48 protein-coding genes and 2 riboswitches are annotated in these 46,071 nt (G+C 73.7%); of the genes, 24 read left to right on the forward strand and 24 right to left on the reverse strand.

Features of this window, described 5'->3' with window-relative positions; genetic code table 11:
* The coding region (locus E4P40_RS28495) for a hypothetical protein (RefSeq protein WP_209305223.1) at positions 1–263 on the reverse strand (263 nt) is incomplete at its 3' end.
* 63 nt (positions 264–326) lie between these two features.
* On the opposite strand from E4P40_RS28495, the gene E4P40_RS07885 reads away from it, so the two are divergent.
* Positions 327–2,102, forward strand: a complete 1,776-nt coding sequence (locus tag E4P40_RS07885) for a gamma-glutamyltransferase (RefSeq protein WP_135158227.1) — start codon at positions 327–329, stop codon at positions 2,100–2,102.
* Between the two features lie 88 nt (positions 2,103–2,190).
* Positions 2,191–4,770 carry a SpoIIE family protein phosphatase gene (locus tag E4P40_RS07890; protein WP_245160201.1) on the forward strand — a complete coding sequence of 860 codons (2,580 nt, stop codon included), beginning with the start codon at positions 2,191–2,193 and terminating at the stop codon, positions 4,768–4,770.
* 7 nt (positions 4,771–4,777) lie between these two features.
* On the opposite strand, the gene E4P40_RS07895 is transcribed toward E4P40_RS07890, so the two are convergent.
* Both E4P40_RS07895 and E4P40_RS07900 read right to left on the reverse strand, forming a co-directional pair.
* Positions 4,778–5,200 (reverse strand): ATP-binding protein, encoded by a 423-nt coding sequence (locus E4P40_RS07895; protein ID WP_135158228.1) that lies wholly within the window; start codon positions 5,198–5,200, stop codon positions 4,778–4,780.
* A 119-nt stretch (positions 5,201–5,319) separates the two neighbouring features.
* Positions 5,320–5,871, reverse strand: coding sequence for a DUF1697 domain-containing protein (locus E4P40_RS07900; RefSeq protein WP_245160202.1), 552 nt, complete (start codon positions 5,869–5,871; stop codon positions 5,320–5,322).
* A 103-nt stretch (positions 5,872–5,974) separates the two neighbouring features.
* Between E4P40_RS07900 and E4P40_RS07905 the strand changes: the two genes are divergently transcribed.
* Entirely contained in the window at positions 5,975–7,375 is a 1,401-nt protein-coding gene (locus tag E4P40_RS07905; protein ID WP_135158229.1) for a solute carrier family 23 protein, read from the forward strand.
* A gap of 6 nt (positions 7,376–7,381) precedes the next feature.
* Here E4P40_RS07905 and E4P40_RS07910 read toward each other — a convergent pair whose 3' ends face one another.
* The 3 genes from E4P40_RS07910 to E4P40_RS07920 all read right to left on the reverse strand — a co-directional run bounded on the left by E4P40_RS07910 (position 7,382) and on the right by E4P40_RS07920 (position 10,202).
* On the reverse strand, positions 7,382–8,149 hold the full coding sequence (locus E4P40_RS07910) for an energy-coupling factor transporter transmembrane component T (RefSeq protein ID WP_135158230.1): 768 nt from the start codon (positions 8,147–8,149) through the stop codon (positions 7,382–7,384).
* Positions 8,146–9,549: an ABC transporter ATP-binding protein gene (locus E4P40_RS07915; protein ID WP_245160203.1), complete on the reverse strand. Its 1,404-nt coding sequence runs from the start codon at positions 9,547–9,549 to the stop codon at positions 8,146–8,148. The genes E4P40_RS07910 and E4P40_RS07915 overlap by 4 nt, the downstream gene beginning before the upstream one ends.
* Before the next feature lie 38 nt (positions 9,550–9,587).
* Entirely contained in the window at positions 9,588–10,202 is a 615-nt protein-coding gene (locus E4P40_RS07920) for an ECF transporter S component (RefSeq protein ID WP_135158231.1), read from the reverse strand.
* Positions 10,199–10,301: riboswitch (TPP riboswitch) on the reverse strand. It overlaps the preceding gene by 4 nt.
* A 121-nt stretch (positions 10,302–10,422) precedes the next feature.
* Between E4P40_RS07920 and E4P40_RS07925 the strand changes: the two genes are divergently transcribed.
* Both E4P40_RS07925 and E4P40_RS07930 read left to right on the forward strand, forming a co-directional pair.
* Entirely contained in the window at positions 10,423–10,935 is a 513-nt protein-coding gene (locus tag E4P40_RS07925; RefSeq protein ID WP_135158232.1) for a VOC family protein, read from the forward strand.
* 97 nt (positions 10,936–11,032) lie between these two features.
* Entirely contained in the window at positions 11,033–11,836 is an 804-nt protein-coding gene (locus E4P40_RS07930; protein ID WP_135158233.1) for an SDR family NAD(P)-dependent oxidoreductase, read from the forward strand.
* 4 nt (positions 11,837–11,840) lie between these two features.
* On the opposite strand, the gene E4P40_RS07935 is transcribed toward E4P40_RS07930, so the two are convergent.
* A complete protein-coding gene (locus E4P40_RS07935) occupies positions 11,841–12,368 on the reverse strand; it encodes a hypothetical protein (protein WP_135158234.1) in 528 nt (175 codons plus the stop codon).
* 44 nt (positions 12,369–12,412) lie between these two features.
* Positions 12,413–12,718, reverse strand: coding sequence for a rhodanese-like domain-containing protein (locus E4P40_RS07940; protein ID WP_135158235.1), 306 nt, complete (start codon positions 12,716–12,718; stop codon positions 12,413–12,415).
* A gap of 92 nt (positions 12,719–12,810) precedes the next feature.
* Here E4P40_RS07940 and E4P40_RS07945 point away from each other — a divergent pair, with 92 nt between their 5' ends.
* Positions 12,811–13,476 carry a GntR family transcriptional regulator gene (locus E4P40_RS07945; RefSeq protein ID WP_245160204.1) on the forward strand — a complete coding sequence of 222 codons (666 nt, stop codon included), beginning with the start codon at positions 12,811–12,813 and terminating at the stop codon, positions 13,474–13,476.
* Positions 13,466–14,482: a 1-aminocyclopropane-1-carboxylate deaminase gene (locus E4P40_RS07950; RefSeq protein WP_135158237.1), complete on the forward strand. Its 1,017-nt coding sequence runs from the start codon at positions 13,466–13,468 to the stop codon at positions 14,480–14,482. Before E4P40_RS07945 ends, E4P40_RS07950 begins: the two co-directional genes overlap by 11 nt.
* 3 nt (positions 14,483–14,485) lie before the next feature.
* Here the strand turns inward: E4P40_RS07950 and E4P40_RS07955 are convergent, their stop codons facing one another.
* The 3 genes from E4P40_RS07955 to E4P40_RS07965 are packed head-to-tail and all read right to left on the reverse strand — an operon-like array spanning position 14,486 to position 16,450.
* Positions 14,486–15,175, reverse strand: coding sequence for an alpha/beta hydrolase (locus E4P40_RS07955; protein WP_135158238.1), 690 nt, complete (start codon positions 15,173–15,175; stop codon positions 14,486–14,488).
* Positions 15,176–15,182: 7 nt separating this feature from the next.
* A complete protein-coding gene (locus E4P40_RS07960; RefSeq protein WP_135158239.1) occupies positions 15,183–15,386 on the reverse strand; it encodes a hypothetical protein in 204 nt (67 codons plus the stop codon).
* Positions 15,387–15,427: 41 nt separating this feature from the next.
* Positions 15,428–16,450: an NADP-dependent oxidoreductase gene (locus tag E4P40_RS07965; RefSeq protein ID WP_209305224.1), complete on the reverse strand. Its 1,023-nt coding sequence runs from the start codon at positions 16,448–16,450 to the stop codon at positions 15,428–15,430.
* Between the two features lie 68 nt (positions 16,451–16,518).
* On the opposite strand from E4P40_RS07965, the gene msrA (E4P40_RS07970) reads away from it, so the two are divergent.
* The 4 genes from msrA (E4P40_RS07970) to E4P40_RS07985 all read left to right on the forward strand — a co-directional run bounded on the left by msrA (E4P40_RS07970) (position 16,519) and on the right by E4P40_RS07985 (position 20,769).
* Complete coding sequence (gene msrA / locus E4P40_RS07970) at positions 16,519–17,172, forward strand: peptide-methionine (S)-S-oxide reductase MsrA (RefSeq protein ID WP_135158240.1); 654 nt, start codon at positions 16,519–16,521, stop codon at positions 17,170–17,172.
* 64 nt (positions 17,173–17,236) lie between these two features.
* On the forward strand, positions 17,237–18,361 hold the full coding sequence (locus E4P40_RS07975; RefSeq protein ID WP_135158241.1) for a methyltransferase: 1,125 nt from the start codon (positions 17,237–17,239) through the stop codon (positions 18,359–18,361).
* Between the two features lie 149 nt (positions 18,362–18,510).
* On the forward strand, positions 18,511–20,097 hold the full coding sequence (locus E4P40_RS07980; protein WP_135158242.1) for a methyl-accepting chemotaxis protein: 1,587 nt from the start codon (positions 18,511–18,513) through the stop codon (positions 20,095–20,097).
* A gap of 204 nt (positions 20,098–20,301) precedes the next feature.
* Complete coding sequence (locus E4P40_RS07985; RefSeq protein WP_135158243.1) at positions 20,302–20,769, forward strand: hypothetical protein; 468 nt, start codon at positions 20,302–20,304, stop codon at positions 20,767–20,769.
* 2 nt (positions 20,770–20,771) lie between these two features.
* On the opposite strand, the gene pucL (E4P40_RS07990) is transcribed toward E4P40_RS07985, so the two are convergent.
* Both pucL (E4P40_RS07990) and E4P40_RS07995 read right to left on the reverse strand, forming a co-directional pair.
* Positions 20,772–21,662 (reverse strand): factor-independent urate hydroxylase, encoded by an 891-nt coding sequence (gene pucL, locus E4P40_RS07990; protein WP_135158244.1) that lies wholly within the window; start codon positions 21,660–21,662, stop codon positions 20,772–20,774.
* A gap of 75 nt (positions 21,663–21,737) precedes the next feature.
* Positions 21,738–22,994: an ATP-binding cassette domain-containing protein gene (locus E4P40_RS07995; RefSeq protein WP_245160205.1), complete on the reverse strand. Its 1,257-nt coding sequence runs from the start codon at positions 22,992–22,994 to the stop codon at positions 21,738–21,740.
* On the opposite strand from E4P40_RS07995, the gene E4P40_RS08000 reads away from it, so the two are divergent.
* Entirely contained in the window at positions 22,978–24,336 is a 1,359-nt protein-coding gene (locus tag E4P40_RS08000; protein ID WP_245160206.1) for an ATP-binding cassette domain-containing protein, read from the forward strand. The genes E4P40_RS07995 and E4P40_RS08000 overlap by 17 nt on opposite strands.
* Before the next feature lie 75 nt (positions 24,337–24,411).
* Positions 24,412–25,302 carry a factor-independent urate hydroxylase gene (pucL, locus tag E4P40_RS08005; RefSeq protein WP_135158244.1) on the forward strand — a complete coding sequence of 297 codons (891 nt, stop codon included), beginning with the start codon at positions 24,412–24,414 and terminating at the stop codon, positions 25,300–25,302.
* A gap of 2 nt (positions 25,303–25,304) precedes the next feature.
* Here the strand turns inward: pucL (E4P40_RS08005) and E4P40_RS08010 are convergent, their stop codons facing one another.
* The 4 genes from E4P40_RS08010 to msrA (E4P40_RS08025) all read right to left on the reverse strand — a co-directional run bounded on the left by E4P40_RS08010 (position 25,305) and on the right by msrA (E4P40_RS08025) (position 29,555).
* A complete protein-coding gene (locus E4P40_RS08010; RefSeq protein ID WP_135158243.1) occupies positions 25,305–25,772 on the reverse strand; it encodes a hypothetical protein in 468 nt (155 codons plus the stop codon).
* 204 nt (positions 25,773–25,976) lie between these two features.
* A complete protein-coding gene (locus E4P40_RS08015) occupies positions 25,977–27,563 on the reverse strand; it encodes a methyl-accepting chemotaxis protein (RefSeq protein WP_135158242.1) in 1,587 nt (528 codons plus the stop codon).
* A gap of 149 nt (positions 27,564–27,712) precedes the next feature.
* Positions 27,713–28,837, reverse strand: coding sequence for a methyltransferase (locus E4P40_RS08020; RefSeq protein WP_135158241.1), 1,125 nt, complete (start codon positions 28,835–28,837; stop codon positions 27,713–27,715).
* Between the two features lie 64 nt (positions 28,838–28,901).
* Positions 28,902–29,555, reverse strand: coding sequence for a peptide-methionine (S)-S-oxide reductase MsrA (msrA, locus tag E4P40_RS08025; RefSeq protein WP_135158240.1), 654 nt, complete (start codon positions 29,553–29,555; stop codon positions 28,902–28,904).
* A gap of 68 nt (positions 29,556–29,623) precedes the next feature.
* On the opposite strand from msrA (E4P40_RS08025), the gene E4P40_RS08030 reads away from it, so the two are divergent.
* From E4P40_RS08030 to E4P40_RS08040, 3 genes are read left to right on the forward strand one after another with little or no spacing between them, the layout of a single operon-like run.
* Positions 29,624–30,646: an NADP-dependent oxidoreductase gene (locus E4P40_RS08030; RefSeq protein ID WP_209305224.1), complete on the forward strand. Its 1,023-nt coding sequence runs from the start codon at positions 29,624–29,626 to the stop codon at positions 30,644–30,646.
* A gap of 41 nt (positions 30,647–30,687) precedes the next feature.
* The gene (locus E4P40_RS08035) at positions 30,688–30,891 is read left to right on the forward strand and encodes a hypothetical protein (protein WP_135158239.1); all 204 of its coding nucleotides are present in this window, start codon (positions 30,688–30,690) and stop codon (positions 30,889–30,891) included.
* Positions 30,892–30,898: 7 nt separating this feature from the next.
* Complete coding sequence (locus tag E4P40_RS08040) at positions 30,899–31,588, forward strand: alpha/beta hydrolase (RefSeq protein ID WP_135158238.1); 690 nt, start codon at positions 30,899–30,901, stop codon at positions 31,586–31,588.
* A gap of 3 nt (positions 31,589–31,591) precedes the next feature.
* Here the strand turns inward: E4P40_RS08040 and E4P40_RS08045 are convergent, their stop codons facing one another.
* Together E4P40_RS08045 and E4P40_RS08050 are read right to left on the reverse strand one after the other, a co-directional pair.
* Positions 31,592–32,608: a 1-aminocyclopropane-1-carboxylate deaminase gene (locus E4P40_RS08045; protein ID WP_135158237.1), complete on the reverse strand. Its 1,017-nt coding sequence runs from the start codon at positions 32,606–32,608 to the stop codon at positions 31,592–31,594.
* A complete protein-coding gene (locus E4P40_RS08050) occupies positions 32,598–33,263 on the reverse strand; it encodes a GntR family transcriptional regulator (RefSeq protein WP_245160204.1) in 666 nt (221 codons plus the stop codon). Before E4P40_RS08050 ends, E4P40_RS08045 begins: the two co-directional genes overlap by 11 nt.
* A 92-nt stretch (positions 33,264–33,355) precedes the next feature.
* Between E4P40_RS08050 and E4P40_RS08055 the strand changes: the two genes are divergently transcribed.
* Both E4P40_RS08055 and E4P40_RS08060 read left to right on the forward strand, forming a co-directional pair.
* Complete coding sequence (locus tag E4P40_RS08055; protein WP_135158235.1) at positions 33,356–33,661, forward strand: rhodanese-like domain-containing protein; 306 nt, start codon at positions 33,356–33,358, stop codon at positions 33,659–33,661.
* 44 nt (positions 33,662–33,705) lie between these two features.
* On the forward strand, positions 33,706–34,233 hold the full coding sequence (locus E4P40_RS08060) for a hypothetical protein (protein ID WP_135158234.1): 528 nt from the start codon (positions 33,706–33,708) through the stop codon (positions 34,231–34,233).
* Positions 34,234–34,237: 4 nt separating this feature from the next.
* Here E4P40_RS08060 and E4P40_RS08065 read toward each other — a convergent pair whose 3' ends face one another.
* A complete protein-coding gene (locus tag E4P40_RS08065) occupies positions 34,238–35,041 on the reverse strand; it encodes an SDR family NAD(P)-dependent oxidoreductase (RefSeq protein ID WP_135158233.1) in 804 nt (267 codons plus the stop codon).
* 97 nt (positions 35,042–35,138) lie between these two features.
* Complete coding sequence (locus E4P40_RS08070) at positions 35,139–35,651, reverse strand: VOC family protein (protein ID WP_135158232.1); 513 nt, start codon at positions 35,649–35,651, stop codon at positions 35,139–35,141.
* A gap of 121 nt (positions 35,652–35,772) precedes the next feature.
* Positions 35,773–35,875: riboswitch (TPP riboswitch) on the forward strand.
* Here E4P40_RS08070 and E4P40_RS08075 point away from each other — a divergent pair.
* From E4P40_RS08075 to E4P40_RS08085, 3 genes are all read left to right on the forward strand, one after another.
* Positions 35,872–36,486, forward strand: a complete 615-nt coding sequence (locus tag E4P40_RS08075) for an ECF transporter S component (protein ID WP_135158231.1) — start codon at positions 35,872–35,874, stop codon at positions 36,484–36,486. (Overlaps the previous riboswitch by 4 nt.)
* Before the next feature lie 38 nt (positions 36,487–36,524).
* Positions 36,525–37,928, forward strand: a complete 1,404-nt coding sequence (locus E4P40_RS08080; RefSeq protein WP_245160203.1) for an ABC transporter ATP-binding protein — start codon at positions 36,525–36,527, stop codon at positions 37,926–37,928.
* Complete coding sequence (locus E4P40_RS08085; RefSeq protein ID WP_135158230.1) at positions 37,925–38,692, forward strand: energy-coupling factor transporter transmembrane component T; 768 nt, start codon at positions 37,925–37,927, stop codon at positions 38,690–38,692. Before E4P40_RS08080 ends, E4P40_RS08085 begins: the two co-directional genes overlap by 4 nt.
* Before the next feature lie 6 nt (positions 38,693–38,698).
* Here E4P40_RS08085 and E4P40_RS08090 read toward each other — a convergent pair whose 3' ends face one another.
* On the reverse strand, positions 38,699–40,099 hold the full coding sequence (locus E4P40_RS08090) for a solute carrier family 23 protein (protein WP_135158229.1): 1,401 nt from the start codon (positions 40,097–40,099) through the stop codon (positions 38,699–38,701).
* A 103-nt stretch (positions 40,100–40,202) separates the two neighbouring features.
* Between E4P40_RS08090 and E4P40_RS08095 the strand changes: the two genes are divergently transcribed.
* Together E4P40_RS08095 and E4P40_RS08100 are read left to right on the forward strand one after the other, a co-directional pair.
* Entirely contained in the window at positions 40,203–40,754 is a 552-nt protein-coding gene (locus tag E4P40_RS08095) for a DUF1697 domain-containing protein (RefSeq protein WP_245160202.1), read from the forward strand.
* A gap of 119 nt (positions 40,755–40,873) precedes the next feature.
* Positions 40,874–41,296 (forward strand): ATP-binding protein, encoded by a 423-nt coding sequence (locus E4P40_RS08100; protein ID WP_135158228.1) that lies wholly within the window; start codon positions 40,874–40,876, stop codon positions 41,294–41,296.
* Positions 41,297–41,303: 7 nt separating this feature from the next.
* Here the strand turns inward: E4P40_RS08100 and E4P40_RS08105 are convergent, their stop codons facing one another.
* Positions 41,304–43,883 (reverse strand): SpoIIE family protein phosphatase, encoded by a 2,580-nt coding sequence (locus E4P40_RS08105; protein WP_245160201.1) that lies wholly within the window; start codon positions 43,881–43,883, stop codon positions 41,304–41,306.
* 88 nt (positions 43,884–43,971) lie between these two features.
* Positions 43,972–45,747, reverse strand: coding sequence for a gamma-glutamyltransferase (locus E4P40_RS08110; RefSeq protein ID WP_135158227.1), 1,776 nt, complete (start codon positions 45,745–45,747; stop codon positions 43,972–43,974).
* 63 nt (positions 45,748–45,810) lie between these two features.
* Here E4P40_RS08110 and E4P40_RS28500 point away from each other — a divergent pair.
* Positions 45,811–46,071 (forward strand): hypothetical protein (locus tag E4P40_RS28500; RefSeq protein ID WP_209305223.1); only part of this gene is annotated, 261 nt, incomplete at its 3' end.

Here is a 46,071-nt window from a genome sequence, read left to right on the forward strand (position 1 = left end):
TCGGGGACGAACGGGGAGTTCTGCGCCTGGCGCCCCTCGCCCGCGAAGGACCGGCGTCCCCCCGCGCTGCGCGGGCTGGTCCGCCGGCTGGCGCTGTGGGGTTCCGGCTCCCAGGGCGAGTACCTCGCCTGGGGCCGCCCCCGGCCCGTCCCGCCGGCCCGGCCGACCGCGGCGCGCGACGTCGACCCGCCCGTGGTGCTGCGCGAGATGCCCAGCACCCCCACGATCCGGCCCGCGGCGCCTTCCCCCGCTGCGGCCCTCATTCCCCGCGGTGCGGCGGTTCCCGCCGCGACGCGGGTCGTTCCACCCGCACCTACTGTGGCCGGGTGTTCACCACCCGGCCCGAGCTCGCCGGCACGTTCGGAATGGTCGCCTCAACCCACTGGCTGGCCTCAGCAGCGGGAATGGCCGTCCTCGAAGCAGGGGGCAACGCCTTCGACGCGGCCGTCGCCGCCGGTTTCACCCTCCAGGTCGTCGAGCCGCACCTCAACGGTCCCGGAGGCGAGGTCCCCATCCTCTTCGCGAGGGGCGGGAGTGACCCGGACGCGGGGCGACCCGTTCTCCTGTCCGGTCAGGGGATCGCCCCCGCCGGCGCGACGATCGAGGCCTTCGAGCAACTGGGTCTCGACCTCGTCCCCGGCACGGGCCTCCTTGCCGCCACCGTTCCGGGCGCCGTCTGCGCCTGGCTGACGCTGCTGCGCGACCACGGCACCCAGCCGTTGGACGCCGTCCTCCGCTACGCCATCGAGTACGCCGGGACCGGTCACCCTCTCCTTCCCCGGGTGACCGCGACCGTGGCCTCGGTCTCCGAGCACTTCCGCACCTCCTGGCCTACCTCGGCCGCCACCTGGCTCACCTCCGACGGTGCCCCTCCGGACGCCGGCAGACTGTTCCGCAATTCGGTTCTCGCCTCGACCTACCGCCGACTGCTCTCAGCAGCGCGCGGACCCTCCCGGGAGGCGCAGATCGATGCGGCGATGGCTGCCTGGTCACAAGGATTCGTCGCAGAGGCGATCGACAGATTCTCCCGGTATCCGGTGCAGGACGACTCCGGTCGTGCCCATCCCGGATTTCTGACCGGCGACGATCTGGCCGGCTGGACGCCGACGTACGAGCCGCCGGTCACCCTCGACCGGCAGGGGTGGACGCTCGCGAAGGCCGGGCCGTGGTCCCAGGGACCGGCGCTGCTCCAGGCGCTGGCGATGCTGGACGACGTCCCACCGGCCGGGACCGACCGGGTCCACGCGAGCGTCGAGGCGGTCAAGCTGGCGATGGCCGACCGCGAAGCCTGGTACGGGGACGTCGACGACGTCCCGGTGGACGATCTCCTCTCGTCCACGTACGCCACCGAGAGGCGGGCGCTCATCGGGAGCACGGCCAGCAGAGCCCTGCGGCCGGGTTCCCCGGGTGGGCGCCCGCCTCGGCTTCCTTCCCTGCTGAGCCGGGAAGGCGCCCCGCACCACCCCGCCGGCCCCGGCACCGGGGAGCCGACGATCAGCCGCAGCGGCACGACGCGCGGCGACACCTGCCACGTGGACGTCGTCGACCGCTGGGGCAACCTGGTCTCCGCCACTCCCTCCGGCGGCTGGTTGCAGAGCTCGCCGGTCGTCCCCGAGCTCGGGTTCCCGCTCGGGACCCGGGCGCAGATGTTCTGGCTGGAGCGCGGCCTGCCCAACTCGCTGGCCCCCGGCAAGCGGCCCCGCACCACCCTCACGCCTTCGCTGGCCCTGCGCGACGACGAGCCCGTCCTGGCCTTCGGCACGCCGGGCGGCGACCAGCAGGAGCAGTGGCAGCTGTGCTTCTGGCTCGCCCACGCCGTCGACGGGCTCGACCTGCAGGCGGCCATCGACGCGCCGGCCTGGCACACCACGGCCTTCCCGTCGTCCTTCTTCCCCCGGGACATGACGTCCGGCGAGGTCGTGGTCGAGTCCCGCATCGGGGACGACGTGGTCGCGGGCCTGCGCGGGCGCGGCCACGACGTCACCGTCTCCGGTCCGTGGACGCTGGGACGGCTGTCGGCGGTCAGCCGCGACCCCCGGACCGGGATCCTCCGTGCGGCGGCCGACGCCCGCGGCATGCAGGGCTACGCCGCAGGCCGCTGAGTCGGCGGCCGGAGCCTTCGCCGCTGGGGGGACATAGGGTGATGGCCCGCGGCGTGTGCCGATCCCCCTCGCGTGGAAGGAACCGGTCGTGAACGCCGCCGAGACGCCGTCAGCGCCGTCGGCCAGGCACCTGGCCGCGGTCCGGCGACTCGAGTCCACGGCCCTGGGGTCGGAGGGACTGCAGCGGCTGACCGGGATCGCGGCGCGGCTGGTCGGTGCGGACATGGCGGCGGTGGCCCTCGTCGGCGACGTCGTGACGGTGGTGGCGGGAACCGGCCTGCCCGCGGGAAGCCTCGGCCGGCAGGTGCCGCTCGCCGACTCGCTGACCGCCGTGTCGTTCGCCTCGGAACGGCCGCTGGTCGTGCCGGACACCCGCCGCGACGCGCGGTTCGCGGCGCTCCCGTACGTCGGGAACGGCACCATCGGGGCCTATCTGGGCATCCCGCTCGTGGTGGTCGACGGCTCGCCCATCGGCGTGCTCTTCGCCTCCAGCCGCAGTGCCCGGGCATGGAGCGACAACGACGTGGCGCTCCTCCGGCAGCTCGCGGGCGCCGTGATGAGCGAGCTGGAGCTCGCCGCGCTGGCGCAGGAGTTCGAGGCGCACCGGCTGCGGTTCGAGCTGGCCATCGACGCGGCGCAGATCGGCAGCTTCGACTGGGACCTGCGGACCCGGCGGCTGGTCTGGGACGACCGCCTCGTGCAGATGTTCGGCTACTCGCGGGACACCTTCGACGAGACCATCGAGGCCTTCCGCGACCGCATCCACCCCGCCGATCTCGACCGCACGACGGCGGCGCTGAAGTCGGCGATCGACGGTTGCGGCGAGTACGAGGCGGAGTTCCGCGTGGCCCTCCCGACCGGCGAGACGCGGTGGGTGCAGGCCCGGGGGAGGGCACTGGCCGGCGACGACGGCTCGGCGTTGCGGCTCGTCGGCGCCGCATACGACACCACGGGGCAGCGGCACGGCGACGCCCGCGTGGCCCGCGTCCTGGAGGCGATGAACGCGGCCTTCTTCTCCCTCGACCGGCAGTTCCGCTTCACCTACGTGAACGCCGAGGCCGAACGGGTGCTCGCCCGCACCCGTGTGGAGTTGCTGGGGGTCACGATCTGGGAGGCGTTCCCGGGCACGGACGGCAGCGCCTTCGGGGAGAACTACCGGGGCGCCGTCGAGACCGGCCAGGAGCGGGTCTTCGAGTCCTACTACCCGCCGTTCGAGGCCTGGTACGAGGTGCGGGCCTCACCGAGCCCCGACGGGCTCTCCGTCTACTTCCTGGACGTGACCGAGCGACGGGCGGCCGAGGAGAGCGCGCGCCGGGCGACCGCGCGGCTCTCGCTCATCGCCGAGGTGGCGTCGGCGGTGTCGGACGCGCTCACCGAGCCCGGTGGCGAGGAGGTCGCGGTGCAGCGCCTGGCGCGGTCGGTCGTCCCCGTGCTCGGCGACTGGGTGATCGCCAGCCTCGTCGGTGAGGACGGCCAGTTGCACGACGTGGCGAGCTGGCACCGCGACCCGCAGCGCCGCGACCTGGCGGCGCGGTACTCGGAGCTGCGGCTGGGCGCCCTGCAGTCGACCGCCCCGATCGTGGAGGCGCTCCGCTCCGGTCAGCCGATGCTGGTGCCCGACGTCGCTGCGGCGGTCGGGCGCACCCTGCCACCCGGAGAGGTGCGCGACGTCTTCGCCCAGCTCGCCCCGCAGACCGCCGTCGCGCTCTCGTTGCAGGCGCGCGGCCGCACCGTCGGGGCGCTGAGCATCTACCGGTCGGCCGGGCGTCCGCCGGCGGACGACGACGACGTCGCCACCGCGCGCGAGGTGGCCGACCGCGTCGCGATGGCGCTGGACAACTCGCGGCTCTACGAGCAGCAGCGGCGGCTGGCCGAAGGGCTCCAGCGCAGCCTGCTCACCGCGCCGCCCGAGCCCGACCACGCCGAGATCGTGGTGCGCTACCGGCCGGCCATGCGGGCGGCGGAGGTCGGCGGGGACTGGTACGACGCGTTCCTCCAGCCGTCCGGCGCGACGATGGTGGTCATCGGCGACGTCGTCGGGCACGACACCGAGGCGGCGGCCGCGATGGGCCAGTTGCGCGGGATGCTGCGGGGGATCGCCTACCGGGAGGGCCCGGGGCCGGCCGCCGTCCTCACCCAGCTCGACGCCGCCATCCAGGGGCTGGGCATGGGCACGATGGCCACGGCGGCGATCGCGCGGGTGGAGCAGACGCCGGAGGAGCGCGACGCCGGGCTGACCCGGCTGCGCTGGTCCAATGCCGGGCATCCGCCGCCGCTCCTCCTGCACGTCGACGGCCGGATCGAGGAGCTCGCGCCGGCGCGGGCGGAGCTGATGCTCGGCGTCGACCCGCACACGCGCCGCACCGATGCCGTGGTCACCGTGCAGCGCGGGGCCACGCTCCTCCTCTACACCGACGGGCTGGTCGAGGGCCGCGACCTGCCCCTGGACGAGGGCATCGCCCGGCTGCGCGAGGCGCTGGCGGAGCTGGCCGGCGAGCCCCTCTCGGTGCTCTGCGACGAGGTGATCGAGCGGCTTCGGCCCGAGGGCCTGCAGGACGACGTGGCCCTGGTGGCGGTCCGCCTGCACCGGGAGGACCGCCCGCGGCCGGCGGAGGCGGGTCCCGAGCGCGTGCCGGACCTGGTCGACCCGCCCCCGCACGGGGGCTGAGCTGCCTTCAGCGGGGCAGCAGGGCCCAGACGTACTTGTGGCCGTGGCTCACGTACCAGCCGTGCTGGCTGGCCATCTCGGCGATGAGGTACAGACCGAGGCCGCCCTCGCTGGGGTCGCGGCCGATCGCCGGCGACGGCGGGTACGCAGGAGCCTGGTCGGAGACCTCGATCAGGTACGCGTCGGGCGTCTCGCGGACGGTGGCCTGGACCCCGCCCCGGCCGTGGCGCAGGGCGTTCGAGGCCATCTCGTCGAGCGCGAGGATCAGCTGGTCGCGCAGGTCGGGTCGGGTCGCCGCCCCCGCGTGGCGCCGCAGGTCCGCACGGACGCGGGGCAGCTCGGCGACGTCCTCCAGGCTCCAGGTGAGCACGGGGGCGGCCGGCGGAGGAGCCGCAGACGGCCACACGGGCCCGGCCGCCTGCCCTGTCACGCGCTGTACCCCTTGCTCGGTTCGCGGCCCCTGATCGGTGCAGGCCGAACAACTGCGTATGGGCCGCGGCGGGTGCTCCCAAACCTCAGTGCGACGCGGGTCACTCCCGCGGGGGGAGGTCAGGCGCTCAGTTCGGCGAGCTTCCGGACGGTGTTCCAGTTCCGTGCCGTGCCGGGGACCCCGATCAGCGTGTCCCACTTCCAGGAGGCCAGCGGCGTGTTCTGGATCCCGTCGGGCAGCCACAGGTACAGCTCGCGACCACGGACCAGGTAGTCCCCGCCTCCCCCGGCCTTGGGCAGCGCGTCGACGCGGGCGGGATCGGGCGGCTCCGGCAGGAAGGTGACGAGGTAGCGCGCGGGGTCGGTGGCCTCGGTGGCGAAGGGGTCACCCGCCACGACGGCGCCCATCTCCGCCCCGGTCCGGACCACGACCGGGACCGCGAAGCCGAACTCCTCCTCGATCGCCGCCGACAGGTCCGCCGCCAGCTCCGCCTCCCCGACACGGCTGGTGAGGACGACGTTGCCGCTGCGCAGGTGGGTGCGGACGTCGGCGTACCCGCGCGCGGTGAGGAGCTCCGTCAGCCGCGGCATCGCGACCTGGCGCGCCTTGCCGAGGTTGATCCCGCGCAGCAGGGCGACGTACGTCGTCGGCGGCCCCGTCGTCTTCGCCACGTCCGGACCGTAGCGGCTCCGCGAGAACTCAACCGCCCCGTAACCGGTCGGGAACACCGGCTGGCGACGCTCGGAGGAAGCGCACGGCGAACAGGGGGATCCGGTGGCCACTTCCGAGAAGACGACCGCGACGACGGCGGCGTCCTACGACCGTGCGGACCCGGATGCCCGCCCACCCTGGGGGGTGGCCGTGCCGCTGGGGCTCCAGCACGTGCTGGCCATGTTCACGTCGAACCTGACGCCGGCGATCCTGCTGGCCGGCGTCATCGGGGCGACGACCGGCGAGGCGACACTCCTGGTCCAGGCGGCCCTGCTCTGCGCCGGCCTGGCGACGCTGCTGCAGACGGTCGGCATCGGACCGGTGGGCAGCAGGCTCCCGCTCATGATGGGGGCCGGATTCGCCTTCATCGCCGTCGCGGTACCCCTCGCCGAGGACTTCGGGCTGTCGGCCGTCCTGGGCGGCGTGCTCGTCACCGCGGGGGTGCAGGTGGCCATCGCCCTCGGGATCCACAAGATCGCGTTCCTCTTCCCGCCGGTGGTGACGGGCACGATCATCCTGGTGATCGGCCTCGGCCTGCTCCCGAGCGGCGTCAACCTCGCCGCCGGCGGCCTCGGATCGCCGGACTTCGGCGCCCCGGTCAACTTCGCTGTCGCGGGCCTGGTGCTGGTGCTCACCGTCGTGCTCAACCAGTTCTGCCGGGGCCTGCTGTGCAGCGCGGCGGTGCTGATCGCGGTCGTCGTCGGGTACCTCGTGTCGATCCCCCTCGGTCTGCTCGACCTCTCGGGGGTCGGTGACCGACCTCTGGTGGCGGTACCCGCGCCGTTCGAGTTCGGCCTCTCCTTCCCCCTTGTCGCCGTGCTCTCCATGGCCGTGGTCGGCGTGGTCAACATGGTCGACTCGGTCGGCACCGTGCACGCGGTCACCGAAGGCGGCGCAGCCCGGCCCGCGACCACGCGAGAGCTGCGGGGCGGGATCCTCGCCGAGGGGGGCAGCGCCGTCCTCGGCGGAGTCTTCGGCGCACTGCCGACCACGATGTTCAGCCAGAACATCGGGCTGGTGGCGCTCACCAAGCAGATGAGCCGGCACGTCGTGACCATCGGCGCCCTGGTGCTGATCGGCCTCTCGCTGCTGCCCCAGGTCGCCGCCGTGCTGGCGGCGATCCCGCCGGCGGTCCTCGGCGGCGGCGTCCTGGTCCTCTTCGGCATGGTCTGCGCGATCGGCATCCAACTGCTGTCCAAGGACGGACTGGACACGCGGGCGCTGCTGATCGTCGCGCTGTCGGTGGGGCTCGGGCGGGGGATCGCCGCGGCGCCGGACGCCGTCGACCGCGTGACCGGAGAATGGGGTGCCCTCTTCGACTCGGGGATCGTGGTCGCTGCCGTCGTTGCCGTCGTCCTCAATCTGGTCCTGCCCGGTCGCCCGACGCGCAGCGGTCTGCCGGCATCGCCCGCAGAGGTGGTGGTCGCCGACGCCGTGGCGGAGCAGCGCCCGCCGGCGGTGTGAGCGCGGTCAGTTCCCGAAGACCGGTGACCAGACGCCGGTCAGGGCGCTGAGCGTGACCGCGGCGGCGCAGACCACCGCGGCAGCGAGCACGAAGGCGTAGTCCCTCGGCCGCAGGGACGAGCCACGGGCGTTGGTCCGGGGGATCCCGGAGTCGAACCCGCGGGCGTCCATGGCGGCGGCCAGCCGCGAGCCGCGCCGGATGGCGCCGACCAGGAGCGCGAACGCCGTCCCGGCGAACAGCCGCAGCTGGGCCACGGGGTTCCGGCCGGCGTCCACGCCCCGGGCCCGCCGGGCGAGCCGGATCGTCTGCCACTCGGTGGCCAGCAGGGGGACGAGGCGCAGCGCAGCGAGGGCGCCGTAGGCGAAGCGGGTCGAGACCCGCCAGTGCAGGGTCAGGGCGTCGGCGAGCCGGACCGGATCGGTGGACGCGACCAGCAGCACGCCCGGCAGCGCGAGCGCGAGGACCCGGACCGCCAGCCCCAGCGCCGACGGCCAGCCGCCCCCGTCCTCGTCGCCGAACAGCACGTTCACCCAGGCCACGCCGGCGGCGCCGAGCAGCAGCGGCCATGTGCGGGCCAGCAGCGCCCGGGGTGCGGCCAGGCCGGCCGCGGGCAGCAGGCACGCCTCGGCGGCCAGCACGACAGACGGGGTCACCACGTCGCCGCTGATCAGCAGGACGGGCAGGAGGACGGCGATCGCCCCGAGCTGGGCCACCGGGTTGATGGCCGACAGCGGCACCGGCCGGACCGGCCCGAGGGACAGGGGGAGCGTCATGCCGCCACCGGCTCGCCGGTCGTCCGGAGCTCCAGCACCTCATCGGCGAGGGCGGTGACGACGGCCGCGTCGTGGGTGACGAGCACGAGCGCCCGGCCCTCGTCCTGCTGTTCGGCGAGCAGGGCCACGAGCTCGGCCCAGGTCTCGCGGTCCTGCCCGAACGTCGGCTCGTCCAGGACGACGACCCCCGGCCGCGTGGCCAGCGCGGTGGCCACCGAGAGCCGCCGCTGCTGGCCGCCCGAGAGCGTGAACGGGTTGGCCTCCGCGAGCGCCGACAGCCCGAGCCGCTCGAGCAGCTGGTCGGCCAGCCGGTGCGCGTCGGCGCCCGCCGACCCGGCGCGCAGCGGGCCGAGGGCCAGCTCGTCGCGCACCCGGCCGGTCAGGAACTGGTGCTCCGGGTTCTGGAAGACCGCCCCGATGCGGCGGACGAGATCAGCGGCGGGCCACCGGTGCGGCGGCCCGTCGGGGCGGCGCAGACCGGTGGTGAGCGGAGGTGCAGCCGTGACCCGCCCGGTCGTCGGCCCGCGCAGGCCGGCGAGCAGGAGGGCCAGCGTCGACTTCCCGGTGCCGTTCGCGCCGACGACCGCCAGCGTGCGGCCCGCGGACAGGGTGACGTCCGTGGGCGGCAGGGCGGGGGCTGCACTGCCGCGGTGGGTGAAGCCGGCCGCCTCGGCGCAGAGCAGCAGCTCGCCGGCCGGATGGATCCGGCGCACGGGCATGCGCAGCGGCGGCGGTGACCAACCGCGCCCGTGCTCGAGCGTGCCGCCGTCCGGGAGCAGTTCGACGACGCGGTCGACCAGCGGCAGCCAGCGCGCGGCGTCGTGGTCGACGACGAGCAACGTCGTCGACCGGTCGGCGACCGCGCGGGTGACGGCCTCGGCCACGAGCGTCCCCCCGTCGGGGTCGAGCTGGGCCGTCGGCTCGTCGAGGAGCAGCAGCCCGGGGCGGGGGGCGAGCGCTCCCGCGAGCACGAGCCGCTGCTTCTGCCCACCGGAGAGCGCCGCGGTGGCGTGGCCCCGTCCGTACGGGAAGCCGACGTCGGCCAGCGCCCGGTCGACGGCGGGCCAGATGGCCTGCCGGGGCGTGCCGGTGTTCTCCAGCCCGAAGGCCACGTCGTCTCCGGCCCGCGTCATCACCAGCTGCGAGTCGGGGTCCTGGAAGACGATCCCGGTTCGGGTGCGGGCCGGCCCCGGCGGGCGGCCGTCGACCGACGCGGCGCCGGTGTGCTCCCCGGCGTCCGGCCCGAGCAGTCCGGCCAGCGCGTGCAGGAGGGTGGACTTGCCGGAGCCGGATGCGCCGGTGAGCAGCACCCGTTCACCCGGCGTCACGTCCAGGTCGACGTCCCGCAGCGCCCAGGCGTGGCGGCTGGCGTGCCGGAACCCCCAGCCCGCCAGCCGCACCGCCGCCGGGCCGCGGCCCGCCGGTTCGGCGGCCGTGGTCAGACCCGGGTGCGACCGGGCGCGAACGACGACAGGGCCCCGCTGGCGCGCAGCGCCCGCGCCAGCGCCGTCCCGCCGATGCCGGCGACGACCGCGGTGCTGACGACGACCAGCACCACGTACGTCGTCTTCCAGCCACCCGCCCAGTCCGGGTAGTAGTTGACGAGGTCCAGGACGGCGGCCATCGCGCCGGCGCACGCCGCGGCCAGCAGCGCCTGCGGCCAGCCGAAGCGGCGGTAGCGGAACGCCGCGAACCCCACCTCGCCGGCCAGGCCCTGCAGCAGGCCGTAGACGATCACCAGCGTGCCCCACGAGGAACCGAGCAGCGCCGACACGGTGGCGGCGACGAGCTCGGCGAACAGCGCGGCGCCCGGCTTGCGGACGATCAGCGGCGCGAGCACCGCGGGCAGCAGCCAGACGCCGTACATGACGGCCTGACCGGGCGGGAACGCCGTGAACGCGGCGTCGAGGCCGGCCCACAGCAGGCCCCAGGCCCAGAACACGATGCCGAACGCGACGCCGAGCACGGCGGTGACGACGATGTCGACGGTGCGCCAGCGCGTGCTGCGCGCAACGTCGGACTCGGACGACGGACTGACGGCCGACTCGGCCATGTCTCCTCCAGACTCCCTGCGCCGGCATGACCCGGATCAGGTTCGAGGGTCTGCGGTGTCCCGCACTCTCAGCGCCGAAGCGCTCCCCTGTCGGTTTCTTCTGTTGTGGCCACGACCCTAGCCCTCACTGGCCCGGTTCACCGGGGAGGGGGTCGGAATACTTGAGAGTTCATCCAACTTGGGGGACACTGAACGCACCGTCCCGCCCGAGGAGCCCGCCATGCCCGTCCAGCGCCTGAACCACGCCGTCCTCTACGTACGCGACGTCGAGCGGAGTTCCGCCTTCTACCGCGACGTCCTCGGGTTCCGGACGAAGATGGAGATCCCCGGTGCCGCGGTGTTCCTGCAGGCGGAGGGCTCCACGAACGACCACGACCTCGGGCTGTTCCAGATCGGCGCCGGCGCAGGACCGTCGGAGGCCGGGCGGCGCACCGTGGGCCTGTACCACCTGGCCTGGGAGGTCGACACGCTCGCCGAGCTCGCCCGCATCCGGGACGCGCTCCTGCAGGCCGGCGCCCTCGTCGGCGCCTCCGACCACGCGACGACCAAGGCGCTCTACGCCCAGGACCCCGACGGTCTCGAGTTCGAGGTCTCCTGGCTGCTGCCCGCCGACCTGATCACCCCGGAGGTCACCGAGGGCGCGGCGATCACAGCCCCGCTGGACCTCGACCGCGAGATCGCGCGCTACGGCGCGCAGACCCGCGGCGGCGTGGGCGTCTCCGTCCCCGCCTGACCCGCCCCCGAGGTGCCATCTCCCCGGAAATGGCACCTCGGTTACCCCCGGCGTCGGCGGGGCAGGACGTGGTGACCCCGATCGCCAGGAGGCCCCGATGTCCCTGCCCGTCGCCCGCCCGCTCGCCCTCGTCACCGGTGCCTCCAGCGGCATCGGGCGCGAGCTCGCCAAGCAGTTCGCCGAGAACGGCTTCGACCTGATCGTCGCGGCGGAGGACGTCGAGCTCGACGACGCCGTCGAGGAGCTGCGCGGCATGGGGGCCACCGTGGCACCGGTGAGCGTCGACCTGACGAAGCGGGACGACGTCGAGCGACTGGCCGCCGCCGTCGACGGCTCCGGCCGGCCGCTGGACGCCGCCGCGCTCAACGCCGGCGTCGGCCACGGCGGCCGCTTCGCCGAGACCGACCTGGAGGCGGAACTCGGCATCGTGGAACTCAACTGTGCATCGACGGTGCACCTGGCCAAGCGGGTCGTCCATGCCATGGTCGCCCGCGGCGAGGGCCGCATCCTCTTCACCTCGTCGGTGGCCTCGCAGGCGCCCGAGCCCTTCCAGGCGGTCTACGGCGCGTCGAAGGCGTTCGTCCAGTCGTTCGCGATGGCGCTGCGCGAGGAGCTCAAGGACAGCGGGGTCAGCGTCACGGCGCTGCTCCCCGGCCCGACCGACACCGAGTTCTTCGACCGGGCGGAGATGACCGACACCAAGCTCGGTGCCTCGGACAAGAAGGACGACCCGGCCCTGGTCGCCCGACAGGGTTTCGCGGGCCTGATGAAGGGTGAGGCGTCGGTGTTCGCCGGCTCGCTCGCCAGCAAGGCGATGGGCCGGCTGTCCGCGATCACCCCGGCGAACGTCGCCACCGCGATGAAGCGGCCGATGACCGAGCCGGGGTCGGCCGGGTCCTGACCGGCTAGGGGGCGGCGGCGACCATGCTCGGCAGGCCCAGCCGCACGGCGCCGTCCCCGTCGGAGACCAGTGCGCACGAACGGTCCACGGTCAGGGTGGTGGTCGTGCCGTCAGCGTGGTCGAGGACGAGCACGTAGCCCGGCCAGATCGCCGCGTTGCAGACATGGTCCGTCGAGTCGCTGAAGACGGGCAGGCCGTTGAGCTCGTCGACGGCGGCGTGCAGGTCGGCGCCCGCCCAGGTCCGAGTCGCGGGCGGCTCCGGGGTGCTGTTGGGACCGCTGCCCGGCGGCGGCGAGACCGGAACCAGGCCGTAGACGCACAGCGTGAGCAGGACCGGGTCCGACGCCGTCGGCACCAGCTGCCCGCCGGTGCCGTCGTCCACGTCGGTCCGGCCCCCGGGCGGCGTCCCGGGACATCCCGCCGACCGCTGCCCGTCCGGCAACGGCTCCCCGGCCCCGTCCTGCGCCCCGCAGCCGCCGGACGTCATGGCGAGGACGAGCGCGGTGAGCGTCGTCGCTCGCAGCCGGGCCATGGGTGCATCCTGGCTCAGCACCCGCAGCCGGCCGCCACGGGTGCTCAGCGCAGCCGAGGCATGGCTCGTGGTCGCGGTGTCGCCCGGAGGGCGACGGTGTCATGGCTGACGACCGGGACGGACCGGTCCGGCTCTCCGGTCGCGCGCGCCCCGATGTCGCGACCCGGCAGGTGCACCGCGCCCGGCACGTGCCCCTGCTCCCAGGCCTCGGCGCTGCGGCTGTCGAGCAGGACGAAGCCGGGGGCTCCGCTCTCGAGGGCGGCATGCACGTCGCTGATGTCGGTCTCCACGGCCAGGCGGTGGGCGACGTGTGCCGCCGCATCGGTCGGCTCGGTCGTCCGGTCGATCACGGCCCGACGCTAGGGTCGCCGTCCCGGCCGGACGAGGCGCTCGGCGTCCCTGCCTCTTGACATCGGCCCTACTGACATCTGAAATGTCAGTTGTGCCAGCCGCCCTCGCGACCGTCGGTCGCGTTCTGCTGCGCGACGTGGCCCTGGACCGGATCCGCGAGGCCATCGTCACCGGGCATCTCGAGCCGGGCGCGGTGATCAAGGACGCCGACCTCGCCGCGCAACTGGGGCTCTCCGTGGCACCGGTGCGGGCGGCGCTGGCCCGCCTCGCCGACGAGGGTCTGGTCGAGAGCAAGCCGCAGAGCCGCACCCGCGTCACCGCGCTGGTTCCCAGCCGGATCCGGGACGCCGCCGTCGTGGTCCGGGCGATGCACGAGCTCGCCGCGCGCGACGCGGTCGCCCGGCTGACCGACCGGGACGTCGCGGCGATGAGAGCGGCGAACGAGCGCTTCGCCGCCGCCGTGCGGGCCGGTGACCTGGACGCCGCGATGGACGCCGACGACGACCTGCACGGCGTGCTCCTGGCGCGCTGCGGCAACTCCGCGGTCCTTGCCACCGTGGACCGGTTCACCCCGGCGATCCGCCGCCTGGAGCGCCGGCGCTTCACCGCCGCCCACGGCGAGGGGTCGGTCGAGCTGCACGAGCGCCTCATCGCCGCCTGCGCGGCGTCCGACGCCGACACCGCCGTCGCCACCACCACCGAGATTTGGACGGCGCTGCTGTCCGAGCTGACCGAGGAGCCCCGCGATGCTGAGTGACTTCCCCCGCTATCCGCTGCTCTTCGGCCCCTCGCCGGTGCACCGCCTGGACCGGCTCACCGAGCACCTGGGCGGAGCAGCGGTCTGGGCGAAGCGGGAGGACGTGAACTCCGGGATCGCCTTCGGCGGCAACAAGACCCGCAAGCTCGAGTACCTCGTGGCCGACGCGCTGGCGCAGGGGTGCGACACGCTCGTCTCGATCGGCGGCGTCCAGAGCAACCACACCCGCCAGGTCGCCGCCGTGGCCGCCCGCGTCGGCCTGAAGTGCGTGCTCGTCCAGGAGAGCTGGGTCGACTGGCCCGACGCCGTCTACGACAAGGTCGGCAACATCCTGATCAGCCGGCTCGCCGGCGCCGACGTCCGCCTGGTGAAGGCCGGGTTCGGCATCGGCGTCAAGGAGAGCTGGGAACAGGCGCTGGCCGAGATCGAGGAGCGGGGCGGAAGGCCCTACGCGATCCCCGCGGGGGCGTCGGACCACCCGCTCGGCGGTCTCGGCTTCGCCAACTGGGCGCACGAGGTCGCCGCCCAGGAAGCGGAGCTGGGCGTCTTCTTCGACACCGTCGTCGTCTGCTCGGTGACCGGCTCCACGCAGGCCGGGATGGTCGCCGGGTTCGCCCAGCTGGCCGACGCGGGCGGCCGGCCGCGCCGGGTGCTCGGCGTCGACGCCTCGGCGAAGCCGGCGGAGACCCGCGAGCAGATCCTCCGGATCGCCCGGCGGACGGCGGACGCCATCGGGCTGGCGCGGGAACTGCGGGCCGACGAGGTGGAGCTCGACGAGCGCTACCACGCCGGCATCTACGGGATCCCGGACGAGACGACCATCCGGGCCATGGAGACCGCGGCGCGGACCGAGGGCATGGTCACCGACCCCGTCTACGAGGGGAAGTCGATGGCGGCGACCATCGACCTGGTCGGCCGCGGGGAGATCGACCGGTCCGCCACGGTCCTGTACGCCCACCTCGGCGGTCAGCCCGCACTCAACGGGTACAGCGCCCTGTTCTCCTGAGCGCTACAGCGACAGGGCGAGCGACCCGGCGTCGGCGCTGCGCAGGGCGCCGGCGACGTCCGGCCGCATCGGCTCCAGGCCGGCCCCCGCGAGGACGACGTCCCGTACGAAGGTGTGCCAGAGGTGCGCGCGGCGCAGCATGCTGTGCCCACCGGCGACGGTGAACCGGGCGACCCGGGCCCCGGCCCGCTGCGCCCGGCCGGCGAAGTGCTCGGACAGCGCGGCGGGCACCCAGCGGTCGCCCCGGCCATGGACGATCACGACCGTGCGGTCCCGCAGGTGCTCGACCGGCTCGTCCGGCGGCGTCCACGGAGCGAGCGCGCACACCGCGGCGACCTGGTCCTCGCCACCGGCCCGCAGGACGGCGCGGCCGCCCATGGAGTGGCCCACCAGGACGATCGGCACGTCGCGGCCGTGGTCGGCGCGGATGCGGTCCAGGCTCCACCGGACGTCGGCCCAGGCGTCGGCGGCCGACCCGTTCCAGCCGGCCACGCGATAGCGCACCAGGGACGTGGTCACGCCCGAGCCGCCCGCGGTGTCGGCGACGAACTGCTCGATCGCGCGCATGCGGACCAGCGACAGGGCCCGCTCCCGCGGCGGCTCGAGGTTCGCGACCGTCCCGCCGTGGCAGAACAGGGCGACCGCCCGCGTCTGCCCGGGCGCGGTTCGCGTCTCGAGGACGGGTTCCCGCACGCCGTCCTCAGGCAGCCCGTCGTCCGCCGCGGAGCGTGGCCCGGGCGCGGTCACCGAAGTCGCCGGCACGGAGCAGTGCGCGGCTGAGCGACGTCGGGCCGTTGCGTCGCTCGAGTCTGCGTCCCACCTTCCGCAGCACGCCGGTCGTGAGCGGGACGAGCACGGTCAGGATCAGCCACAGGCGCAGCCGGCGGGTGAAGAAGAGCCACATGGACAAGCCTCTGCCCGGCGATCGCGATCGGGAACCCCTTCTCAGCCCTCGCCGGCGGAGAGACGCACCACCATCTTCCCGGTGTTGCCGCCCCGGAGGAGGTCGAGGAAGGCCGGAACGGCGTCGTCCAGACCCTCCCGGACGGTCTCCCGGACGACGAGGTCGCCGGAGGTCACCAGCTGGGTCACCTTCGCGACGAAGTCGTCGCGCATGTCCGCGTGGTCGCCGACGATGAAGCCGCGCAGGCTCAGCTTCTTCGTCACGAGCATGAACATGTTGCGCGGACCGGGCTGCGGCTCGACGGCGTTGTAGCCCGAGATCGCCCCGCACAGGGCGGCCCGGCCGAACTCCTTGAAGGCGCCGATGGCGGCCTCCAGGTGCTCACCGCCGACGTTGTCGAAGAAGACGTCGATGCCGCCCGGCGCCGCGGCCGCGAGCTGCTCCGACACCGGCCCGTCGTGGTAGTCGAAGGCCGTCGTGAAGCCGAGCTCCTCGGTCAGCCACCGCACCTTGTCCGGCGTCCCGGCGCTGCCGATCACCGCCGACGCGCCGTTCAGGCGGGCGAACTGCCCCACCAGGCTGCCGACGGCTCCCGCGGCACCGGAGACGAAGACCGCGTCGCCCTCTCGGAACGCCGCCAGCCGGAAGAGGCCGACCCAGGCGGTCAGCCCGGGCATCCCCAGCACGCCGAGGTGGTAGCTGGGCGGGATGCCGGGCAGTTCCGGGAGCACGCGGACGTGCCGGGCGTCGAGAACGGCGACGTCGCGCCAGGCGGCGTCGGCCAGCACCAGGGAGCCCTCGGGGACGGCGGGGGAGCGCGAGTCGACCACCCGGCCGACGGCGCCGCCCTTCATGGTCTCGCCGACCTCCCAGGCCGTCGCGTAGGACTTCCCCGCGTTCATCCGCCCGCGCATGTACGGGTCGACCGACATCGCGAGCATCCGGACCACGATCTGCCCCTCGACCGGGTCGGGACGCTCCTGCTCGACGAGCCGGAAGTCCTCGGGGGTGGGCTCGCCGTGCGGACGGGCCGCCAGCTGCCATTCGCGGGTCCTCAGGGTCATGCTCCCGATCCTGCTCCGCTCGCCTCGCGGGTGCCGGGCGGGTTGCGGCCCCGGCCTACGCTCGGAGCATGTTGTTCTCCCGCTTCAAGACGCAGGCGGTCACCGCTGAGGACGCGCTGCCCGGCCGCCCCGACCCGCTGCCGCACGTGCCCGAGGTCCACGCCGTCAACGGCAACCGCATCCAGCCGCCGTTCCCCGAGGGCTTGCAGACCGCCGTCTTCGGCGCCGGCTGCTTCTGGGGCGTGGAGAAGGTCTTCTGGGAGACCCCCGGCATCTACTCCACCGCGGCTGGCTACGCCGGTGGCTACACCCCCAACCCGACGTACGAGGAGGTCTGCTCGGCGCGCACCGGGCACACCGAGGCCGTCCTGGTCGTCTTCGACCCGGCGGTCATCTCCTACGAGCAGCTGCTGAAGGTGTTCTGGGAGGACCACGACCCGACGCAGGGCATGCGGCAGGGCAACGACATCGGCACCCAGTACCGCTCGGCGATCTACTACTCCTCGCCCGAGCAGGAGAAGGCCGCCCGGGCCACGGGGGACGCCTACCAGGAGCGGCTCACGGCGGCCGGCTACGGCGACATCACCACCGAGATCGCTCCGCTGGGCCAGTTCTTCTACGCCGAGGACTACCACCAGCAGTACCTCTACAAGGTGCCGAACGGCTACTGCCCCGTGCACTCGACGGGCGTCTCCTGCCCGGTCGGCCTGCCGGGAGTGTGACAGAGGACCACCGTTCCCCCCACGCCTCGCAGGCTCGGCGCGGGCCCCTGAACGATGGCCGGACGTGAAGGACACAACCGACTTCTTCGGGCTCATCCGGAGGGCGCCGGACGTCGAGGCGCCGGAGCTGGTCGCCGTCGATGCGACCGACCGGCTGCTGCTCGACGAGGCGGCGGCCGCCCTGGCGCTGTGCGGGCCCGGTGAGGTCGCCGTCGTCGACGACGGCTACGGGGCGTTGACCCTCGGGGCGGTGGCCCTGCACGGTGCGTCCGACGTGCGGGTGTCCCAGGACCTCCTGGTCGGGGAACTGGCGCTGGCCCGCAACGCCGAGCGCACCGGGCTGGCCGGCACGTACCGGTCGCTCGCGCTCGGACCGGAGCTGGTCCGGGGCGCGCGCGTGGTGCTGATCCAGGCGCCCAAGGCCCTGGATGCGCTGCGCGAGATCGCCGAGGTCGTCGCCGCCTCCGCCGCGCCCGACGTCACCGTGCTGGTGGGCGGCCGGGTCAAGCACATGACGCACGGGATGAACGACGTCCTGCGGGCGTCCTTCGCCGACGTCTCGGCCACCCTGGCCCGGCAGAAGTCGCGCGTGCTGGTCGCCCGCGGGCCGGAGCCGGCACCCCCGACCTTCCCGCGACGGCAGCGGCATGCCGACCTCGGGCTGACCGTCTGCGCGCACGGCGCGGCGTTCGCCGGCACGAAGATCGACATCGGCACGCGGACCCTGCTGGGCTCGCTCGACCGGATGGCGCCGGTTCCCACGGCGTTGGACCTCGGCTGCGGCACCGGCGTGCTGGCGGTGGCCCTGGCTCGCAGCCGGCCGGACCTGACCGTGCTCGCCGCCGACCAGTCGGCCGCGGCCGTCGCGTCGGCCGAGGCGACCGTGGCCGCGAACGGCCTGACGGACCGGATCACGGTGCTGCGGGACGACGCGGCCGCGTCCGTACCGGACGGCAGCGTCGACCTCGTCGTCTGCAACCCGCCGTTCCACGTCGGCGCGGCCGTGGTCACCACCGCGGCCGACCGGCTGTTCGCCGCCGCCGGCCGGGTGCTGCGCCCGGGCGGGGAGTTCTGGACCGTCTACAACAGCGCGCTGCGCTACAAGCCGACGCTGACCCGGCTGGTGGGGCCCACCCGCGTCGCGGACCAGAGCCCGAAGTTCACGGTCACGGTCTCCACGCGCCGCTGAGGCTCGCCCTCGCCTCGGCGTCTCGGTCACCGGAACGGAAGAGACTCAACCTTCAAGAATTTTCCGCTGTAGTCGCTCCACCTTCCGGCCGTAAGTCCGGTCAGCGGTGACAGTCGTCACCGCCGGCCTCCCGGTTCTGGAGCACTCGCATGTCGAGCAACGTCTGGTCCGACCGCCCGCTGGGCGTCAAGCTGTCCGCCCTCGTCGGGGTCGGCGCCGTCTCGCTGTCGGTCTTCACCGTCATCACCGTGCAGGCGCTCCAAGGCACCGGTGAGACGGCCGACGAACTCCTCGCCAGCTCCGAGGGCACGGAGGACGTGCTGCTCGCCGACATGATGCACGACGCCGTCCGGGGCGACGTCCTCCAGGCGCTGGTCAGTGGAGGGCAGGGCCCGCTCTACGCGGGCGCCCAGGCCGATCTGGCCGAGCACGACGAGTTCTTCCGCACGATCCTCGCTGAGGTCGTCGCCGACGACCTGAGCCCCGAGGTCGACGCCGCGGTGGCGGAGGTGACACCGGCGGTCGAGGCCTACCTCGCCACGGCTCAGGACATCGTGACCACCGCCGGGGTCAACGCCGCCCGGGCGAACGAGGCCTATCCGCAGTTCGCCTCCGACTTCGCCGTCCTCGAGGACGAGCTGCCCAAGCTGGGCGACGCCGTCGCCGCCTTCGGCGAGGAGGCCGCCGCGCACTCGGAGGCCCAGCGTGGCACCGCCATGACCCTCGCACTCGCCGTCGCCGCCGCCGGCATGGTGCTGCTCTGCCTCCTCGGCTGGGTCATCACCCGCTCGGTCGTCCGCCCGATCCGCCGGGTCGCCGCCGTCCTCGACGGTCTGGCCGACGGCGACCTGACCGGCACGGCCGGGGTCCAGAGCAGGGACGAGGTCGGGCGGATGGCCGCCTCGCTCGAGTCCTCCATGACGAACATGCGCACGGTCATGACGGCGATCGGTGACAGCTCCACCACCCTCGCCTCGGCGACCGAACAGCTGTCCGCGAGCGCCCAGGACATGGCCCGGCTCGCCGACGAGTCGTCGGTGCAGAGCAGCGTCGTCGCCAGCGCCGCCGTCCAGGTGTCGAGCAACGTGCAGACCGTGTCGGCGGGCTCCGAGCAGATGGGGGCCTCCATCCGGGAGATCGCCCAGAACGCCTCCGAGGTCTCCCGTGTGGCGGGGCAGGCGGTCACCGCCGCCGACGCGACCACCGCGACCGTGGCCAAACTGGGCGAGTCGTCGCTGGAGATCGCCAGCGTCGTCAAGGTCATCACGAGCATCGCCGAGCAGACCAACCTGCTCGCGCTGAACGCGACGATCGAGGCGGCCCGGGCGGGCGAGGCCGGCAAGGGGTTCGCCGTCGTCGCCAATGAGGTCAAGGAGCTGGCCCAGGAGACCGCGAAGGCGACCGAGGACATCTCCAAGCGGGTCGAGGCGATCCAGAACGACACCCAGGGCGCGGTGCGCGCCATCGGTGAGATCTCCTCGATCATCGGTCTGATCAACGACTCCCAGAGCACCATCGCCGCCGCCGTCGAGGAGCAGACCGCCACGACGACGGAGATGAACCGCAACGTCGCCGAGGCGGCGCACTCGGCCAGCCAGATCGCGGAGAACATCGACGCGGTCGCGGCGGCCACCAGCTCCACGACCAGCGCGATGAACGACGCGCAGGCCGCCATCGACGAGGTGGCCCGCATGGCCACCTCGCTCCACAGCTCGGTCGCGAAGTTCCGGTACTGACGCGCTATCGGAGCGGCCTCGAGGGGACGGCGGCGGTGGGGGGCTTCCCACCGCCGCCGCTTTCCGTTCCCGGCCGGGTGCTGAGTTCCTGACGCATGTGACGGCGTGTCGGGCAGGTGTCGCGACGACTGCTCATCACCCGGCTGGACGGTGCAGCGCGTTCGCACTGGGCAGAGGCGGCCGGGGCGGGGCAGTCTCGGCACCATGACGCGCTCGCTCGGATCCGTGCTCCGGAAGCTCCGGCCGTGGCTGGTCGGCTGGTTCGCCTTCCAGGCGGTGGTAGCGGCCGCCGGCCGGCTGACGGCCTGGCGGAAGAACGAGGGCGACGAGTCCTCGACCAGCATCCGGCGGGTGCTGACCCACTACGGGCTGGAGCTGCACCCGCGCAACCCGGCGCTCTCCCGGCTGCGCGTCGACCTGGCGATGTCCGGCGCCGAGATCGATCTGACCGGGATCCCGCAGCCGGCCGACGGCATCGACCTCACCCTGCGCGTGCTGATGGGCGGCGTCGCGGTGCGGGTGCCGGCCGACTGGCGGGTGTGGTGGCGGTTCCGCGGCGTCGGGGGCATGGGCGGGGACGGCGTCGTGGCGCGCACGCACGACGAGCACTCGGCCGATCTGCGGATCTACGCCGACGTCCTGCTCGGCGGCATCGGTGTCGAGGCAGGCTGAGCTCAGCAGAAGCCGGGCGTCCCCAGCCACGCGACCTCGGCCGGCGGGACGTCGTCCCGCAGCACGGCGCCCTCGATCAGCCCGTAGGGCCGGTCGTCGGCGTGGTAGACGACGTCCGGGTTGTCCAGTCCGTACGCGGACAGGTCCTGCAGGAAGTGGTGCCTGTTCGGCATCGACATCCGGATCTCCGCCACGTCCGGGCACCGCTCCAGCACGGCCTCGCCCATGGCGTACAGGGACTGCTGCAGCGCCAGGGAGTGCGTCGTCGCGAACGTCTCCAGCAGCGCCGTCCGGACAGCGGTGAACGCGGCGTCGAAGTCGACGTCGGTGCCCAGGTAGCGCCACCGGGCGGTCACCGCGGTGGCCAGGATCCGGTCGTGCGTCTCGGCCAGCGTGGTGTACCGGTCGCGCGGAAAGCCCCAGAACTCCGAGCCCGTGGTCTTGAGGACGACGAGATCGCCGATCCCGGCCAGCACGTGCGCGTCGGCGCCGTCCACCGTGACCACGGCGGTCCGGACCTCGGCGCCGGCCTTGCGGAAGGAGTGGTCGTGCTCCGTGCCGCCGACGGAGATCCGCTCCCAGCCGTAGGACTCCACGGCCACCCGGGCGCCGGTGATCCAGTCGTAGGAGCCGGCGAAGTGCCGGGCCAGCCGCAGTCCGAACTCCTCGGGCGTCCCCACGCCGTCGCGGGCGAACGCGAAGACGGTGTTCTTCTGCGCGTCGGTCGTCAGCACGTGGCCGTTGTCGCCGGCGGTGTGCGCGGCCGCGAAGTCCCCGCGCAGGCTGGAGCTGACATTGAGGTCGACCAGCGTGTGCCGGGGGGAGCTCCGGTCGACCGCGACGACGCGGACCTCCGCCTTCCCGTACTGGTTGGGGCCGAGCACGATCGCCATGTCAGCAGCCTCCTGGGCGCAGATGTCCGGGATGTTGCACGTGGAACCGGTCGACTCCGACGGCACCACGAAAGGTCAGGCGCGGACATAGGCAGCGAGGTGCTTCCCGGTGAGGGTGGAACGGCCTGCGACGAGGTCGGCGGGCGATCCCTCGAACACGATCCGGCCGCCGTCGTGGCCGGCGCCGGGGCCGAGGTCGATGATCCAGTCGGCGTGCGCCATGACGGCCTGGTGGTGCTCGATGACGATGACGGACTTGCCGCTGCCGACCAGCCGGTCGAGCAGTCCGAGCAGGTTCTCGACGTCGGCGAGGTGCAGGCCGGTGGTCGGCTCGTCGAGGATGTAGATCTCGCCCTTCTCCGCCATCTGGGCGGCCAGCTTCAACCGCTGCCGCTCGCCGCCGGACAGCGTGGTGAGCGGCTGGCCCAGCGTGAGGTAGCCGAGCCCGACGTCGGCCAGCCGGTCCAGGATCGTGTGCGCGGCCGGCGTCTTCGCGTCGCCCTCGCCGAAGAACTCCTCGGCCTCGTCCACCGACATCGCGAGCACCTCGGCGATGTTGCGGCCGCCCAGCGTGTACTCCAGGACCGAGGCCTGGAACCGCTTCCCCTCGCACTCCTCGCAGGGGGACTCGACGGTCGCCATGACGCCCAGCTCCGTGTAGATGACACCGGCCCCGTTGCAGGTGGGGCAGGCGCCCTCGGAGTTGGAGCTGAACAGCGCCGGCTTCACGCCGTTGGCCTTCGCGAACGCCTTGCGGATCGGCTCGAGCAGTCCGGTGTAGGTCGCCGGGTTGCTCCGCCGCGAGCCGCGGATCGCACCCTGGTCGACCACCACCACGCCGTCCCGTCCCGCGACGGAGCCGTGGATGAGGGAGCTCTTTCCCGACCCCGCCACGCCGGTGAGCACGACCAGCACCCCCAGCGGGATGTCGACGTCGACGTCCCGGAGGTTGTGCGTGTTCGCGCCGCGCACCTCCAGGGCTCCCGAGGAGGCGCGCACCGAGGGCTTCAGGGACACCCGGTGGTCGAGGTGCCGGCCGGTGAGCGTGCCGCTGGTCCGCAGCCCGTCGACGGTGCCCTCGTACACGATCTCGCCACCGCCGGTGCCGGCGCCGGGACCGAGATCGACGACGTGGTCGCCGATCGCGATGGTCTCGGGCTTGTGCTCCACGACGAGCACGGTGTTCCCCTTGTCCCGCAGCTGCAGGAGCAGGTCGTTCATCCGCTCGATGTCGTGGGGGTGCAGACCGATGGTCGGCTCGTCGAAGACGTAGGTGACGTCGGTGAGGGAGGAGCCCAGGTGGCGGATCATCTTGGTGGCACCGCTGCTCACCGGCCTGCAGCACCTCCTCGACTCCTTCGCCGAGATCGGGCTGGGCTACCTCTCGCTCGACCGCCCGGCGGGAACGCTGTCCGGCGGAGAGGCGCAGCGCACCAAGATGATCCGCCACCTGGGCTCCTCCCTCACCGACGTCACCTACGTCTTCGACGAGCCGACCATCGGTCTGCACCCCCACGACATCGAGCGGATGAACGACCTGCTCCTGCAGCTGCGGGACAAGGGGAACACCGTGCTCGTCGTGGAGCACAAGCCCGAGACCATCGCGATCGGCGACCACGTCGTCGATCTCGGTCCCGGCGCCGGCACCGGCGGTGGCGAGATCGTGTACGAGGGCACCGTCGACGGGCTGCGGACCAGCGGCACGCTCACCGGCCGGCACCTCGACCACCGGGTGTCCCTGAAGCCCTCGGTGCGCGCCTCCTCGGGAGCCCTGGAGGTGCGCGGCGCGAACACGCACAACCTCCGGGACGTCGACGTCGACATCCCGCTGGGGGTGCTGGTCGTGCTCACCGGCGTGGCGGGGTCGGGAAAGAGCTCCCTCATCCACGGCTCCGTCGCGGGACGGGACGGCGTGGTGGTGGTCGACCAGGGTGCGATCCGCGGCTCGCGGCGGAGCAACCCGGCGACCTACACCGGACTGCTCGAGCCGATCCGCAAGGCGTTCGCGAAGGCCAACGGCGTGAAGCCGGCGCTGTTCAGCTCCAACTCCGAGGGCGCCTGCCCCACCTGCAACGGGGCCGGTGTCATCTACACGGAGCTGGGCGTCATGGCGACCGTCGAGTCCCCCTGCGAGGAGTGCGAGGGGAAGCGGTTCCAGGCCTCGGTCCTGGAGTACACGCTGGGCGGCCGCAACATCGCCGAGGTGCTCGCGATGTCGGTGGACGAGGCCGAGGAGTTCTTCGGCGAGGGCGACGCGAAGACGCCGGCCGCGCACACGATCCTGGACCGGCTGGCCGACGTCGGGCTCGGCTACCTCACGCTGGGCCAGCCGCTCACCACGCTGTCCGGCGGCGAGCGGCAGCGGTTGAAGCTGGCCGCCCAGATGGCGGAGAAGGGCGAGATCTACATCCTCGACGAGCCGACCACCGGCCTGCACCTCGCCGACGTCGAGAACCTGCTCGGACTGCTCGACCGGCTGGTCGGCAGCGGCAAGTCCGTCATCGTCATCGAGCACCACCAGGCCGTCATGGCGCACGCCGACTGGATCATCGACCTCGGCCCCGGCGCCGGCCACGACGGCGGCCGGATCGTGTTCGAGGGATCGCCCGCCGACCTCGTCGCAGGCCGTTCCACCCTCACCGGGAAGCACCTCGCTGCCTATGTCCGCGCCTGACCTTTCGTGGTGCCGTCGGAGTCGACCGGTTCCACGTGCAACATCCCGGACATCTGCGCCCAGGAGGCTGCTGACATGGCGATCGTGCTCGGCCCCAACCAGTACGGGAAGGCGGAGGTCCGCGTCGTCGCGGTCGACCGGAGCTCCCCCCGGCACACGCTGGTCGACCTCAATGTCAGCTCCAGCCTGCGCGGGGACTTCGCGGCCGCGCACACCGCCGGCGACAACGGCCACGTGCTGACGACCGACGCGCAGAAGAACACCGTCTTCGCGTTCGCCCGCGACGGCGTGGGGACGCCCGAGGAGTTCGGACTGCGGCTGGCCCGGCACTTCGCCGGCTCCTACGACTGGATCACCGGCGCCCGGGTGGCCGTGGAGTCCTACGGCTGGGAGCGGATCTCCGTCGGCGGCACGGAGCACGACCACTCCTTCCGCAAGGCCGGCGCCGAGGTCCGGACCGCCGTGGTCACGGTGGACGGCGCCGACGCGCACGTGCTGGCCGGGATCGGCGATCTCGTCGTCCTCAAGACCACGGGCTCGGAGTTCTGGGGCTTTCCGCGCGACCGGTACACCACGCTGGCCGAGACGCACGACCGGATCCTGGCCACCGCGGTGACCGCCCGGTGGCGCTACCTGGGCACCGACGTCGACTTCGACGCCGCGTTCACCGCTGTCCGGACGGCGCTGCTGGAGACGTTCGCGACGACGCACTCCCTGGCGCTGCAGCAGTCCCTGTACGCCATGGGCGAGGCCGTGCTGGAGCGGTGCCCGGACGTGGCGGAGATCCGGATGTCGATGCCGAACAGGCACCACTTCCTGCAGGACCTGTCCGCGTACGGACTGGACAACCCGGACGTCGTCTACCACGCCGACGACCGGCCCTACGGGCTGATCGAGGGCGCCGTGCTGCGGGACGACGTCCCGCCGGCCGAGGTCGCGTGGCTGGGGACGCCCGGCTTCTGCTGAGCTCAGCCTGCCTCGACACCGATGCCGCCGAGCAGGACGTCGGCGTAGATCCGCAGATCGGCCGAGTGCTCGTCGTGCGTGCGCGCCACGACGCCGTCCCCGCCCATGCCCCCGACGCCGCGGAACCGCCACCACACCCGCCAGTCGGCCGGCACCCGCACCGCGACGCCGCCCATCAGCACGCGCAGGGTGAGGTCGATGCCGTCGGCCGGCTGCGGGATCCCGGTCAGATCGATCTCGGCGCCGGACATCGCCAGGTCGACGCGCAGCCGGGAGAGCGCCGGGTTGCGCGGGTGCAGCTCCAGCCCGTAGTGGGTCAGCACCCGCCGGATGCTGGTCGAGGACTCGTCGCCCTCGTTCTTCCGCCAGGCCGTCAGCCGGCCGGCGGCCGCTACCACCGCCTGGAAGGCGAACCAGCCGACCAGCCACGGCCGGAGCTTCCGGAGCACGGATCCGAGCGAGCGCGTCATGGTGCCGAGACTGCCCCGCCCCGGCCGCCTCTGCCCAGTGCGAACGCGCTGCACCGTCCAGCCGGGTGATGAGCAGTCGTCGCGACACCTGCCCGACACGCCGTCACATGCGTCAGGAACTCAGCACCCGGCCGGGAACGGAAAGCGGCGGCGGTGGGAAGCCCCCCACCGCCGCCGTCCCCTCGAGGCCGCTCCGATAGCGCGTCAGTACCGGAACTTCGCGACCGAGCTGTGGAGCGAGGTGGCCATGCGGGCCACCTCGTCGATGGCGGCCTGCGCGTCGTTCATCGCGCTGGTCGTGGAGCTGGTGGCCGCCGCGACCGCGTCGATGTTCTCCGCGATCTGGCTGGCCGAGTGCGCCGCCTCGGCGACGTTGCGGTTCATCTCCGTCGTCGTGGCGGTCTGCTCCTCGACGGCGGCGGCGATGGTGCTCTGGGAGTCGTTGATCAGACCGATGATCGAGGAGATCTCACCGATGGCGCGCACCGCGCCCTGGGTGTCGTTCTGGATCGCCTCGACCCGCTTGGAGATGTCCTCGGTCGCCTTCGCGGTCTCCTGGGCCAGCTCCTTGACCTCATTGGCGACGACGGCGAACCCCTTGCCGGCCTCGCCCGCCCGGGCCGCCTCGATCGTCGCGTTCAGCGCGAGCAGGTTGGTCTGCTCGGCGATGCTCGTGATGACCTTGACGACGCTGGCGATCTCCAGCGACGACTCGCCCAGTTTGGCCACGGTCGCGGTGGTCGCGTCGGCGGCGGTGACCGCCTGCCCCGCCACACGGGAGACCTCGGAGGCGTTCTGGGCGATCTCCCGGATGGAGGCCCCCATCTGCTCGGAGCCCGCCGACACGGTCTGCACGTTGCTCGACACCTGGACGGCGGCGCTGGCGACGACGCTGCTCTGCACCGACGACTCGTCGGCGAGCCGGGCCATGTCCTGGGCGCTCGCGGACAGCTGTTCGGTCGCCGAGGCGAGGGTGGTGGAGCTGTCACCGATCGCCGTCATGACCGTGCGCATGTTCGTCATGGAGGACTCGAGCGAGGCGGCCATCCGCCCGACCTCGTCCCTGCTCTGGACCCCGGCCGTGCCGGTCAGGTCGCCGTCGGCCAGACCGTCGAGGACGGCGGCGACCCGGCGGATCGGGCGGACGACCGAGCGGGTGATGACCCAGCCGAGGAGGCAGAGCAGCACCATGCCGGCGGCGGCGACGGCGAGTGCGAGGGTCATGGCGGTGCCACGCTGGGCCTCCGAGTGCGCGGCGGCCTCCTCGCCGAAGGCGGCGACGGCGTCGCCCAGCTTGGGCAGCTCGTCCTCGAGGACGGCGAAGTCGGAGGCGAACTGCGGATAGGCCTCGTTCGCCCGGGCGGCGTTGACCCCGGCGGTGGTCACGATGTCCTGAGCCGTGGCGAGGTAGGCCTCGACCGCCGGTGTCACCTCCGCCACCGCGGCGTCGACCTCGGGGCTCAGGTCGTCGGCGACGACCTCAGCGAGGATCGTGCGGAAGAACTCGTCGTGCTCGGCCAGATCGGCCTGGGCGCCCGCGTAGAGCGGGCCCTGCCCTCCACTGACCAGCGCCTGGAGGACGTCGCCCCGGACGGCGTCGTGCATCATGTCGGCGAGCAGCACGTCCTCCGTGCCCTCGGAGCTGGCGAGGAGTTCGTCGGCCGTCTCACCGGTGCCTTGGAGCGCCTGCACGGTGATGACGGTGAAGACCGACAGCGAGACGGCGCCGACCCCGACGAGGGCGGACAGCTTGACGCCCAGCGGGCGGTCGGACCAGACGTTGCTCGACATGCGAGTGCTCCAGAACCGGGAGGCCGGCGGTGACGACTGTCACCGCTGACCGGACTTACGGCCGGAAGGTGGAGCGACTACAGCGGAAAATTCTTGAAGGTTGAGTCTCTTCCGTTCCGGTGACCGAGACGCCGAGGCGAGGGCGAGCCTCAGCGGCGCGTGGAGACCGTGACCGTGAACTTCGGGCTCTGGTCCGCGACGCGGGTGGGCCCCACCAGCCGGGTCAGCGTCGGCTTGTAGCGCAGCGCGCTGTTGTAGACGGTCCAGAACTCCCCGCCCGGGCGCAGCACCCGGCCGGCGGCGGCGAACAGCCGGTCGGCCGCGGTGGTGACCACGGCCGCGCCGACGTGGAACGGCGGGTTGCAGACGACGAGGTCGACGCTGCCGTCCGGTACGGACGCGGCCGCGTCGTCCCGCAGCACCGTGATCCGGTCCGTCAGGCCGTTCGCGGCCACGGTCGCCTCGGCCGACGCGACGGCCGCGGCCGACTGGTCGGCGGCGAGCACGGTCAGGTCCGGCCGGCTGCGAGCCAGGGCCACCGCCAGCACGCCGGTGCCGCAGCCGAGGTCCAACGCCGTGGGAACCGGCGCCATCCGGTCGAGCGAGCCCAGCAGGGTCCGCGTGCCGATGTCGATCTTCGTGCCGGCGAACGCCGCGCCGTGCGCGCAGACGGTCAGCCCGAGGTCGGCATGCCGCTGCCGTCGCGGGAAGGTCGGGGGTGCCGGCTCCGGCCCGCGGGCGACCAGCACGCGCGACTTCTGCCGGGCCAGGGTGGCCGAGACGTCGGCGAAGGACGCCCGCAGGACGTCGTTCATCCCGTGCGTCATGTGCTTGACCCGGCCGCCCACCAGCACGGTGACGTCGGGCGCGGCGGAGGCGGCGACGACCTCGGCGATCTCGCGCAGCGCATCCAGGGCCTTGGGCGCCTGGATCAGCACCACGCGCGCGCCCCGGACCAGCTCCGGTCCGAGCGCGAGCGACCGGTACGTGCCGGCCAGCCCGGTGCGCTCGGCGTTGCGGGCCAGCGCCAGTTCCCCGACCAGGAGGTCCTGGGACACCCGCACGTCGGACGCACCGTGCAGGGCCACCGCCCCGAGGGTCAACGCCCCGTAGCCGTCGTCGACGACGGCGACCTCACCGGGCCCGCACAGCGCCAGGGCGGCCGCCGCCTCGTCGAGCAGCAGCCGGTCGGTCGCATCGACGGCGACCAGCTCCGGCGCCTCGACGTCCGGCGCCCTCCGGATGAGCCCGAAGAAGTCGGTTGTGTCCTTCACGTCCGGCCATCGTTCAGGGGCCCGCGCCGAGCCTGCGAGGCGTGGGGGGAACGGTGGTCCTCTGTCACACTCCCGGCAGGCCGACCGGGCAGGAGACGCCCGTCGAGTGCACGGGGCAGTAGCCGTTCGGCACCTTGTAGAGGTACTGCTGGTGGTAGTCCTCGGCGTAGAAGAACTGGCCCAGCGGAGCGATCTCGGTGGTGATGTCGCCGTAGCCGGCCGCCGTGAGCCGCTCCTGGTAGGCGTCCCCCGTGGCCCGGGCGGCCTTCTCCTGCTCGGGCGAGGAGTAGTAGATCGCCGAGCGGTACTGGGTGCCGATGTCGTTGCCCTGCCGCATGCCCTGCGTCGGGTCGTGGTCCTCCCAGAACACCTTCAGCAGCTGCTCGTAGGAGATGACCGCCGGGTCGAAGACGACCAGGACGGCCTCGGTGTGCCCGGTGCGCGCCGAGCAGACCTCCTCGTACGTCGGGTTGGGGGTGTAGCCACCGGCGTAGCCAGCCGCGGTGGAGTAGATGCCGGGGGTCTCCCAGAAGACCTTCTCCACGCCCCAGAAGCAGCCGGCGCCGAAGACGGCGGTCTGCAAGCCCTCGGGGAACGGCGGCTGGATGCGGTTGCCGTTGACGGCGTGGACCTCGGGCACGTGCGGCAGCGGGTCGGGGCGGCCGGGCAGCGCGTCCTCAGCGGTGACCGCCTGCGTCTTGAAGCGGGAGAACAACATGCTCCGAGCGTAGGCCGGGGCCGCAACCCGCCCGGCACCCGCGAGGCGAGCGGAGCAGGATCGGGAGCATGACCCTGAGGACCCGCGAATGGCAGCTGGCGGCCCGTCCGCACGGCGAGCCCACCCCCGAGGACTTCCGGCTCGTCGAGCAGGAGCGTCCCGACCCGGTCGAGGGGCAGATCGTGGTCCGGATGCTCGCGATGTCGGTCGACCCGTACATGCGCGGGCGGATGAACGCGGGGAAGTCCTACGCGACGGCCTGGGAGGTCGGCGAGACCATGAAGGGCGGCGCCGTCGGCCGGGTGGTCGACTCGCGCTCCCCCGCCGTCCCCGAGGGCTCCCTGGTGCTGGCCGACGCCGCCTGGCGCGACGTCGCCGTTCTCGACGCCCGGCACGTCCGCGTGCTCCCGGAACTGCCCGGCATCCCGCCCAGCTACCACCTCGGCGTGCTGGGGATGCCCGGGCTGACCGCCTGGGTCGGCCTCTTCCGGCTGGCGGCGTTCCGAGAGGGCGACGCGGTCTTCGTCTCCGGTGCCGCGGGAGCCGTCGGCAGCCTGGTGGGGCAGTTCGCCCGCCTGAACGGCGCGTCGGCGGTGATCGGCAGCGCCGGGACGCCGGACAAGGTGCGGTGGCTGACCGAGGAGCTCGGCTTCACGACGGCCTTCGACTACCACGACGGGCCGGTGTCGGAGCAGCTCGCGGCCGCGGCGCCGGGCGGCATCGACGTCTTCTTCGACAACGTCGGCGGTGAGCACCTGGAGGCCGCCATCGGCGCCTTCAAGGAGTTCGGCCGGGCCGCCCTGTGCGGGGCGATCTCGGGCTACAACGCCGTCGAGCCGCAGCCCGGTCCGCGCAACATGTTCATGCTCGTGACGAAGAAGCTGAGCCTGCGCGGCTTCATCGTCGGCGACCACGCGGACATGCGCGACGACTTCGTCGCGAAGGTGACCCAGCTGGTGACCTCCGGCGACCTCGTCGTCCGGGAGACCGTCCGGGAGGGTCTGGACGACGCCGTTCCGGCCTTCCTCGACCTCCTCCGGGGCGGCAACACCGGGAAGATGGTGGTGCGTCTCTCCGCCGGCGAGGGCTGAGAAGGGGTTCCCGATCGCGATCGCCGGGCAGAGGCTTGTCCATGTGGCTCTTCTTCACCCGCCGGCTGCGCCTGTGGCTGATCCTGACCGTGCTCGTCCCGCTCACGACCGGCGTGCTGCGGAAGGTGGGACGCAGACTCGAGCGACGCAACGGCCCGACGTCGCTCAGCCGCGCACTGCTCCGTGCCGGCGACTTCGGTGACCGCGCCCGGGCCACGCTCCGCGGCGGACGACGGGCTGCCTGAGGACGGCGTGCGGGAACCCGTCCTCGAGACGCGAACCGCGCCCGGGCAGACGCGGGCGGTCGCCCTGTTCTGCCACGGCGGGACGGTCGCGAACCTCGAGCCGCCGCGGGAGCGGGCCCTGTCGCTGGTCCGCATGCGCGCGATCGAGCAGTTCGTCGCCGACACCGCGGGCGGCTCGGGCGTGACCACGTCCCTGGTGCGCTATCGCGTGGCCGGCTGGAACGGGTCGGCCGCCGACGCCTGGGCCGACGTCCGGTGGAGCCTGGACCGCATCCGCGCCGACCACGGCCGCGACGTGCCGATCGTCCTGGTGGGCCACTCCATGGGCGGCCGCGCCGTCCTGCGGGCCGGTGGCGAGGACCAGGTCGCCGCGGTGTGCGCGCTCGCTCCGTGGACGCCGCCGGACGAGCCGGTCGAGCACCTGCGGGACCGCACGGTCGTGATCGTCCATGGCCGGGGCGACCGCTGGGTGCCCGCCGCGCTGTCCGAGCACTTCGCCGGCCGGGCGCAGCGGGCCGGGGCCCGGGTCGCCCGGTTCACCGTCGCCGGTGGGCACAGCATGCTGCGCCGCGCGCACCTCTGGCACACCTTCGTACGGGACGTCGTCCTCGCGGGGGCCGGCCTGGAGCCGATGCGGCCGGACGTCGCCGGCGCCCTGCGCAGCGCCGACGCCGGGTCGCTCGCCCTGTCGCTGTAGCGCTCAGGAGAACAGGGCGCTGTACCCGTTGAGTGCGGGCTGACCGCCGAGGTGGGCGTACAGGACCGTGGCGGACCGGTCGATCTCCCCGCGGCCGACCAGGTCGATGGTCGCCGCCATCGACTTCCCCTCGTAGACGGGGTCGGTGACCATGCCCTCGGTCCGCGCCGCGGTCTCCATGGCCCGGATGGTCGTCTCGTCCGGGATCCCGTAGATGCCGGCGTGGTAGCGCTCGTCGAGCTCCACCTCGTCGGCCCGCAGTTCCCGCGCCAGCCCGATGGCGTCCGCCGTCCGCCGGGCGATCCGGAGGATCTGCTCGCGGGTCTCCGCCGGCTTCGCCGAGGCGTCGACGCCGAGCACCCGGCGCGGCCGGCCGCCCGCGTCGGCCAGCTGGGCGAACCCGGCGACCATCCCGGCCTGCGTGGAGCCGGTCACCGAGCAGACGACGACGGTGTCGAAGAAGACGCCCAGCTCCGCTTCCTGGGCGGCGACCTCGTGCGCCCAGTTGGCGAAGCCGAGACCGCCGAGCGGGTGGTCCGACGCCCCCGCGGGGATCGCGTAGGGCCTTCCGCCCCGCTCCTCGATCTCGGCCAGCGCCTGTTCCCAGCTCTCCTTGACGCCGATGCCGAACCCGGCCTTCACCAGGCGGACGTCGGCGCCGGCGAGCCGGCTGATCAGGATGTTGCCGACCTTGTCGTAGACGGCGTCGGGCCAGTCGACCCAGCTCTCCTGGACGAGCACGCACTTCAGGCCGACGCGGGCGGCCACGGCGGCGACCTGGCGGGTGTGGTTGCTCTGGACGCCGCCGATCGAGACGAGCGTGTCGCACCCCTGCGCCAGCGCGTCGGCCACGAGGTACTCGAGCTTGCGGGTCTTGTTGCCGCCGAAGGCGATCCCGGAGTTCACGTCCTCCCGCTTCGCCCAGACCGCTGCTCCGCCCAGGTGCTCGGTGAGCCGGTCCAGGCGGTGCACCGGCGAGGGGCCGAAGAGCAGCGGATAGCGGGGGAAGTCACTCAGCATCGCGGGGCTCCTCGGTCAGCTCGGACAGCAGCGCCGTCCAAATCTCGGTGGTGGTGGCGACGGCGGTGTCGGCGTCGGACGCCGCGCAGGCGGCGATGAGGCGCTCGTGCAGCTCGACCGACCCCTCGCCGTGGGCGGCGGTGAAGCGCCGGCGCTCCAGGCGGCGGATCGCCGGGGTGAACCGGTCCACGGTGGCAAGGACCGCGGAGTTGCCGCAGCGCGCCAGGAGCACGCCGTGCAGGTCGTCGTCGGCGTCCATCGCGGCGTCCAGGTCACCGGCCCGCACGGCGGCGGCGAAGCGCTCGTTCGCCGCTCTCATCGCCGCGACGTCCCGGTCGGTCAGCCGGGCGACCGCGTCGCGCGCGGCGAGCTCGTGCATCGCCCGGACCACGACGGCGGCGTCCCGGATCCGGCTGGGAACCAGCGCGGTGACGCGGGTGCGGCTCTGCGGCTTGCTCTCGACCAGACCCTCGTCGGCGAGGCGGGCCAGCGCCGCCCGCACCGGTGCCACGGAGAGCCCCAGTTGCGCGGCGAGGTCGGCGTCCTTGATCACCGCGCCCGGCTCGAGATGCCCGGTGACGATGGCCTCGCGGATCCGGTCCAGGGCCACGTCGCGCAGCAGAACGCGACCGACGGTCGCGAGGGCGGCTGGCACAACTGACATTTCAGATGTCAGTAGGGCCGATGTCAAGAGGCAGGGACGCCGAGCGCCTCGTCCGGCCGGGACGGCGACCCTAGCGTCGGGCCGTGATCGACCGGACGACCGAGCCGACCGATGCGGCGGCACACGTCGCCCACCGCCTGGCCGTGGAGACCGACATCAGCGACGTGCATGCCGCCCTCGAGAGCGGAGCCCCCGGCTTCGTCCTGCTCGACAGCCGCAGCGCCGAGGCCTGGGAGCAGGGGCACGTGCCGGGCGCGGTGCACCTGCCGGGTCGCGACATCGGGGCGCGCGCGACCGGAGAGCCGGACCGGTCCGTCCCGGTCGTCAGCCATGACACCGTCGCCCTCCGGGCGACACCGCGACCACGAGCCATGCCTCGGCTGCGCTGAGCACCCGTGGCGGCCGGCTGCGGGTGCTGAGCCAGGATGCACCCATGGCCCGGCTGCGAGCGACGACGCTCACCGCGCTCGTCCTCGCCATGACGTCCGGCGGCTGCGGGGCGCAGGACGGGGCCGGGGAGCCGTTGCCGGACGGGCAGCGGTCGGCGGGATGTCCCGGGACGCCGCCCGGGGGCCGGACCGACGTGGACGACGGCACCGGCGGGCAGCTGGTGCCGACGGCGTCGGACCCGGTCCTGCTCACGCTGTGCGTCTACGGCCTGGTTCCGGTCTCGCCGCCGCCGGGCAGCGGTCCCAACAGCACCCCGGAGCCGCCCGCGACTCGGACCTGGGCGGGCGCCGACCTGCACGCCGCCGTCGACGAGCTCAACGGCCTGCCCGTCTTCAGCGACTCGACGGACCATGTCTGCAACGCGGCGATCTGGCCGGGCTACGTGCTCGTCCTCGACCACGCTGACGGCACGACCACCACCCTGACCGTGGACCGTTCGTGCGCACTGGTCTCCGACGGGGACGGCGCCGTGCGGCTGGGCCTGCCGAGCATGGTCGCCGCCGCCCCCTAGCCGGTCAGGACCCGGCCGACCCCGGCTCGGTCATCGGCCGCTTCATCGCGGTGGCGACGTTCGCCGGGGTGATCGCGGACAGCCGGCCCATCGCCTTGCTGGCGAGCGAGCCGGCGAACACCGACGCCTCACCCTTCATCAGGCCCGCGAAACCCTGTCGGGCGACCAGGGCCGGGTCGTCCTTCTTGTCCGAGGCACCGAGCTTGGTGTCGGTCATCTCCGCCCGGTCGAAGAACTCGGTGTCGGTCGGGCCGGGGAGCAGCGCCGTGACGCTGACCCCGCTGTCCTTGAGCTCCTCGCGCAGCGCCATCGCGAACGACTGGACGAACGCCTTCGACGCGCCGTAGACCGCCTGGAAGGGCTCGGGCGCCTGCGAGGCCACCGACGAGGTGAAGAGGATGCGGCCCTCGCCGCGGGCGACCATGGCATGGACGACCCGCTTGGCCAGGTGCACCGTCGATGCACAGTTGAGTTCCACGATGCCGAGTTCCGCCTCCAGGTCGGTCTCGGCGAAGCGGCCGCCGTGGCCGACGCCGGCGTTGAGCGCGGCGGCGTCCAGCGGCCGGCCGGAGCCGTCGACGGCGGCGGCCAGTCGCTCGACGTCGTCCCGCTTCGTCAGGTCGACGCTCACCGGTGCCACGGTGGCCCCCATGCCGCGCAGCTCCTCGACGGCGTCGTCGAGCTCGACGTCCTCCGCCGCGACGATCAGGTCGAAGCCGTTCTCGGCGAACTGCTTGGCGAGCTCGCGCCCGATGCCGCTGGAGGCACCGGTGACGAGGGCGAGCGGGCGGGCGACGGGCAGGGACATCGGGGCCTCCTGGCGATCGGGGTCACCACGTCCTGCCCCGCCGACGCCGGGGGTAACCGAGGTGCCATTTCCGGGGAGATGGCACCTCGGGGGCGGGTCAGGCGGGGACGGAGACGCCCACGCCGCCGCGGGTCTGCGCGCCGTAGCGCGCGATCTCGCGGTCGAGGTCCAGCGGGGCTGTGATCGCCGCGCCCTCGGTGACCTCCGGGGTGATCAGGTCGGCGGGCAGCAGCCAGGAGACCTCGAACTCGAGACCGTCGGGGTCCTGGGCGTAGAGCGCCTTGGTCGTCGCGTGGTCGGAGGCGCCGACGAGGGCGCCGGCCTGCAGGAGCGCGTCCCGGATGCGGGCGAGCTCGGCGAGCGTGTCGACCTCCCAGGCCAGGTGGTACAGGCCCACGGTGCGCCGCCCGGCCTCCGACGGTCCTGCGCCGGCGCCGATCTGGAACAGCCCGAGGTCGTGGTCGTTCGTGGAGCCCTCCGCCTGCAGGAACACCGCGGCACCGGGGATCTCCATCTTCGTCCGGAACCCGAGGACGTCGCGGTAGAAGGCGGAACTCCGCTCGACGTCGCGTACGTAGAGGACGGCGTGGTTCAGGCGCTGGACGGGCATGGCGGGCTCCTCGGGCGGGACGGTGCGTTCAGTGTCCCCCAAGTTGGATGAACTCTCAAGTATTCCGACCCCCTCCCCGGTGAACCGGGCCAGTGAGGGCTAGGGTCGTGGCCACAACAGAAGAAACCGACAGGGGAGCGCTTCGGCGCTGAGAGTGCGGGACACCGCAGACCCTCGAACCTGATCCGGGTCATGCCGGCGCAGGGAGTCTGGAGGAGACATGGCCGAGTCGGCCGTCAGTCCGTCGTCCGAGTCCGACGTTGCGCGCAGCACGCGCTGGCGCACCGTCGACATCGTCGTCACCGCCGTGCTCGGCGTCGCGTTCGGCATCGTGTTCTGGGCCTGGGGCCTGCTGTGGGCCGGCCTCGACGCCGCGTTCACGGCGTTCCCGCCCGGTCAGGCCGTCATGTACGGCGTCTGGCTGCTGCCCGCGGTGCTCGCGCCGCTGATCGTCCGCAAGCCGGGCGCCGCGCTGTTCGCCGAGCTCGTCGCCGCCACCGTGTCGGCGCTGCTCGGTTCCTCGTGGGGCACGCTGGTGATCGTCTACGGCCTGCTGCAGGGCCTGGCCGGCGAGGTGGGGTTCGCGGCGTTCCGCTACCGCCGCTTCGGCTGGCCGCAGGCGCTGCTGGCCGCGGCGTGCGCCGGCGCGATGGCCGCCGTCCTGGACCTCGTCAACTACTACCCGGACTGGGCGGGTGGCTGGAAGACGACGTACGTGGTGCTGGTCGTCGTCAGCACCGCGGTCGTCGCCGGCATCGGCGGGACGGCGCTGGCGCGGGCGCTGCGCGCCAGCGGGGCCCTGTCGTCGTTCGCGCCCGGTCGCACCCGGGTCTGACCACGGCCGCCGAACCGGCGGGCCGCGGCCCGGCGGCGGTGCGGCTGGCGGGCTGGGGGTTCCGGCACGCCAGCCGCCACGCCTGGGCGCTGCGGGACGTCGACCTGGACGTGACGCCGGGTGAACGGGTGCTGCTCACCGGCGCATCCGGCTCCGGCAAGTCCACCCTCCTGCACGCGCTGGCCGGACTGCTCGGGCCGGACGCCGGGGAGCACACCGGCGCCGCGTCGGTCGACGGCCGCCCGCCGGGGCCGGCCCGCACCCGAACCGGGATCGTCTTCCAGGACCCCGACTCGCAGCTGGTGATGACGCGGGCCGGAGACGACGTGGCCTTCGGGCTGGAGAACACCGGCACGCCCCGGCAGGCCATCTGGCCCGCCGTCGACCGGGCGCTGGCCGACGTCGGCTTCCCGTACGGACGGGGCCACGCCACCGCGGCGCTCTCCGGTGGGCAGAAGCAGCGGCTCGTGCTCGCGGGAGCGCTCGCCCCCCGCCCCGGGCTGCTGCTCCTCGACGAGCCGACGGCCCAGCTCGACCCCGACGGGGGGACGCTCGTGGCCGAGGCCGTCACCCGCGCGGTCGCCGACCGGTCGACGACGTTGCTCGTCGTCGACCACGACGCCGCGCGCTGGCTGCCGCTGGTCGACCGCGTCGTCGAACTGCTCCCGGACGGCGGCACGCTCGAGCACGGGCGCGGTTGGTCACCGCCGCCGCTGCGCATGCCCGTGCGCCGGATCCATCCGGCCGGCGAGCTGCTGCTCTGCGCCGAGGCGGCCGGCTTCACCCACCGCGGCAGTGCAGCCCCCGCCCTGCCGCCCACGGACGTCACCCTGTCCGCGGGCCGCACGCTGGCGGTCGTCGGCGCGAACGGCACCGGGAAGTCGACGCTGGCCCTCCTGCTCGCCGGCCTGCGCGGGCCGACGACCGGGCGGGTCACGGCTGCACCTCCGCTCACCACCGGTCTGCGCCGCCCCGACGGGCCGCCGCACCGGTGGCCCGCCGCTGATCTCGTCCGCCGCATCGGGGCGGTCTTCCAGAACCCGGAGCACCAGTTCCTGACCGGCCGGGTGCGCGACGAGCTGGCCCTCGGCCCGCTGCGCGCCGGGTCGGCGGGCGCCGACGCGCACCGGCTGGCCGACCAGCTGCTCGAGCGGCTCGGGCTGTCGGCGCTCGCGGAGGCCAACCCGTTCACGCTCTCGGGCGGCCAGCAGCGGCGGCTCTCGGTGGCCACCGCGCTGGCCACGCGGCCGGGGGTCGTCGTCCTGGACGAGCCGACGTTCGGGCAGGACCGCGAGACCTGGGCCGAGCTCGTGGCCCTGCTCGCCGAACAGCAGGACGAGGGCCGGGCGCTCGTGCTCGTCACCCACGACGCGGCCGTCGTCACCGCCCTCGCCGATGAGGTGCTGGAGCTCCGGACGACCGGCGAGCCGGTGGCGGCATGACGCTCCCCCTGTCCCTCGGGCCGGTCCGGCCGGTGCCGCTGTCGGCCATCAACCCGGTGGCCCAGCTCGGGGCGATCGCCGTCCTCCTGCCCGTCCTGCTGATCAGCGGCGACGTGGTGACCCCGTCTGTCGTGCTGGCCGCCGAGGCGTGCCTGCTGCCCGCGGCCGGCCTGGCCGCACCCCGGGCGCTGCTGGCCCGCACATGGCCGCTGCTGCTCGGCGCCGCCGGCGTGGCCTGGGTGAACGTGCTGTTCGGCGACGAGGACGGGGGCGGCTGGCCGTCGGCGCTGGGGCTGGCGGTCCGGGTCCTCGCGCTCGCGCTGCCGGGCGTGCTGCTGGTCGCGTCCACCGATCCGGTCCGGCTCGCCGACGCCCTGACCCTGCACTGGCGGGTCTCGACCCGCTTCGCCTACGGCGCCCTCGCTGCGCTGCGCCTCGTCCCCCTGCTGGCCACCGAGTGGCAGACGATCCGGCTCGCCCGGCGGGCCCGGGGCGTGGACGCCGGCCGGAACCCCGTGGCCCAGCTGCGGCTGTTCGCCGGGACGGCGTTCGCGCTCCTGGTCGGCGCCATCCGGCGCGGCTCGCGGCTGGCCGCCGCCATGGACGCCCGCGGGTTCGACTCCGGGATCCCCCGGACCAACGCCCGTGGCTCGTCCCTGCGGCCGAGGGACTACGCCTTCGTGCTCGCTGCCGCGGTGGTCTGCGCCGCCGCGGTCACGCTCAGCGCCCTGACCGGCGTCTGGTCACCGGTCTTCGGGAACTGACCGCGCTCACACCGCCGGCGGGCGCTGCTCCGCCACGGCGTCGGCGACCACCACCTCTGCGGGCGATGCCGGCAGACCGCTGCGCGTCGGGCGACCGGGCAGGACCAGATTGAGGACGACGGCAACGACGGCAGCGACCACGATCCCCGAGTCGAAGAGGGCACCCCATTCTCCGGTCACGCGGTCGACGGCGTCCGGCGCCGCGGCGATCCCCCGCCCGAGCCCCACCGACAGCGCGACGATCAGCAGCGCCCGCGTGTCCAGTCCGTCCTTGGACAGCAGTTGGATGCCGATCGCGCAGACCATGCCGAAGAGGACCAGGACGCCGCCGCCGAGGACCGCCGGCGGGATCGCCGCCAGCACGGCGGCGACCTGGGGCAGCAGCGAGAGGCCGATCAGCACCAGGGCGCCGATGGTCACGACGTGCCGGCTCATCTGCTTGGTGAGCGCCACCAGCCCGATGTTCTGGCTGAACATCGTGGTCGGCAGTGCGCCGAAGACTCCGCCGAGGACGGCGCTGCCCCCCTCGGCGAGGATCCCGCCCCGCAGCTCTCGCGTGGTCGCGGGCCGGGCTGCGCCGCCTTCGGTGACCGCGTGCACGGTGCCGACCGAGTCGACCATGTTGACCACGCCGACCACGGCCATGGAGAGCACGGCGACAAGGGGGAAGGAGAGGCCGAACTCGAACGGCGCGGGTACCGCCACCAGAGGTCGGTCACCGACCCCCGAGAGGTCGAGCAGACCGAGGGGGATCGACACGAGGTACCCGACGACGACCGCGATCAGCACCGCCGCGCTGCACAGCAGGCCCCGGCAGAACTGGTTGAGCACGACGGTGAGCACCAGCACCAGGCCCGCGACAGCGAAGTTGACCGGGGCGCCGAAGTCCGGCGATCCGAGGCCGCCGGCGGCGAGGTTGACGCCGCTCGGGAGCAGGCCGAGGCCGATCACCAGGATGATCGTGCCCGTCACCACCGGCGGGAAGAGGAACGCGATCTTGTGGATCCCGAGGGCGATGGCCACCTGCACCCCCGCGGTGACGAGCACGCCGCCCAGGACGGCCGACAGCCCGAAGTCCTCGGCGAGGGGTACCGCGACGGCGATGAAGGCGAATCCGGCCCCCATCATGAGCGGGAGCCTGCTGCCCACCGGTCCGATGCCGACCGTCTGCAGCAGCGTCGCCAGGCCGGCGCAGAGCAGGGCCGCCTGGACCAGGAGTGTCGCCTCGCCGGTCGTCGCCCCGATGACGCCGGCCAGCAGGATCGCCGGCGTCAGGTTCGACGTGAACATGGCCAGCACGTGCTGGAGCCCCAGCGGCACGGCCACCCCCCAGGGTGGGCGGGCATCCGGGTCCGCACGGTCGTAGGACGCCGCCGTCGTCGCGGTCGTCTTCTCGGAAGTGGCCACCGGATCCCCCTGTTCGCCGTGCGCTTCCTCCGAGCGTCGCCAGCCGGTGTTCCCGACCGGTTACGGGGCGGTTGAGTTCTCGCGGAGCCGCTACGGTCCGGACGTGGCGAAGACGACGGGGCCGCCGACGACGTACGTCGCCCTGCTGCGCGGGATCAACCTCGGCAAGGCGCGCCAGGTCGCGATGCCGCGGCTGACGGAGCTCCTCACCGCGCGCGGGTACGCCGACGTCCGCACCCACCTGCGCAGCGGCAACGTCGTCCTCACCAGCCGTGTCGGGGAGGCGGAGCTGGCGGCGGACCTGTCGGCGGCGATCGAGGAGGAGTTCGGCTTCGCGGTCCCGGTCGTGGTCCGGACCGGGGCGGAGATGGGCGCCGTCGTGGCGGGTGACCCCTTCGCCACCGAGGCCACCGACCCCGCGCGCTACCTCGTCACCTTCCTGCCGGAGCCGCCCGATCCCGCCCGCGTCGACGCGCTGCCCAAGGCCGGGGGAGGCGGGGACTACCTGGTCCGTGGTCGCGAGCTGTACCTGTGGCTGCCCGACGGGATCCAGAACACGCCGCTGGCCTCCTGGAAGTGGGACACGCTGATCGGGGTCCCCGGCACGGCACGGAACTGGAACACCGTCCGGAAGCTCGCCGAACTGAGCGCCTGACCTCCCCCCGCGGGAGTGACCCGCGTCGCACTGAGGTTTGGGAGCACCCGCCGCGGCCCATACGCAGTTGTTCGGCCTGCACCGATCAGGGGCCGCGAACCGAGCAAGGGGTACAGCGCGTGACAGGGCAGGCGGCCGGGCCCGTGTGGCCGTCTGCGGCTCCTCCGCCGGCCGCCCCCGTGCTCACCTGGAGCCTGGAGGACGTCGCCGAGCTGCCCCGCGTCCGTGCGGACCTGCGGCGCCACGCGGGGGCGGCGACCCGACCCGACCTGCGCGACCAGCTGATCCTCGCGCTCGACGAGATGGCCTCGAACGCCCTGCGCCACGGCCGGGGCGGGGTCCAGGCCACCGTCCGCGAGACGCCCGACGCGTACCTGATCGAGGTCTCCGACCAGGCTCCTGCGTACCCGCCGTCGCCGGCGATCGGCCGCGACCCCAGCGAGGGCGGCCTCGGTCTGTACCTCATCGCCGAGATGGCCAGCCAGCACGGCTGGTACGTGAGCCACGGCCACAAGTACGTCTGGGCCCTGCTGCCCCGCTGAAGGCAGCTCAGCCCCCGTGCGGGGGCGGGTCGACCAGGTCCGGCACGCGCTCGGGACCCGCCTCCGCCGGCCGCGGGCGGTCCTCCCGGTGCAGGCGGACCGCCACCAGGGCCACGTCGTCCTGCAGGCCCTCGGGCCGAAGCCGCTCGATCACCTCGTCGCAGAGCACCGAGAGGGGCTCGCCGGCCAGCTCCGCCAGCGCCTCGCGCAGCCGGGCGATGCCCTCGTCCAGGGGCAGGTCGCGGCCCTCGACCAGCCCGTCGGTGTAGAGGAGGAGCGTGGCCCCGCGCTGCACGGTGACCACGGCATCGGTGCGGCGCGTGTGCGGGTCGACGCCGAGCATCAGCTCCGCCCGCGCCGGCGCGAGCTCCTCGATCCGGCCGTCGACGTGCAGGAGGAGCGGCGGCGGATGCCCGGCATTGGACCAGCGCAGCCGGGTCAGCCCGGCGTCGCGCTCCTCCGGCGTCTGCTCCACCCGCGCGATCGCCGCCGTGGCCATCGTGCCCATGCCCAGCCCCTGGATGGCGGCGTCGAGCTGGGTGAGGACGGCGGCCGGCCCCGGGCCCTCCCGGTAGGCGATCCCCCGCAGCATCCCGCGCAACTGGCCCATCGCGGCCGCCGCCTCGGTGTCGTGCCCGACGACGTCGCCGATGACCACCATCGTCGCGCCGGACGGCTGGAGGAACGCGTCGTACCAGTCCCCGCCGACCTCCGCCGCCCGCATGGCCGGCCGGTAGCGCACCACGATCTCGGCGTGGTCGGGCTCGGGCGGCGCGGTGAGCAGGCTGCGCTGGAGCCCTTCGGCCAGCCGCCGCTGCTGCTCGTAGAGCCGCGAGTTGTCCAGCGCCATCGCGACGCGGTCGGCCACCTCGCGCGCGGTGGCGACGTCGTCGTCGTCCGCCGGCGGACGCCCGGCCGACCGGTAGATGCTCAGCGCCCCGACGGTGCGGCCGCGCGCCTGCAACGAGAGCGCGACGGCGGTCTGCGGGGCGAGCTGGGCGAAGACGTCGCGCACCTCTCCGGGTGGCAGGGTGCGCCCGACCGCCGCAGCGACGTCGGGCACCAGCATCGGCTGACCGGAGCGGAGCGCCTCCACGATCGGGGCGGTCGACTGCAGGGCGCCCAGCCGCAGCTCCGAGTACCGCGCCGCCAGGTCGCGGCGCTGCGGGTCGCGGTGCCAGCTCGCCACGTCGTGCAACTGGCCGTCCTCACCGACGAGGCTGGCGATCACCCAGTCGCCGAGCACGGGGACGACCGACCGCGCCAGGCGCTGCACCGCGACCTCCTCGCCACCGGGCTCGGTGAGCGCGTCCGACACCGCCGACGCCACCTCGGCGATGAGCGAGAGCCGCGCGGTCGCCCGGCGCGCGCTCTCCTCGGCCGCCCGTCGCTCGGTCACGTCCAGGAAGTAGACGGAGAGCCCGTCGGGGCTCGGTGAGGCCCGCACCTCGTACCAGGCCTCGAACGGCGGGTAGTAGGACTCGAAGACCCGCTCCTGGCCGGTCTCGACGGCGCCCCGGTAGTTCTCCCCGAAGGCGCTGCCGTCCGTGCCCGGGAACGCCTCCCAGATCGTGACCCCCAGCAACTCCACACGGGTGCGGGCGAGCACCCGTTCGGCCTCGGCGTTCACGTAGGTGAAGCGGAACTGCCGGTCGAGGGAGAAGAAGGCCGCGTTCATCGCCTCCAGGACGCGGGCCACGCGGGCGTCGCCGTGCCGCTGCCCCGTGGTGTCGTATGCGGCGCCGACGAGCCGCAACGCCGAGCCGTCGTCGCCGGCCAGTGCCCTCCCCCGGGCCTGCACCCACCGCGTCTCGCCGGTCGGGAGGGCCACGCGGAACTCCGCCTCGTACTCGCCGCAACCGTCGATCGCCGACTTCAGCGCCGCCGTCGTGCGGTCGAGATCGGCGGGGTGGATGCGGTCGCGGAAGGCCTCGATGGTCTCGTCGAAGGTGTCCCGCGAGTAGCCGAACATCTGCACGAGGCGGTCGTCCCAGACCAGCCGCCGGGTCCGCAGGTCCCAGTCGAAGCTGCCGATCTGCGCCGCGTCGATGGCCAGCTCGAACCGCAGCCGGTGCGCCTCGAACTCCTGCGCCAGCGCGGCGAGCTCCAGCTCGCTCATCACGGCGCCCGCGAGCTGCCGGAGGAGCGCCACGTCGTTGTCGCTCCATGCCCGGGCACTGCGGCTGGAGGCGAAGAGCACGCCGATGGGCGAGCCGTCGACCACCACGAGCGGGATGCCCAGATAGGCCCCGATGGTGCCGTTCCCGACGTACGGGAGCGCCGCGAACCGCGCGTCGCGGCGGGTGTCCGGCACGACCAGCGGCCGTTCCGAGGCGAACGACACGGCGGTCAGCGAGTCGGCGAGCGGCACCTGCCGGCCGAGGCTTCCCGCGGGCAGGCCGGTTCCCGCCACCACCGTCACGACGTCGCCGACGAGGGCCACCGCCGCCATGTCCGCACCGACCAGCCGCGCCGCGATCCCGGTCAGCCGCTGCAGTCCCTCCGACCCCAGGGCCGTGGACTCGAGTCGCCGGACCGCGGCCAGGTGCCTGGCCGACGGCGCTGACGGCGTCTCGGCGGCGTTCACGACCGGTTCCTTCCACGCGAGGGGGATCGGCACACGCCGCGGGCCATCACCCTATGTCCCCCCAGCGGCGAAGGCTCCGGCCGCCGACTCAGCGGCCTGCGGCGTAGCCCTGCATGCCGCGGGCGTCGGCCGCCGCACGGAGGATCCCGGTCCGGGGGTCGCGGCTGACCGCCGACAGCCGTCCCAGCGTCCACGGACCGGAGACGGTGACGTCGTGGCCGCGCCCGCGCAGGCCCGCGACCACGTCGTCCCCGATGCGGGACTCGACCACGACCTCGCCGGACGTCATGTCCCGGGGGAAGAAGGACGACGGGAAGGCCGTGGTGTGCCAGGCCGGCGCGTCGATGGCCGCCTGCAGGTCGAGCCCGTCGACGGCGTGGGCGAGCCAGAAGCACAGCTGCCACTGCTCCTGCTGGTCGCCGCCCGGCGTGCCGAAGGCCAGGACGGGCTCGTCGTCGCGCAGGGCCAGCGAAGGCGTGAGGGTGGTGCGGGGCCGCTTGCCGGGGGCCAGCGAGTTGGGCAGGCCGCGCTCCAGCCAGAACATCTGCGCCCGGGTCCCGAGCGGGAACCCGAGCTCGGGGACGACCGGCGAGCTCTGCAACCAGCCGCCGGAGGGAGTGGCGGAGACCAGGTTGCCCCAGCGGTCGACGACGTCCACGTGGCAGGTGTCGCCGCGCGTCGTGCCGCTGCGGCTGATCGTCGGCTCCCCGGTGCCGGGGCCGGCGGGGTGGTGCGGGGCGCCTTCCCGGCTCAGCAGGGAAGGAAGCCGAGGCGGGCGCCCACCCGGGGAACCCGGCCGCAGGGCTCTGCTGGCCGTGCTCCCGATGAGCGCCCGCCTCTCGGTGGCGTACGTGGACGAGAGGAGATCGTCCACCGGGACGTCGTCGACGTCCCCGTACCAGGCTTCGCGGTCGGCCATCGCCAGCTTGACCGCCTCGACGCTCGCGTGGACCCGGTCGGTCCCGGCCGGTGGGACGTCGTCCAGCATCGCCAGCGCCTGGAGCAGCGCCGGTCCCTGGGACCACGGCCCGGCCTTCGCGAGCGTCCACCCCTGCCGGTCGAGGGTGACCGGCGGCTCGTACGTCGGCGTCCAGCCGGCCAGATCGTCGCCGGTCAGAAATCCGGGATGGGCACGACCGGAGTCGTCCTGCACCGGATACCGGGAGAATCTGTCGATCGCCTCTGCGACGAATCCTTGTGACCAGGCAGCCATCGCCGCATCGATCTGCGCCTCCCGGGAGGGTCCGCGCGCTGCTGAGAGCAGTCGGCGGTAGGTCGAGGCGAGAACCGAATTGCGGAACAGTCTGCCGGCGTCCGGAGGGGCACCGTCGGAGGTGAGCCAGGTGGCGGCCGAGGTAGGCCAGGAGGTGCGGAAGTGCTCGGAGACCGAGGCCACGGTCGCGGTCACCCGGGGAAGGAGAGGGTGACCGGTCCCGGCGTACTCGATGGCGTAGCGGAGGACGGCGTCCAACGGCTGGGTGCCGTGGTCGCGCAGCAGCGTCAGCCAGGCGCAGACGGCGCCCGGAACGGTGGCGGCAAGGAGGCCCGTGCCGGGGACGAGGTCGAGACCCAGTTGCTCGAAGGCCTCGATCGTCGCGCCGGCGGGGGCGATCCCCTGACCGGACAGGAGAACGGGTCGCCCCGCGTCCGGGTCACTCCCGCCCCTCGCGAAGAGGATGGGGACCTCGCCTCCGGGACCGTTGAGGTGCGGCTCGACGACCTGGAGGGTGAAACCGGCGGCGACGGCCGCGTCGAAGGCGTTGCCCCCTGCTTCGAGGACGGCCATTCCCGCTGCTGAGGCCAGCCAGTGGGTTGAGGCGACCATTCCGAACGTGCCGGCGAGCTCGGGCCGGGTGGTGAACACCCGGCCACAGTAGGTGCGGGTGGAACGACCCGCGTCGCGGCGGGAACCGCCGCACCGCGGGGAATGAGGGCCGCAGCGGGGGAAGGCGCCGCGGGCCGGATCGTGGGGGTGCTGGGCATCTCGCGCAGCACCACGGGCGGGTCGACGTCGCGCGCCGCGGTCGGCCGGGCCGGCGGGACGGGCCGGGGGCGGCCCCAGGCGAGGTACTCGCCCTGGGAGCCGGAACCCCACAGCGCCAGCCGGCGGACCAGCCCGCGCAGCGCGGGGGGACGCCGGTCCTTCGCGGGCGAGGGGCGCCAGGCGCAGAACTCCCCGTTCGTCCCC

This window comes from Blastococcus sp. CT_GayMR20 (genome assembly GCF_004570345.1).

Coding starts and splice junctions, on each gene's coding strand:
- E4P40_RS07910 (WP_135158230.1), bottom strand. CDS start 8,149: ATGACGCTCCCCCTGTCCCTCGGGCCGGTCCGGCCGGTGCCGCTGTCG.
- E4P40_RS07920 (WP_135158231.1), bottom strand. CDS start 10,202: ATGGCCGAGTCGGCCGTCAGTCCGTCGTCCGAGTCCGACGTTGCGCGC.
- E4P40_RS07925 (WP_135158232.1), top strand. CDS start 10,423: ATGCCCGTCCAGCGCCTGAACCACGCCGTCCTCTACGTACGCGACGTC.
- E4P40_RS07930 (WP_135158233.1), top strand. CDS start 11,033: ATGTCCCTGCCCGTCGCCCGCCCGCTCGCCCTCGTCACCGGTGCCTCC.
- E4P40_RS07935 (WP_135158234.1), bottom strand. CDS start 12,368: ATGGCCCGGCTGCGAGCGACGACGCTCACCGCGCTCGTCCTCGCCATG.
- E4P40_RS07950 (WP_135158237.1), top strand. CDS start 13,466: ATGCTGAGTGACTTCCCCCGCTATCCGCTGCTCTTCGGCCCCTCGCCG.
- E4P40_RS07960 (WP_135158239.1), bottom strand. CDS start 15,386: ATGTGGCTCTTCTTCACCCGCCGGCTGCGCCTGTGGCTGATCCTGACC.
- E4P40_RS07965 (WP_209305224.1), bottom strand. CDS start 16,450: ATGACCCTGAGGACCCGCGAATGGCAGCTGGCGGCCCGTCCGCACGGC.
- msrA (WP_135158240.1), top strand. CDS start 16,519: ATGTTGTTCTCCCGCTTCAAGACGCAGGCGGTCACCGCTGAGGACGCG.
- E4P40_RS07980 (WP_135158242.1), top strand. CDS start 18,511: ATGTCGAGCAACGTCTGGTCCGACCGCCCGCTGGGCGTCAAGCTGTCC.
- E4P40_RS07985 (WP_135158243.1), top strand. CDS start 20,302: ATGACGCGCTCGCTCGGATCCGTGCTCCGGAAGCTCCGGCCGTGGCTG.
- pucL (WP_135158244.1), bottom strand. CDS start 21,662: ATGGCGATCGTGCTCGGCCCCAACCAGTACGGGAAGGCGGAGGTCCGC.
- pucL (WP_135158244.1), top strand. CDS start 24,412: ATGGCGATCGTGCTCGGCCCCAACCAGTACGGGAAGGCGGAGGTCCGC.
- E4P40_RS08010 (WP_135158243.1), bottom strand. CDS start 25,772: ATGACGCGCTCGCTCGGATCCGTGCTCCGGAAGCTCCGGCCGTGGCTG.
- E4P40_RS08015 (WP_135158242.1), bottom strand. CDS start 27,563: ATGTCGAGCAACGTCTGGTCCGACCGCCCGCTGGGCGTCAAGCTGTCC.
- msrA (WP_135158240.1), bottom strand. CDS start 29,555: ATGTTGTTCTCCCGCTTCAAGACGCAGGCGGTCACCGCTGAGGACGCG.
- E4P40_RS08030 (WP_209305224.1), top strand. CDS start 29,624: ATGACCCTGAGGACCCGCGAATGGCAGCTGGCGGCCCGTCCGCACGGC.
- E4P40_RS08035 (WP_135158239.1), top strand. CDS start 30,688: ATGTGGCTCTTCTTCACCCGCCGGCTGCGCCTGTGGCTGATCCTGACC.
- E4P40_RS08045 (WP_135158237.1), bottom strand. CDS start 32,608: ATGCTGAGTGACTTCCCCCGCTATCCGCTGCTCTTCGGCCCCTCGCCG.
- E4P40_RS08060 (WP_135158234.1), top strand. CDS start 33,706: ATGGCCCGGCTGCGAGCGACGACGCTCACCGCGCTCGTCCTCGCCATG.
- E4P40_RS08065 (WP_135158233.1), bottom strand. CDS start 35,041: ATGTCCCTGCCCGTCGCCCGCCCGCTCGCCCTCGTCACCGGTGCCTCC.
- E4P40_RS08070 (WP_135158232.1), bottom strand. CDS start 35,651: ATGCCCGTCCAGCGCCTGAACCACGCCGTCCTCTACGTACGCGACGTC.
- E4P40_RS08075 (WP_135158231.1), top strand. CDS start 35,872: ATGGCCGAGTCGGCCGTCAGTCCGTCGTCCGAGTCCGACGTTGCGCGC.
- E4P40_RS08085 (WP_135158230.1), top strand. CDS start 37,925: ATGACGCTCCCCCTGTCCCTCGGGCCGGTCCGGCCGGTGCCGCTGTCG.